At 72.9% G+C, this 56,708-nt stretch carries 56 protein-coding genes and 3 tRNA genes (2 of these 59 cut by a window edge); 39 read left to right on the top strand and 20 right to left on the bottom strand.

Going from position 1 to position 56,708, the window contains the following annotated elements; all coding sequences use genetic code 11:
- The 8 genes from ABZ808_RS26215 to ABZ808_RS26250 form a co-directional block, all read left to right on the top strand.
- A protein-coding gene (locus tag ABZ808_RS26215; protein ID WP_357011415.1) for a MoxR family ATPase crosses the window boundary here: on the top strand, positions 1-143 show its 3' end. Its footprint begins 907 nt before the window's first position; the window shows 143 of its 1,050 coding nt (coding positions 908-1,050); its start codon lies beyond the left edge, outside the window; it ends in the stop codon at positions 141-143.
- A gap of 26 nt (positions 144-169) precedes the next feature.
- Positions 170-1,153, top strand: coding sequence for a DUF58 domain-containing protein (locus ABZ808_RS26220; RefSeq protein ID WP_357011615.1), 984 nt, complete (start codon positions 170-172; stop codon positions 1,151-1,153).
- Positions 1,150-2,109 (top strand): VWA domain-containing protein, encoded by a 960-nt coding sequence (locus ABZ808_RS26225; protein WP_357011417.1) that lies wholly within the window; start codon positions 1,150-1,152, stop codon positions 2,107-2,109. Before ABZ808_RS26220 ends, ABZ808_RS26225 begins: the two co-directional genes overlap by 4 nt.
- A gap of 34 nt (positions 2,110-2,143) precedes the next feature.
- A complete protein-coding gene (locus ABZ808_RS26230; protein WP_357011419.1) occupies positions 2,144-3,004 on the top strand; it encodes a trypsin-like peptidase domain-containing protein in 861 nt (286 codons plus the stop codon).
- Between the two features lie 109 nt (positions 3,005-3,113).
- Positions 3,114-3,410 carry a hypothetical protein gene (locus tag ABZ808_RS26235; protein WP_357011421.1) on the top strand — a complete coding sequence of 99 codons (297 nt, stop codon included), beginning with the start codon at positions 3,114-3,116 and terminating at the stop codon, positions 3,408-3,410.
- Between the two features lie 34 nt (positions 3,411-3,444).
- Positions 3,445-3,870 (top strand): alternative ribosome rescue aminoacyl-tRNA hydrolase ArfB, encoded by a 426-nt coding sequence (gene arfB, locus ABZ808_RS26240; protein WP_357011423.1) that lies wholly within the window; start codon positions 3,445-3,447, stop codon positions 3,868-3,870.
- A gap of 118 nt (positions 3,871-3,988) precedes the next feature.
- Positions 3,989-4,987: an aldo/keto reductase gene (locus ABZ808_RS26245; RefSeq protein ID WP_357011425.1), complete on the top strand. Its 999-nt coding sequence runs from the start codon at positions 3,989-3,991 to the stop codon at positions 4,985-4,987.
- A 73-nt stretch (positions 4,988-5,060) separates the two neighbouring features.
- Positions 5,061-5,657 (top strand): TetR family transcriptional regulator, encoded by a 597-nt coding sequence (locus tag ABZ808_RS26250; protein WP_357011427.1) that lies wholly within the window; start codon positions 5,061-5,063, stop codon positions 5,655-5,657.
- A 95-nt stretch (positions 5,658-5,752) separates the two neighbouring features.
- Here ABZ808_RS26250 and ABZ808_RS26255 read toward each other — a convergent pair whose 3' ends face one another.
- Positions 5,753-6,619: a 3-methyladenine DNA glycosylase gene (locus ABZ808_RS26255; protein WP_357011429.1), complete on the bottom strand. Its 867-nt coding sequence runs from the start codon at positions 6,617-6,619 to the stop codon at positions 5,753-5,755.
- A 34-nt stretch (positions 6,620-6,653) separates the two neighbouring features.
- Positions 6,654-8,099, bottom strand: coding sequence for a hypothetical protein (locus ABZ808_RS26260; protein ID WP_357011431.1), 1,446 nt, complete (start codon positions 8,097-8,099; stop codon positions 6,654-6,656).
- A 175-nt stretch (positions 8,100-8,274) separates the two neighbouring features.
- Between ABZ808_RS26260 and ABZ808_RS26265 the strand changes: the two genes are divergently transcribed.
- From ABZ808_RS26265 to ABZ808_RS26280, 4 genes are all read left to right on the top strand, one after another.
- Complete coding sequence (locus tag ABZ808_RS26265) at positions 8,275-9,078, top strand: fumarylacetoacetate hydrolase family protein (RefSeq protein ID WP_357011433.1); 804 nt, start codon at positions 8,275-8,277, stop codon at positions 9,076-9,078.
- A 108-nt stretch (positions 9,079-9,186) separates the two neighbouring features.
- Positions 9,187-9,258 (top strand) — tRNA-Gln (locus ABZ808_RS26270).
- 137 nt (positions 9,259-9,395) lie between these two features.
- Positions 9,396-9,468 (top strand) — tRNA-Glu (locus ABZ808_RS26275).
- A 155-nt stretch (positions 9,469-9,623) separates the two neighbouring features.
- Positions 9,624-9,696 (top strand) — tRNA-Glu (locus ABZ808_RS26280).
- 130 nt (positions 9,697-9,826) lie between these two features.
- Here ABZ808_RS26280 and ABZ808_RS26285 read toward each other — a convergent pair.
- A complete protein-coding gene (locus ABZ808_RS26285) occupies positions 9,827-10,513 on the bottom strand; it encodes an IclR family transcriptional regulator (protein ID WP_007456408.1) in 687 nt (228 codons plus the stop codon).
- A 49-nt stretch (positions 10,514-10,562) separates the two neighbouring features.
- Between ABZ808_RS26285 and leuC the strand changes: the two genes are divergently transcribed.
- The 4 genes from leuC (at position 10,563) to ABZ808_RS26305 (ending at position 15,538) form a co-directional block, all read left to right on the top strand.
- Positions 10,563-12,008, top strand: coding sequence for a 3-isopropylmalate dehydratase large subunit (gene leuC / locus ABZ808_RS26290; protein WP_357011435.1), 1,446 nt, complete (start codon positions 10,563-10,565; stop codon positions 12,006-12,008).
- A 14-nt stretch (positions 12,009-12,022) separates the two neighbouring features.
- The gene (leuD, locus tag ABZ808_RS26295; RefSeq protein WP_357011437.1) at positions 12,023-12,610 is read left to right on the top strand and encodes a 3-isopropylmalate dehydratase small subunit; all 588 of its coding nucleotides are present in this window, start codon (positions 12,023-12,025) and stop codon (positions 12,608-12,610) included.
- A gap of 172 nt (positions 12,611-12,782) precedes the next feature.
- Positions 12,783-13,475, top strand: coding sequence for an HU family DNA-binding protein (locus tag ABZ808_RS26300; RefSeq protein WP_357011439.1), 693 nt, complete (start codon positions 12,783-12,785; stop codon positions 13,473-13,475).
- Positions 13,476-13,615: 140 nt separating this feature from the next.
- Positions 13,616-15,538, top strand: a complete 1,923-nt coding sequence (locus ABZ808_RS26305; RefSeq protein WP_357011441.1) for an endonuclease/exonuclease/phosphatase family protein — start codon at positions 13,616-13,618, stop codon at positions 15,536-15,538.
- Positions 15,539-15,610: 72 nt separating this feature from the next.
- Here ABZ808_RS26305 and ABZ808_RS26310 read toward each other — a convergent pair whose 3' ends face one another.
- The 5 genes from ABZ808_RS26310 to cofC are packed head-to-tail and all read right to left on the bottom strand — an operon-like array spanning position 15,611 to position 21,277.
- Positions 15,611-16,489, bottom strand: a complete 879-nt coding sequence (locus tag ABZ808_RS26310) for an NUDIX hydrolase (RefSeq protein ID WP_357011443.1) — start codon at positions 16,487-16,489, stop codon at positions 15,611-15,613.
- Entirely contained in the window at positions 16,477-17,997 is a 1,521-nt protein-coding gene (locus ABZ808_RS26315) for a CYTH and CHAD domain-containing protein (protein WP_357011445.1), read from the bottom strand. Before ABZ808_RS26315 ends, ABZ808_RS26310 begins: the two co-directional genes overlap by 13 nt.
- A gap of 24 nt (positions 17,998-18,021) precedes the next feature.
- Positions 18,022-20,355, bottom strand: coding sequence for an RNA degradosome polyphosphate kinase (locus ABZ808_RS26320; RefSeq protein WP_357011447.1), 2,334 nt, complete (start codon positions 20,353-20,355; stop codon positions 18,022-18,024).
- Between the two features lie 54 nt (positions 20,356-20,409).
- Entirely contained in the window at positions 20,410-20,607 is a 198-nt protein-coding gene (locus tag ABZ808_RS26325; RefSeq protein WP_151489789.1) for a cold-shock protein, read from the bottom strand.
- A 22-nt stretch (positions 20,608-20,629) separates the two neighbouring features.
- Complete coding sequence (gene cofC, locus ABZ808_RS26330; protein WP_357011449.1) at positions 20,630-21,277, bottom strand: 2-phospho-L-lactate guanylyltransferase; 648 nt, start codon at positions 21,275-21,277, stop codon at positions 20,630-20,632.
- Between the two features lie 126 nt (positions 21,278-21,403).
- Between cofC and ABZ808_RS26335 the strand changes: the two genes are divergently transcribed.
- The 5 genes from ABZ808_RS26335 to ABZ808_RS26355 all read left to right on the top strand — a co-directional run bounded on the left by ABZ808_RS26335 (position 21,404) and on the right by ABZ808_RS26355 (position 26,526).
- The gene (locus tag ABZ808_RS26335; protein ID WP_357011451.1) at positions 21,404-22,144 is read left to right on the top strand and encodes a lysophospholipid acyltransferase family protein; all 741 of its coding nucleotides are present in this window, start codon (positions 21,404-21,406) and stop codon (positions 22,142-22,144) included.
- Entirely contained in the window at positions 22,141-23,148 is a 1,008-nt protein-coding gene (locus ABZ808_RS26340) for an NAD(P)H-dependent glycerol-3-phosphate dehydrogenase (RefSeq protein ID WP_357011453.1), read from the top strand. The genes ABZ808_RS26335 and ABZ808_RS26340 overlap by 4 nt, the downstream gene beginning before the upstream one ends.
- 7 nt (positions 23,149-23,155) lie before the next feature.
- On the top strand, positions 23,156-24,259 hold the full coding sequence (locus ABZ808_RS26345) for a cystathionine gamma-lyase (protein ID WP_357011455.1): 1,104 nt from the start codon (positions 23,156-23,158) through the stop codon (positions 24,257-24,259).
- 34 nt (positions 24,260-24,293) lie between these two features.
- Positions 24,294-25,082 carry a putative protein N(5)-glutamine methyltransferase gene (locus ABZ808_RS26350; protein ID WP_357011457.1) on the top strand — a complete coding sequence of 263 codons (789 nt, stop codon included), beginning with the start codon at positions 24,294-24,296 and terminating at the stop codon, positions 25,080-25,082.
- A gap of 394 nt (positions 25,083-25,476) precedes the next feature.
- The gene (locus ABZ808_RS26355; protein ID WP_357011459.1) at positions 25,477-26,526 is read left to right on the top strand and encodes an ROK family protein; all 1,050 of its coding nucleotides are present in this window, start codon (positions 25,477-25,479) and stop codon (positions 26,524-26,526) included.
- Between the two features lie 174 nt (positions 26,527-26,700).
- Here the strand turns inward: ABZ808_RS26355 and ABZ808_RS26360 are convergent, their stop codons facing one another.
- Positions 26,701-26,901, bottom strand: a complete 201-nt coding sequence (locus ABZ808_RS26360) for a DUF397 domain-containing protein (protein WP_357011461.1) — start codon at positions 26,899-26,901, stop codon at positions 26,701-26,703.
- 5 nt (positions 26,902-26,906) lie between these two features.
- Entirely contained in the window at positions 26,907-27,752 is an 846-nt protein-coding gene (locus ABZ808_RS26365; RefSeq protein WP_357011463.1) for a helix-turn-helix transcriptional regulator, read from the bottom strand.
- A gap of 277 nt (positions 27,753-28,029) precedes the next feature.
- Between ABZ808_RS26365 and ABZ808_RS26370 the strand changes: the two genes are divergently transcribed.
- Together ABZ808_RS26370 and ABZ808_RS26375 are read left to right on the top strand one after the other, a co-directional pair.
- Positions 28,030-28,248, top strand: coding sequence for a hypothetical protein (locus ABZ808_RS26370; RefSeq protein ID WP_357011465.1), 219 nt, complete (start codon positions 28,030-28,032; stop codon positions 28,246-28,248).
- A gap of 162 nt (positions 28,249-28,410) precedes the next feature.
- Positions 28,411-29,511 carry a D-alanine--D-alanine ligase family protein gene (locus ABZ808_RS26375; protein WP_357011467.1) on the top strand — a complete coding sequence of 367 codons (1,101 nt, stop codon included), beginning with the start codon at positions 28,411-28,413 and terminating at the stop codon, positions 29,509-29,511.
- Between the two features lie 158 nt (positions 29,512-29,669).
- Here the strand turns inward: ABZ808_RS26375 and ABZ808_RS26380 are convergent, their stop codons facing one another.
- Positions 29,670-30,362 carry a DUF3515 family protein gene (locus tag ABZ808_RS26380; RefSeq protein ID WP_357011469.1) on the bottom strand — a complete coding sequence of 231 codons (693 nt, stop codon included), beginning with the start codon at positions 30,360-30,362 and terminating at the stop codon, positions 29,670-29,672.
- Positions 30,363-30,596, bottom strand: coding sequence for an Lrp/AsnC ligand binding domain-containing protein (locus ABZ808_RS26385; RefSeq protein ID WP_357011471.1), 234 nt, complete (start codon positions 30,594-30,596; stop codon positions 30,363-30,365). It lies immediately after the preceding gene.
- A 96-nt stretch (positions 30,597-30,692) separates the two neighbouring features.
- On the opposite strand from ABZ808_RS26385, the gene ABZ808_RS26390 reads away from it, so the two are divergent.
- Positions 30,693-31,682 carry a thiamine-phosphate kinase gene (locus tag ABZ808_RS26390; protein ID WP_357011473.1) on the top strand — a complete coding sequence of 330 codons (990 nt, stop codon included), beginning with the start codon at positions 30,693-30,695 and terminating at the stop codon, positions 31,680-31,682.
- Positions 31,683-31,711: 29 nt separating this feature from the next.
- A complete protein-coding gene (locus ABZ808_RS26395; protein WP_357011475.1) occupies positions 31,712-32,173 on the top strand; it encodes a GNAT family N-acetyltransferase in 462 nt (153 codons plus the stop codon).
- 103 nt (positions 32,174-32,276) lie between these two features.
- Here ABZ808_RS26395 and rpmB read toward each other — a convergent pair whose 3' ends face one another.
- On the bottom strand, positions 32,277-32,468 hold the full coding sequence (gene rpmB, locus ABZ808_RS26400; protein ID WP_007456456.1) for a 50S ribosomal protein L28: 192 nt from the start codon (positions 32,466-32,468) through the stop codon (positions 32,277-32,279).
- Positions 32,469-32,749: 281 nt separating this feature from the next.
- On the opposite strand from rpmB, the gene ABZ808_RS26405 reads away from it, so the two are divergent.
- Entirely contained in the window at positions 32,750-34,363 is a 1,614-nt protein-coding gene (locus tag ABZ808_RS26405; RefSeq protein ID WP_357011477.1) for a DAK2 domain-containing protein, read from the top strand.
- Positions 34,360-36,558 (top strand): ATP-dependent DNA helicase RecG, encoded by a 2,199-nt coding sequence (recG, locus tag ABZ808_RS26410; protein WP_357011479.1) that lies wholly within the window; start codon positions 34,360-34,362, stop codon positions 36,556-36,558. Before ABZ808_RS26405 ends, recG begins: the two co-directional genes overlap by 4 nt.
- Positions 36,559-36,876: 318 nt before the next feature.
- Here the strand turns inward: recG and ABZ808_RS26415 are convergent, their stop codons facing one another.
- The gene (locus ABZ808_RS26415; RefSeq protein ID WP_357011481.1) at positions 36,877-37,905 is read right to left on the bottom strand and encodes an LPXTG cell wall anchor domain-containing protein; all 1,029 of its coding nucleotides are present in this window, start codon (positions 37,903-37,905) and stop codon (positions 36,877-36,879) included.
- A 323-nt stretch (positions 37,906-38,228) separates the two neighbouring features.
- On the bottom strand, positions 38,229-39,737 hold the full coding sequence (locus tag ABZ808_RS26420) for a cell wall anchor protein (protein ID WP_357011483.1): 1,509 nt from the start codon (positions 39,735-39,737) through the stop codon (positions 38,229-38,231).
- A gap of 306 nt (positions 39,738-40,043) precedes the next feature.
- Between ABZ808_RS26420 and rsmD the strand changes: the two genes are divergently transcribed.
- From rsmD to ABZ808_RS26465, 9 genes are all read left to right on the top strand, one after another.
- On the top strand, positions 40,044-40,607 hold the full coding sequence (gene rsmD, locus ABZ808_RS26425) for a 16S rRNA (guanine(966)-N(2))-methyltransferase RsmD (protein ID WP_357011485.1): 564 nt from the start codon (positions 40,044-40,046) through the stop codon (positions 40,605-40,607).
- Positions 40,604-41,086, top strand: coding sequence for a pantetheine-phosphate adenylyltransferase (gene coaD / locus ABZ808_RS26430; RefSeq protein WP_357011487.1), 483 nt, complete (start codon positions 40,604-40,606; stop codon positions 41,084-41,086). The genes rsmD and coaD overlap by 4 nt, the downstream gene beginning before the upstream one ends.
- A 263-nt stretch (positions 41,087-41,349) precedes the next feature.
- A complete protein-coding gene (locus ABZ808_RS26435; RefSeq protein WP_089017300.1) occupies positions 41,350-41,847 on the top strand; it encodes a hypothetical protein in 498 nt (165 codons plus the stop codon).
- A gap of 110 nt (positions 41,848-41,957) precedes the next feature.
- Complete coding sequence (locus tag ABZ808_RS26440) at positions 41,958-42,521, top strand: YceD family protein (RefSeq protein WP_357011489.1); 564 nt, start codon at positions 41,958-41,960, stop codon at positions 42,519-42,521.
- Positions 42,522-42,526: 5 nt separating this feature from the next.
- A complete protein-coding gene (gene rpmF, locus ABZ808_RS26445; RefSeq protein WP_030335284.1) occupies positions 42,527-42,700 on the top strand; it encodes a 50S ribosomal protein L32 in 174 nt (57 codons plus the stop codon).
- Between the two features lie 135 nt (positions 42,701-42,835).
- Positions 42,836-43,801 (top strand): phosphate acyltransferase PlsX, encoded by a 966-nt coding sequence (locus ABZ808_RS26450; RefSeq protein ID WP_357011617.1) that lies wholly within the window; start codon positions 42,836-42,838, stop codon positions 43,799-43,801.
- Positions 43,798-44,706 carry a ribonuclease III gene (rnc, locus tag ABZ808_RS26455; RefSeq protein ID WP_357011491.1) on the top strand — a complete coding sequence of 303 codons (909 nt, stop codon included), beginning with the start codon at positions 43,798-43,800 and terminating at the stop codon, positions 44,704-44,706. Before ABZ808_RS26450 ends, rnc begins: the two co-directional genes overlap by 4 nt.
- Complete coding sequence (mutM, locus tag ABZ808_RS26460) at positions 44,699-45,556, top strand: bifunctional DNA-formamidopyrimidine glycosylase/DNA-(apurinic or apyrimidinic site) lyase (protein ID WP_357011493.1); 858 nt, start codon at positions 44,699-44,701, stop codon at positions 45,554-45,556. Before rnc ends, mutM begins: the two co-directional genes overlap by 8 nt.
- Before the next feature lie 221 nt (positions 45,557-45,777).
- The gene (locus ABZ808_RS26465; protein ID WP_357011496.1) at positions 45,778-47,997 is read left to right on the top strand and encodes an MMPL family transporter; all 2,220 of its coding nucleotides are present in this window, start codon (positions 45,778-45,780) and stop codon (positions 47,995-47,997) included.
- Positions 47,998-48,056: 59 nt separating this feature from the next.
- Here ABZ808_RS26465 and ABZ808_RS26470 read toward each other — a convergent pair whose 3' ends face one another.
- Both ABZ808_RS26470 and ABZ808_RS26475 read right to left on the bottom strand, forming a co-directional pair.
- Complete coding sequence (locus ABZ808_RS26470) at positions 48,057-48,980, bottom strand: endo alpha-1,4 polygalactosaminidase (RefSeq protein ID WP_357011498.1); 924 nt, start codon at positions 48,978-48,980, stop codon at positions 48,057-48,059.
- A 37-nt stretch (positions 48,981-49,017) separates the two neighbouring features.
- Positions 49,018-50,157 carry a CAP domain-containing protein gene (locus ABZ808_RS26475; protein WP_357011500.1) on the bottom strand — a complete coding sequence of 380 codons (1,140 nt, stop codon included), beginning with the start codon at positions 50,155-50,157 and terminating at the stop codon, positions 49,018-49,020.
- Between the two features lie 371 nt (positions 50,158-50,528).
- Here ABZ808_RS26475 and ABZ808_RS26480 point away from each other — a divergent pair, with 371 nt between their 5' ends.
- The 3 genes from ABZ808_RS26480 to ABZ808_RS26490 all read left to right on the top strand — a co-directional run bounded on the left by ABZ808_RS26480 (position 50,529) and on the right by ABZ808_RS26490 (position 55,320).
- The gene (locus ABZ808_RS26480; RefSeq protein WP_007456482.1) at positions 50,529-50,723 is read left to right on the top strand and encodes a hypothetical protein; all 195 of its coding nucleotides are present in this window, start codon (positions 50,529-50,531) and stop codon (positions 50,721-50,723) included.
- Between the two features lie 359 nt (positions 50,724-51,082).
- Positions 51,083-54,700, top strand: a complete 3,618-nt coding sequence (gene smc / locus ABZ808_RS26485; RefSeq protein WP_357011502.1) for a chromosome segregation protein SMC — start codon at positions 51,083-51,085, stop codon at positions 54,698-54,700.
- Positions 54,700-55,320, top strand: a complete 621-nt coding sequence (locus tag ABZ808_RS26490; RefSeq protein WP_357011505.1) for an HAD-IA family hydrolase — start codon at positions 54,700-54,702, stop codon at positions 55,318-55,320. The genes smc and ABZ808_RS26490 overlap by 1 nt, the downstream gene beginning before the upstream one ends.
- Before the next feature lie 8 nt (positions 55,321-55,328).
- Here the strand turns inward: ABZ808_RS26490 and ABZ808_RS26495 are convergent, their stop codons facing one another.
- The 3 genes in view from ABZ808_RS26495 to ABZ808_RS26505 are tightly spaced (at most 42 nt apart) and all read right to left on the bottom strand, a layout consistent with a single transcriptional unit that may run on beyond the window.
- On the bottom strand, positions 55,329-55,856 hold the full coding sequence (locus tag ABZ808_RS26495; protein ID WP_357011507.1) for a DinB family protein: 528 nt from the start codon (positions 55,854-55,856) through the stop codon (positions 55,329-55,331).
- 42 nt (positions 55,857-55,898) lie between these two features.
- Entirely contained in the window at positions 55,899-56,393 is a 495-nt protein-coding gene (locus ABZ808_RS26500) for a universal stress protein (RefSeq protein ID WP_357011509.1), read from the bottom strand.
- 10 nt (positions 56,394-56,403) lie between these two features.
- Positions 56,404-56,708 carry the end of an MDR family MFS transporter gene (locus ABZ808_RS26505; RefSeq protein ID WP_357011511.1) on the bottom strand. Its footprint extends 1,300 nt past the window's final position, so only the last 305 of its 1,605 coding nucleotides appear in the window; its start codon lies off the right edge, out of view; its stop codon occupies positions 56,404-56,406.

Genomic DNA, 56,708 nt, shown 5'->3' on the forward strand with positions numbered 1-56,708 from the left:
CCCACCGGCTGGTGCTCTCCTTCGACGCGGTCGCCGACGGGGTCTCGGCCGAGAGCCTGGTGCGCCGGTTGGTGGAGGCGGTTCCGCCGCCCCGGGTGGCGACCGGGCATCCGCAGCAGACGCCGGACCTGGCGGCGGCATGAGGCGCGCCAGCCTCGCGCCGGTGGCCGTGCCGCCGGATCCCGGCCTGGCCGAGCTGAGCCCGGATCAGCGACTGCGGCGTCTGGAGTTGACAGTCACCCGGCGGCTCAACGGTCTGCTGCACGGCCAGTACCGTGGCCTGCTTCCCGGGCCGGGCAGCGAGCCCGCGGGCAGCCGCGAATACCGGCCGGGGGAGGACGAGGTCCGCCGGATGGACTGGGCGGTGACCGCCCGGACCGCCGTGCCGCATGTCCGGCAGGTCGACGCCGACCGGGAACTGACCACCTGGTTACTGGTCGACGGCAGTGCCAGCATGGAGTTCGGCACCGCCGAGTTGGACAAGCGGGAGTTGGCGGTGGCCGCGGTGGCGGCGGTGGGCTTCCTGACCGCCGGCGTCGGCAACCGACTGGGTGCGCAGGTGCTGCGTGCCGACGGGGTACGCCGTTTCCCCGCCCGCAGCGGGCGTACCCATCTGCTTGGTCTGCTCCGCATGCTGCTGACCGCCCCGCGCACGTCCGGTCCCAGCGACCAGTCGTCGGTCGGATCGCCGGAGTTGGCGGACGGGCTCGACGCGCTGCACCGGGTCGCCAACCAGCGCGGCCTGGTCGTGGTGGTCTCGGACTTCCTCGACGGGCTGCCCGACGACCCCGACCACCCGCCGCCCTGGGAGGCGACCCTGCGCCGGCTGTCCGTCCGCCACCAGGTGCTGGCGATCGAGGTGACCGACCCGCGCGAGCTGGAGTTGCCCGACGTCGGCCTGATCACACTGGTCGATCCGGAATCCGGCCGCTGTCGTGAGGTGTGCACATCGGACCGTCGGCTGCGCGAGCGGTACGCCGCGGCCGCCGTCGCCCAGCGTGAGCAGGTCCGCCAGGCCCTGCGCCGCAGCGCGGCAACCCACCTGGCGCTACGCACCGACCGGGACTGGGGCGCGGACATCGTCCGGCACGTGCACGCCCAGCGACGGTTGGCCGCCGCGCCGGCCGGGGTCGCCCGGGGAGGTGCCGCGTGAACTGGGAGTCCCCGCTGCGGCTCTGGCTGCTGCTCGGTGTGCTCGCCCTGATCGTCGCGTACCTGGTGATCCAGCGCGGACGCAGCCGGTACGCGGTCCGCTTCACCAACCTGCGGCTGCTCGACCGGGTGGCGCCCGAGCGGCCGGCCTGGCGCCGACATGTCCCGGCCGGGCTGTTCCTGGCCATGCTGGCGCTGCTCGTGGTCGGGTTCGCCCGGCCCAGCGCCGAGGTTCGGGTGCCCCGGGAACGCGCCACCGTGATGGTGGCGGTGGATGTGTCCACCTCGATGCTCGCCACCGACGTGGAACCGGACCGGCTGGCGGCGGCCAAACAGGCGGCCCGGCGGTTCGTCGAGGGCCTGCCGGACGAGTTCAACGTGGGGCTTGTCGCGTTCGCCGGCAGCGCCGCCGTCCTGGTGCCGCCCGGCACCGACCGAGATGCCCTGGACGAGGGCATCGGCCGGCTCGCCGAGGGTGTGACCGGGGTGCAGGGCACTGCGATCGGCGAGGCCATCAACACCTCGCTGGGCGCGGTCAAGAGCCTGGACAGCGAGGCCGCGAAGGAGCCGCCGCCTGCCCGGATCATCCTGCTCTCCGACGGGGCGAACACCTCGGGAATGGACCCGATGGAGGCGGCGGCGGAGGCGGTGACGGCGAAGGTGCCGGTGCACGCGATCTCCTTCGGCACCCCGTCCGGATTCGTGGACCGGGGCGGACGGCCCATCCAGGTGCCGGTCGACGGGCAGACGCTGCGAGCGGTCGCCGACGAGACCGGCGGGATGTTCCACGAGGCCAGCACCATCGACGAGCTGCGCGCCGTCTACGACGACATCGGCAGCTCGGTCGGCTACCGCACCGAACGCCAGGACGTCTCGGCCCGGTTCATCGGCCTCGGCCTCGTCTTCGCGATGGGTGCGGCAGCCGGCTCGATGCGCTGGTTCTCCCGACTGCCCTGATCCGCCGCGCCGACGTCGACCGTGAGGAGTACGCATGGCTGTGCAGACCGGACTGGGTGAACCGCGCGGTCCCTGGTTCATCTCGCCCGAACTCGACCCGGACGGGCGCGGGTGGTGGGACGCGCCCGGCTCGGGGCGGGATCCCGGCGGGCGGCGTTCGGGCCGGCTGCTCGCCGTGCTGGGAGTGGTGGCCGTCTCCGCCGTCTCGGGCGCTCTGGCCGGCGGCGTGGTGGCCAGCCGGGACGGTGCCGCCGGTCCGGCGGCGGCGTCGGCCGCCCCGGTGCCGGCGGAGCTGGTCACCGCCGCCGAGCGGACCGTGCCCGGCGTGGTCTCGGTGCTCGCCGGCGGCGCGAACGGCGCGTCCGCGACCGGCTCGGGGTTCGCCATCGACGACCAGCAGCACCTCGTCACCAACGACCACATCCTGGCCAAGGGGGGCGGTGGGCCGGTGACCGTGGAGCTGCCCGACGGCCGCCGGTACGAAGCCGAGGTGGTCGGCCGGGAGCCGCGCAGCGACCTGGCGGTGCTGAAGGTGCCGCCGTCGGCCGGGCTCGCCCCGTTGCCGCTGGCCAAGCCGGGTGCCACCCGGGTCGGTGAGCCGGTGCTGGCGGTGGGCTCGCCGCTCGGCCTGTCCGGCACGGTCACCGCGGGCATCGTGAGCGCGTTGGACCGTCAGGTGCGGCTGGGCAACAACCGGCACAGCGCCGTGCAGACCGACGCGTCGATCAATCCCGGCAACTCGGGCGGGCCGCTGGTCAACGCCCGTGGGGAGGTGGTCGGGGTGAACACCGCGATCGCCACCATCGACGGCAACGGGTCGATCGGCATCGGCTTCGCCATCCCGATCGACCAGGTGCAGCAGACCGCCGACACGATCATCGGCAAGGGCGGCTGAGCTGCCCGGACAGCTGCCGGCGGCCGGTTCGGCCGCCGGCAGTGTCGGATATCCGGCCGGACGGCATCAAATCATGGAAATATGACGCTCCGTATGGATACTGGCGGAGGTGGAGCGTCCTCTTCTCACGGTCCTCCTGCTGGTGGGCCTGGTCATCGGATGTGCGGTGGGGTCGGCGTACGCGCGGGCGCGACGCGGGTGGACCGACTACCAGACGGTCAAGAAAACGGTGCCAACTGCACGCCGTGGCGCCTGGTTGCTGATCCGGGGGGTCGCCGTGAAAGCCGCGGTGATCGGGTTGCTGCTGTTCGGCGCGGTGGCGTACGCGGCGGTCGGCTCCGACGACGAGACGGCCGGCCCGACGCCCAGCCCGTCCTCGACGCTGAGTGAGCCTCCGCACCGGTGATCCTCGGCGCGCCGGTGCGGGTTAGCCTCGGGGCGTGGACGACGGACTGCGGGTGACCGACCGGTGGGTCGTCCCCGCCGGGGAGCTGCGGGAGCGCTTCTCCCGCTCGTCCGGGCCGGGTGGGCAGGGCGTGAACACCGCCGACTCCCGGGTCGAGCTGAGCTACGACCTGGCCAACTCCCCGTCCGTGCCCGACTGGGTGCGGACGCGGGCGTTGGAGCGGCTCGCCAACCGTCTGGTGGACGGGGTGCTGACGATCGCGGCCAGCGAGCACCGGGCGCAGCTCGCCAACCGGGAGGCGGCCCGTGAGCGGATGGTGGCGCTGCTGCGTGAAGCCGCGGCACCCCCGCCGCCACCTCGACGCGCCACCCGGCCGTCGCGAGGCGCCAAGGAGCGCCGGCTGGCCGAGAAGAAGCGCCAGTCGCAGCGCAAGCGCGACCGCCGCGTCGACGGCGAGTAGTCGAACCATCATCGAGAACCGCTCCTGCGGGAGATCATCGGACTATCGAGTGACAGAATCTGGAATCTGTCAGCCGAAGTATGTATGGTGAGTGAGTCATCCAGGAGAGGAACACCCCATGGACACCCGCACCCTCGGCACCACCGGTCCGACCGTCTCCGCCCTCGGCCTCGGCCTGATGGGCATGTCCGACCTCTACGGCGACGCCGACGAGGCCGAGAGCATCGCCACCATCCACGCCGCCCTGGACGCCGGCATCACCCTGCTGGACACCGGCGACTTCTACGGGATGGGCCACAACGAGCTGCTGCTGCGCGAGGCGCTGCGCGGTCGCGACCGGGACGACGCCGTGATCAGCGTCAAGTTCGGCGCCCTGCGCGACGCCGACGGTGGCTGGAACGGCTACGACCTCCGGCCCGCCGCGATCAAGAACTTCCTCGCGTACACGCTGCGCCGGCTCGGCACCGACCACGTCGACATCTACCGCCCGTCCCGCCTCGCGTCCGATGTTCCGGTGGAGGAGGTGGTGGGCACCCTGGCCGAGCTCGTCAAGGCCGGCCACATCCGGCACATCGGCCTGTCCGAGGTGAGCGCGGAGACGCTGCGCCGGGCACACGCCGTGCACCCGATCACCGACCTCCAGATCGAATACTCGCTGATCTCCCGCAACCCGGAGACCGACATCCTGCCGACGGCCCGCGAGCTGGGCGTGGGGGTCACCGCGTACGGGGTGCTGTCCCGTGGCCTGATCAGCGGCCACTGGACGGCGCGGCGGGACACCGTCGCCACCGACTTCCGCAGCCACCTGCCCCGGTTCTCCGGCGCGAACCTGGACCGCAACCTGGCCCTGGTGGACGCCCTGCGCGCCATCGCCGAGGCCCGCGGCGTCACCGTGGCGCAGATCGCCATCGCCTGGGTGCTCGCCCGTGGCGAGACCATCGTGCCCCTGGTCGGCGCCCGCCGCCGGGACCGGCTCACCGAGGCACTGGGCGCGACCGCAGTCGTCCTGACCGACGCGGACCTGGCCGCCATCGAGGCCGCCATCCCGGCCGACGCGGCAGCCGGCAGCCGCTACGCCGAGGCGCAGATGGCGTTCCTGGACAGCGAGCGGGCGTGACCGCCCGGCCGTGGCGCGACCGCCACCCGGGGGTCGCGCCACGGCCGTGGACGCGGTCAGGGAGGCTGGTGTGATGAGCGACGCCACCGCCCTGACGGCCGACCGCATCCTCGACACCGCCGAGGAGGCGCTACGCCGGTACGGGCCGGCCAAGGCCACCGTGCTGGACGTCGCCCGCGCGCTGGGCGTCAGCCACGGCAGCGTCTACCGGCACTTCGCCAGCAAGGCCGCGCTACGCGACGCGGTCGCCGAACGCTGGCTGGCCCGGGTCTCCACCCCGCTCGTCGAGGTGGCCACCGGCGCCGGCCCCGCCCCGCAGCGGCTGCGTCGGTGGCTGGCCGAGCTGAGCGGCACCAAGCGCCGGATGGCCCGGGAGGACCCGGAGCTGTTCGACAACTTCCACCAGCTCGCCACCCTCTCCGAGGGAGCGGTCGCCAAACACCTGGAGGTCCTCGCCGGTCAGCTCAGCCTGATCGTCGCCGACGGGATGGCGGCTGGCGAGTTCAGCGTCCCCGACCCGGCGGTGGCCGGCCGGGCGCTGTTGCAGGCCACCGCCCGCTTCCACCACCCCGCACACCGGGCCGAGTGGAGCGAGCCCGGCCTCGACGACGACCTGGCGGCGGTCATCGCGCTGCTCATCGACGGCCTGCGGACCCGGCCGGCGAGCTGACCGCGCCCGCCCCGGTCAGGCCGGGACGGCCCTGCGAGCAGCCGGTCGCCCTTCGCTCAGGCCGGGACGGCCGCGAGCAGCCGATCGCCCATCGCTCAGGCCGGGACGGCCGCGAGCAGCCGATCGCGCAGCACGCCGGCCCGGTCGGCGAAGCCGCGCTGCGCGGCGGCGTACTCCGCCCGGCCCTCCGGCGTCTCCACCCGCACCGGCGGGTAGCCGAGCTCCGCCAGGTCGTACGGGCTGGCCCGCATGTCGAGGGCGCGGATCTCCCGGGCCAGCTCGAAACAGTCCGCCACCAGCTCCGAGGGCACCAGCGGCGACAGCTTGTACGCCCATTTGTAGACGTCCATGTTGGCGTGTAGACAGCCCGGCTGCTCGTGCTCGTGCTGGGTGTCCCGGGTCGGTGTGAGCAGGTTCAACGGGCGGGCCGGCGGGGTGAAGAACCGGTACGCGTCGAAGTGGCTGCACCGCACCCCGCGCTCCTCGACGACCGTGGCGGTCCGCTCCGGATCCAGCCGCAACGGCCAGGCGTTGTGCCGCAACTCCTCGCGGGTCTGCCGGTAGACCATCGCCCACTCGTGCATCCCGAAGCAGCCGAAGTGTGGCGCCCGCCCCGCGGTGGCCACGAGCAGGGAGCGGATCCACCCGATCGACTCGCCACGCCGCTCGCGTACCGCATCGGTGTCGAGGGTGACCCCGGCGGCGGTGGCGCGGTAGTCCCGGCCGAAGTCGGCCGGATCCGCGTCGCGCAGCTCGACCCCCGCGCCCGGATGCCAACGGCGCAGCTGGGCCGGCCGGTGCGAGTAGTAGGTGAACAGGAAGTCGGCCACCGGATGCCGCTCGCCCCGACGCCGACGGGCCAGGTGCGGGGTCAGCCAGACGTCCACCCGCTCCTCGTGGGCCCGGCGACGGGCCTGCCAGGTCGCCACGTCGAGCACGGCGGGGGCGAGGGCGGCGGTCACGGACCCCAGGGTACGACCGCCGCCCGACCACCGGTCAGGGCATCTGCACCCGCACACCGGCGGAGAAGACGCCGCTGCGCAGCTCCAACTGTCGGGGCGGGTCCCGCCCGTCGACGGTGAAGACCAGCGGCAGCACCACCCGACTGCCGGCGGCCACCGGGTTGGCGAAGACGTCCCGGCCCAGGTTGGCCGCCCGGGTGGCCGGCTCGTCGGTGCTCACCCAGCGACCGCCGGGCAGGTAGACCCGTTGCATCTGGCCGTGCCAGGGCTGCTGGTCGCCGGTGACGTTGCGCACCCCCACGGTGGCCTGACACCGCCGGCCGGAGGCCGGAGCCGCAGTGCCCCCGTCGACCGCGCCCGCGCTGCCGTGCGCGCCGCAGGACATCCGGTAGACGGTGAACTCGAACGCCGACTCGCGCAGCGGCACGCCCACCGGCCCGGACACCCCGGTGCCCATCCACGCGCCGCTGGTCGGCTGTTTCTGGGTGTCGATCTCGGAGACCCGCCGGGTCGCCGTCCAGCCGGCCGTGCCGACCACGGCGGCCAGCACCACCACGGCCGCGCCGACCAGCAGGGCGACCGGTGGGGTGCGCCGACGCCGCACCGGGCTCGGGGTGGCCGGACGCGGATAGATCGTTCCGCGCCTGTCGTCTGATCCGCCGCCGCTGGACAGGGCGGCCGCGGTCACCCGCCGGCCGCGCCGACGACGCCACACCCAGAACAGGGCGGCACCGAGCAGCAGCAGAACCGCCAGGCCGGCCAGCAGCACCGGGGTCTGCCGCCAGAGCGGCTGCGCCCCCGTGACCTCCGCTGCCGCAGGTGTCCCCGCCGCCTGCCAGGTGGCCGACGCGCAGTCGTACGGCCGGCTGCCGTCGCTGGTGAAGGCACAGGCCGGCGCGGTCAGTGCCTGGCCCGGCGCGGTCGCGGCCAGCGCGGTGCCCAGCGTGGTCGTGCTGTGCGCGGGCAGCCGCAGCCGCCACGTCACCTCGGTGGCGGACCCGCCGGAACGGGTGGACCGGCCGCCGGCGCTGATCGAGGTGGGCGACGACCCGGAGGGCAACTCCTGGCGCACCGTCGTCTCGACCGGCGAGTCGCCCACGTTGCGCACGTGGATCCGGTACCGCGGCGCTGGGCTGCTCTCCGGCGCGACCGCCACCGTGACCGGCGGCGCGGGCACCGACGCCGGTGTCCGCGACGGCGGCGCCATCGCCGGTGGCGCCGACGGCGGGGTGGGCTCCGCGCTCGCCGCCGCGGGTGGCCGGGCGACCACCGCCACCGCGGGCGGCGGGCTGACGGGCGCGGGCGGTGTGACCGCCGTCGGTCCTGGCGTGGGTGCCGTTGGTTGTGGCGTGACGGCCGGTGGTCGTGGCACGGCCGCCGCCTCCGGGGCCACCGCGGGCAGGGCCGGCACGGCGGCGAGGATGCCGAGGCAGTGGACGAACACTGCGAGGGCTCTGTGGTGTCGTGTCGATGCAGGCATACGAACGAACCTCCGGAGCCGACGCTAAGGGCGTGCTCCCTCCGTGCGGGTACGAAGTCAGGAATCTCGCCCCGGTCACCCTGGCGGCCGGTAGGGTGCCGCCGCGTTGACGGGTTGCGCACACCCCGCAGCCGGTCGTGGCCGGTGGACCCGTCGGCGGGGCTAGATTGGCCAGGTGCGTATCGCTCGTTTCGCTCATGCCAAGGGAATGTCGTTCGGTGCCGTCGAGGGCGAACCGGAGGCCGGGCCGCAGGGCCTGACCATCGCCGAGATCGAAGGTCACCCGTTCGGCAAACTGTCCTTCAGTGGGGCCCGCTGGGCCCTCTCCGACGTCCGGCTTCTCTCGCCGATCCTGCCCAGCAAGGTGGTCTGCGTGGGCCGCAACTACGCCGACCACGCCGCCGAACTCGGCAACGACGTACCCAAGGAGCCGTTGCTCTTTCTCAAGCCGTCCACCTCGGTGATCGGCCCCCGGGACGCCATCCGGCTGCCGATCTTCTCCAAGCAGGTCGAGCACGAGGCGGAACTGGCGGTCGTGATCGGCGCGCCGGGTGCCCGCCGCGCCGACCGGGCCGCCGCCGAACGTGCCATCTTCGGCTACACCTGCGCCAACGACGTCACCGCACGGGACCTCCAACGCTCCGACGGGCAGTGGACCCGGGCCAAGGGCTTCGACTCGTTCTGCCCCATCGGTCCGTGGATCACCACCGGGCTGGACGTCTCCGACCTGGAGATCCGGTGTGAGGTGGGTCGCAACCCCGACGAGATGGAGGTGCGCCAGCTCGGCCGGACGAAGGACATGGTCTTCGACGTGGCCGGCCTGGTGTCGTACATCTCGCACGTGATGACGCTGCTGCCCGGCGACGTGGTTCTCACCGGCACGCCGGCGGGGGTTAGCCCGCTCGTGGAGGGGGATACCGTCACCGTGCGGATCGAGGGCATCGGTGAGCTCAGCAACCCGGTGGTCCCCGTCGCCTGATCCGTCCGATGCCCCCGTTTCCGCAGCTCACAGGTGTTTCGGGGGGATCGGATTTGGCCTGCCGGCACCGGGAGGGTAATGTTCACTCCCGGCGCCGCAAGGTGCCAATGGGGTATGGGGTAATTGGCAGCCCGACTGATTCTGGTTCAGTTAGTCTAGGTTCGAGTCCTGGTACCCCAGCGCAGCTGGGATTCGCGAGAATCCCGGACGCTGGATTCTGACGGAGTTCGACTCCGCCCCTTAGCGGGGGCGGAGAGTGATCTCCGGTAGAGTGCAGCTCCTCTGCCCGCGAGGGTCGAGGAGCGAAAGCATGTTCTGGCCCCGTCGTCTAGTGGCCCAGGACGCCGCCCTCTCAAGGCGGTAGCGCCGGTTCGAATCCGGTCGGGGCTACATCTGTGCACAGCCCGTCTCACCTGGTGAGGCGGGCTGTTTCGTGTCCACCCGCAGAGCCTGCCGATGGGCGTGCACCCCGTGCTCGAACCCGGTGATGGTGCCGCTAGACTACAAGCCGCACCGCCCGAGAGGGCGGTGAACAGGAAAGTTCTGGCCCCGTCGTCTAGTGGCCCAGGACGCCGCCCTCTCAAGGCGGTAGCGCCGGTTCGAATCCGGTCGGGGCTACAACCAGAAAGGCTCGTCTCGCGAAGCGAGACGAGCCTTTCTCCGTACCCACCCACCTGGCGGTGATCATGAAGTTGGCGGCGCGACACGCCGGTGTCGGTGACGCCAACTTCATGATCACCGCGCCGGGTCAGAGGCCGGAGAGGCGTTGGCCGGCTCTCACCACCGCCATGGCGTGGCGCTCGCCGGGGCGGCGGCCCAGGCGCTCTATGGGGCCGGAGATGCTGACTGAGGCGATCACACGGCCGGTGCGGTCCCGGATCGGTGCGGAGACGCTCGCCACACCCGCCTCGCGCTCGGCGACGCTCTGCGCCCAGCCTCGGCGGCGTACCTCGGCGAGGGTGCGGCCGGTGAACTTGCTGCGCGGCAGCAGCGGCATCACCGCCTCCGGCGGCTCCCAGGCGAGCAGGATCTGGGCGGCGGAGCCGGCGGTCATCGGCAGCACCGAGCCGACCGGAACGGTGTCCCGGAGGCCACTGGCGCGCTCCGCCGCCGCCACGCAGATCCGCTCGTCGGCGCGGCGTAGGTAGAGCTGCGCGCTCTCACCTGTGGCGTCGCGCAGCGCGGCCAGTAGCGGCTCGGCAGCGGTCAGCAGAACGTCGGGTGCCGCGTTGGCCAACTCGCCCAACCGCGGGCCGGGGCGCCAGCGCCCCTGGGTGTCCCGGACCAGCATCCGATGGATCTCCAACGCCTGCGCCAGCCGGTGCGCGGTGGCCCGCGGCAGCTTCGTGCGTTCAACGAGTTCGGCCAGGCTGGCGCCGTCGACACAGGCGGCCAGGATGACCACCGCCTTGTCGAGAACGCCAACACCGCTCATACTGTGTCCCACAAGCCGAAACATACCTCCCAGAATTTAGGATGTCCAGATGGTGGGAGTCACTCCTGAGCCGAGGACCCTGGCCGAAAAGGTTTGGGACGCGCACGTCGTTCGGTCCGCCGCTGGTGAGCCGGACCTGCTCTTCATCGACCTGCACCTGCTGCACGAGGTGACCAGCCCGCAGGCGTTCGACGGGCTGCGGCTCGCCGGTCGCCGGGTGCGCCGAACCGACCTGACGCTCGCGACCGAGGACCACAACACCCCGACCGGGTACGACGACCCGGCCTTCCGGCTCCGCCGTGGTGACCTGCTCACCATCGCGGACCCGACGTCGCGGACGCAGATCGAGACGCTGCGCCGCAACTGCGCCGAGTTCGGCGTGCGACTGCACCCGCTCGGTGACGAGAACCAGGGCATCGTGCACGTCATCGGCCCGCAGCTCGGGGTGACCCAGCCGGGCATGACCATCGTCTGTGGCGACTCGCACACCGCCACCCACGGCGCGTTCGGCGCGCTCGCCTTCGGCATCGGCACCAGTGAGGTCGAGCACGTCCTCGCCACCCAGACGCTGCCGCAGAGCCGCCCGAAGACCATGGCCGTGAACGTCACCGGCCAGCTCGCCCCCGGCGTCACCGCCAAGGACCTGGTGTTGGCGCTGATCACCCAGGTCGGCACCGGCGGTGGTCGTGGTCACATCGTCGAGTACCGCGGCGAGGCGATCCGCTCCCTCTCCATGGAGGGGCGGATGACCATCGCCAACATGTCCATCGAGTGGGGCGCCAAGGCCGGCATGATCGCGCCGGACGAGACGACCTTCGCGTACCTCAAGGGTCGCCCGAACGCGCCGCAGGGCGCGGACTGGGACGCGGCGCTGGCCTGGTGGCGGACGCTGCCCACCGACGAGGACGCCCGCTTCGACGCCGAGGTGACCCTGGACGCCAGCCAGGTCACCCCGTTCGTCACCTGGGGCACCAACCCCGGGCAGGGCGCGCCGCTCAGTGCGCCCGTGCCGGACCCGGAGGAGTTCGCCACCGACTCGGAGCGGGTCGCCGCCCGTCGCGCGCTGGAGTACATGGACCTGCGCCCCGGCACCCCGCTGCGGGAACTCCCCATCGACGTGGTCTTCGTGGGCTCCTGCACCAACGGTCGCCTGGAGGACCTGCGGGCCGCCGCCGACGTGCTGCGCGGCCACCGGGTCGCCGACGGGGTCCGGATGCTCGTGGTGCCCGGCTCCGCCGCCGTGCGGGAGGCCGCCGAGGCCGAAGGGCTGGACAAGGTCTTCGCCGACGCTGGCGCCGAGTGGCGGTTCGCCGGCTGCTCCATGTGTCTGGGAATGAACCCCGACACGCTGAAGCCGGGCGAGCGCTCCGCCTCCACCTCGAACCGCAACTTCGAGGGCCGGCAGGGCCGGGGTGGGCGTACCCACCTGGTCTCCCCGCCGGTCGCCGCCGCCACCGCCGTGGTCGGCCGGCTGGCCGCCCCCGCCGATCTGTAGAAGGGACCGAGGAGATGGACAAGTTCACCACCCACACCGGCACCGCCGTGCCGTTGCGGCGGTCCAACGTGGACACGGATCAGATCATCCCGGCCGTGTACCTCAAGAGGGTGACCCGCACCGGGTTCGCCGACGGGCTGTTCAACGCCTGGCGGGAAGATCCGACATTCGTGCTCAACGATGAATCCTATTCCGGTGCGTCGATCCTCATCGCCGGCCCGGAGTTCGGCACCGGCTCCTCCCGGGAGCATGCCGTCTGGGCGCTGCGGGACTGGGGCTTCCGCGCCGTGGTGTCGCCGCGTTTCGGTGACATCTTCCGCGGCAATGCCCTCAAGGAGGGCCTGCTGCCGGTCGAGTTGGAATTGAAAGCCGTCGAGGAGTTGTGGGATCTGGTCGAGGCCGATCCGACCACTCCGGTGACGGTCGACCTGACCGCCCGACAGCTCCGGGCAGGGGACGCCACGTGGTCGTTCCCGCTGGACGACTTCAGCCGGTGGCGCCTGTTGGAGGGTCTGGACGACATTGGACTCACCCTCCGGCACGCCGCCGACATCGACTCGTACGAGGCGGGTCGACTGCCGTTCCTGCCCTCGGTGGCATAGCCCGTACGCCCATCCGCACATCGGATTCGCCCTCACCGGTCCAACCGGTGGGGGCGAATCCGTTACGACACAAGGGCTTTTTTCTACCGAATGTTTGTGTCCAGGCAGCACAGGGCATACCGTGCGCGCAGAATGGCTCGCGTCGAGTCAGTTGCACAATCGGGAGGAAGTCGTGAACAAAGCCGAGCTCATCGAGGCGCTCGCCGTTCGCCTGGGGGACCGGAAGACGGCGACGGCCGCGCTCGACGCGGTCCTCACTGAGGTCCAGGCGGCGGTCACCAAGGGCGAGAAGGTGGCGATCACCGGATTCGGAGCATTCGAAAAGCGTGTGCGTGGCGCACGAACAGCGCGCAACCCGCGTACCGGCGAGGCGGTGAAGGTCAAGAAGACATCCGTCCCGACCTTCCGTGCGGGCGCCGGGTTCAAGGAGATGGTGGCCAGCGGCAAGGTGCCGAAGGCCACGGTGGCGGCCAAGAAGACCGCCACCACGACGGCCAAGGCCGCTGGCACCAAGGCCACCGCCACCAAGGCGGCCAGTAAGAAGACCGCTCCGGCCAAGGCGAGCAAGACCGCCACGGCGACCAAGACGGCGGCCAGCAAGAAGACCGCCCCGGCCAAGGCGAGCAAGACCGCCACGGCGACCAAGACGGCGGCCAGCAAGAAGACCGCCCCGGCCAAGGCGAGCAAGAGCACCACGGCGACCAAGACGGTCGCCAGCAAGAAGGCCGCGCCGACGAAGAAGAGCGCCGCGGCGGCCAAGTCCACCACGGCGAAGAAGACCACCGCGGCGGCGAGCAAGACCACGGCGGCCAAGAAGGCTCCCGCGAAGAAGGCTCCGGCCAAGAAGGCGGCCAGCAAGCGCTGACCGACCCTCGATCCACAGGGCGTCCACCCGCGCGGTGGGCGCCCTTTGGGCGTACCGGGGCCGTTGACCCGCCCGCCGTGGACGCGCAGAATCGCCGTGCCGGCCCCCTCTGCCGGCCCGCCGACGGAAATGGAGCGCCGGTGCGCTACCGCCAGCTCACCACCGGATCGCTCGCGCTGGGCGTCATTCTGCTCATCGACGTGCTGCGCGTCTGGCTGCCCGGCATCATCACCATCTTCGGTCAGGCCGCGTCCACCCCGGCCGAGCTGATGGGCGCGTTCGCCCTCGGCTGGTTCGTCCTGGCGGCGGCCGCACCGGCGCTGGTCCGCCGGGTGGGCGCCCGTCCCGTCACCATCACGGCGGCCGTCCTGCTGGCCGCCGCCCGGCTCGCGCTCACCAGCACTCCCGGCGGGCGTCCACAGCTCTGGTTGGCTACCGCCGGGCTGCTCGCCGGGCTGGTCTGGTTGGTGGGCGTCGCCGGCGACACCGACCGACCGGTGCCGGGGCTGGCCCTGGGGCTGGCGGTCAACGCGGCCGTACACGCGCTGCTGGACACCTACGACCTCACCTGGCGGGGTGGCTGGGTGGCCTGGCTGCTCAGCGCCGTCGCGGTCACGCTGTTCCTGGCCGGTACGGCGTTGAAGGGCGCGCCACCCGGCCCCGACGGCGCCCGGTCCTGGCTGCTGGCCGGGCCGGTGCTGCTGCTGGCCGGCATGGTGGCCCTCTCCCCGGCACTCGCCCAGACCGGGATGTCGTACCTGGTGGCCGGTGACGGCGTCGCCCGCTCGCCGCTGTTCGGCCTGGCGCCGGTGCCGGTGGCCGTCGCCGGTTTCCTGCTGGCGGCGCTGACCGGTCCGCCCCGACGGCGGTGGGGGCGACCGCTCGGGCCGGCGGCCCTGCTGTCGGGCGCGGTGCTCTTCGCCCTCGACCGGGGTGATCTGCTCGTTCCGGCCATCCTGCTCACCGCCGTCGGCCTCGGTGCCTGCCTCGCTCTCACCGACGCGGTGAGCCGACCCGACACGGCCGTCGGTGCGGGCGCGGCGGATGCCCTACGGGCGGCGGCCCGCCGGGGGTACGCGGTCGTCGCCGGAATGCTCGTCTTCGTGCTGGCGGCGGTCGGTTACTACTCCGCCTACGACCTCGGCTACCCCAACGGCGCGGTGCCGGTGCTGGTCGCCGGGCTGGTCGCCGTCGTGGCACTCGCGGCCCGTCCCGTCGCGGGGCGGCCCCCGAGCGACCACCGGCCCGCCGGGTCGCTGGCACCACTGCCGACCACGGCCCTGGTCACCGCGCTGGCTCTGCTGGCACCGCTGTTCGCCGACCGGGTGGCGGTGGCCAGCAACCGGGATGGGCCGCCGGACCGGCTGAGGGTGGTGGCGTACAACATCCGGATGGGTTTCGGCCTGGACGGCCGGTTCGACCTGGCCGGGCTGACCGCCGCAATCGACCGGCAGCGGCCCGACGTGGTGCTGCTCAGCGAGGTGGACCGGGGCTGGCTGCTCAACGGCGGCCACGACACCCTGGACCTGCTCTCCGACCGCCTCGACATGCCGTACGTGTTCGGGCCGGCCGCCGACCCCGTCTGGGGCGACGCGGTGCTCAGCCGTTGGCCGCTCACGGATCCGCGGTCCCTCCCACTGCCGGCCGTCGGTGCGCCCACCGGCGCGCAGGCCCTCGCCGTCACCCTGGACCTCAGCGACGGCGTCCGTCTCGCCGTGGTCAGCACGCACCTGCAACCGCCGCCCGACACGGGCCCGGTGGTCCAGGCCCGCGCGGTCGCCGACTTCGCCACCGGGTACGCGGCCGGCCGACCGCTGGTGGTGGCCGGTGACCTGAACACCGAGCCGGGCGACGAGGCGTTCGGGCAGTTCACCTCGGCCGGTCTCGTCGACGCGATGGCGGCCGCCCGACCGCTGGCGACCAGCCCGGCCGACGATCCGCGCCAGCAGATCGACCACGTCTTCGTCTCGCCCGGCGTGACCCCGACCGACCCGGTCGCGCCGCGCGGCACGGCCAGCGATCACCTGCCGGTCGCGGTGACCCTCACCCTGCCGCCCCGCTGACCGCCCGACAGACGTTGATCCACACCGGATCGGCGGCCTCGGCGCATCCAGGCCACCCGGGCGGGGCGCGGGTTACAGGCGGTCGGTGGCGAGCAGCCGGTCACCGCTGAAGGCGAGCAGCCAGCCGCCGCCCTTAGGAGTGGTGAAATCGTCGTCGGCGCGGCCGGTGAGCTGCTCCAACGCGCCCGGCAGCACCTTGCCCTGGCCGCACACCGCCACCTGCCCGCCCGCGCAGGCGAGCGCCAGCAACTGGGCGGCGGTGGCGAGCACCCGCTCGTCGTGCTGTTGGCCCGGCTGAGGCTCGTCCAGATCGCCGCAGATCTCGATCGGTAGGTCGAGTAGTGCGGCGGCCGGGTCCAGGGTCTGTACGCAGCGACGCGGCGACGCCGACACCAACCGGGCCGGCCGGACCAGGGCGATCAGCGCGGCGAGGGCGTACGCCTGGGTCCACCCCTCGTCGTCGAGCGGGCGGGCGGTGTCCGGGCCGGTCCAGGTGGCCCGCTTGCCGGCGTGCGCGTGCCGGACCAGCGCGACGGTGGCCGTCACCGGTGGCAGCGCGGCGAACGCGGCCAGCACCTCGGCGTCGTGCGGGTAGCTGACCAGCCGGATCGCGTCGTCCACGGCGAGCCACCGCACGTCGTCCACCTCGGTGTCGGGCTGGAAACCGCCGCTGGCGACCGTACGCATCGACCAGTAGTCGACCAGCTTGTCCTGCCCCTCGCTGCGGTAGCGCACCGACGGCAGCCGTACCTGCGGCACGCCGCGTACGTCGGCCTCCTCGGCCACCTCGCGGACGGCCGCGACCATCGGATGCTCGCCCGGCTCCAGCTTGCCCTTGGGCAGCGTCCAGTCCCCGTGGCGGGGGCGGTGCACGACGCACACCCGTACGCCGTCGGCGGTGGGACGCCAGCAGACCCCGCCGGCGGCTCGGATGCCCGTCACGGCAGCCATCTGGTCCGCCGTCGCCGGGTGGCCCGGTGCCACGCGGCGGGGAACCGGGCCCGCATCCGGTGGACCGTCTCGCGTTCCCGCTCGGCAAGCCGCCCGGCGGTGACCGCCAACTCGTGGTCGTCCGGTCGGTCGGCGGCGAGGGCGAGCCAGGTTTCCGCGGCCACCGCCGCGTCCTGGTGCTCGCCGAGCACGTCCTGCACCCGGGCCAGCGCGCGGGACAGCCGGCGCGCGCCCCCGCTGACCGCCGGGAGGACCGCGTTTACCGCGTACCGGGCCTGCTTGGCTTCCTTGCGCACCCCGTGCCAGCGGTCGTCGGGCGCCAGCGGGTCGAGCCCGTCGACGCCGTCCGGGCCGGTGAGCCGTTTCCACGGGCGGGCCACCAGCGCGGGCAGCGTCCGCGCTGCCGGCTCGGACGCCCGGCGGGTGAGCCGGGGCGCGCGGGCGGCCAGCACCAGGGCGTCCACCAGGGCCAGGTAACGCGGGGAGCGCAGCGCCTCGTCGATGGCGGCGAGCGCCTGCCGCTGCCGTTCGGCGAGCGCGTCGTCCAGCCGGCCCACCGCGCCCTGGTCGAGCGAGCTGAGCGGGTCGGCGGCCGCGGTGCGTCGCAGTCGGTCGCGCAGCACCTCGGCGTCGCGGGCCGCGCCGAGCACGCCGGCCAGCCAGCGCAGCTCCGCGCGCAGCGGACGGGACCACGACCTGCGGACCAGCGGCGTGAAGGTACGCAGGTCGCTGCGGAGCCGTCGGGAGGCCACCCGCATCTGGTGCACGGCGGTGTCACCGCCACCGGCCGACGCGCGCAGTCGCACCAGCGGGTCGTGCGTCAGCAGGCGGCGTACCTCCTTGCGGACCACCTCGGTGACCACCTCGCCGGCGCTCGGGTCGGTCGTCAGCTCGCCCGGCGCGACCAGGTCGGGCTCGGCCTGGGCCGCCGAGCCCAGCGCCCGTACGTGTTTCGGGGTGAAGGAGCCGCCCCGGGCGCCTGCCTCGACCAGCACGCCGCCGATCCGGTCCAGCAGCTCCCGGTCGCCGGCCTTGAGCTCCACCTCCAGCTCGCGGAACGCGCCGGTTGCCGCACCGGCGTCGTCGCCCACGGTCACCCGGTCGTCCACCACCTCGGCGAGCACCGCGCCGGCCCTGTCGCACACCTCGTGGGCGTGCCGGATCGTCCGCACCACCGTCACCGGCGCCAGTGGCGCGCCCCGGTGCAGCGCGGTGACCAGCTCCACCAGCTCCGGCGGCGGCTGCCCGACCGGCCCGGGGCGGGAAATCTCGTGCCGGACGCCCGGGGTGCCGGTGGGCAGCTTCACCGTCCACGGCAGTTCGTCGCCCTCGCGGTGCCGCAGTGAGGCACCGGCGCGGGCCAGCCGCAGGTCGACCGTGTCGAGGTAGCGGGCGACGAGCGTCGCCGGTGGCAGCGCCCGGACCCGACCACCGGCCGGGGCCACGGCGGACAGGTCCGGCAGCACGTAGGTGTCGTCCACCTCGTACTTCAGCTCCTCCTCGACCATCAGCTCAGCCTATGCCGCGATCGGTCAGCCGGCGGTGCCACCGACGCGTCGCAGCAACAGTTCCTGTAGATGCACCCGGGCCCCCTCGTCGTCGGCCGCGCGCCGGGTCCAGGTGCCGTCGCCGGCCAGTTCGAACGCGTCCACGTCCGGGCTCATCGCGGCGGTCAGCACGTGGTCCAGTTCGGCGCGGGCGATCGGGTCGCTCACCTGCACCAGCGCCTCCACCCGACGGTCCAGGTTGCGGTGCATCAGGTCCGCCGAGCCCATCCAGAACTCGGCCTCGCCGTTGTTGCCGAAGCGGAAGACCCGGGAGTGCTCCAGGAACCGGCCGAGGATCGAGCGGACCCGGATGTTCTCCGACAGCCCCGGCACCCCCGGACGCAGCGTGCACATGCCCCGGATGAGCAGGTCGACGTGGACGCCGGCCCGGGAGGCCCGGTAGAGCGCGTCGGTGATGCCCTCGTCGACCAAGGAGTTGACCTTGAACTGGACCAGGCCGGGCATGCCGAGTCGGACGTGGGCGATCTCCCGCTCGATCCGCTCGATGAGGCCGCTGCGGATGCCCTGCGGGGCGACCAGCAGCCGCCGGTACGCGGTCTGCCGGCTGTACCCGGTGAGCACGTTGAACAGGTCGGTGAGGTCCGCGCCGATCTCCGGGTCGGCGGTGAGCATGCCGAAGTCCTCGTACAACCGGGCGGTCTTCGGGTGGTAGTTGCCGGTGCCGATGTGGCAGTACCGACGGATCTGGTTGCCCTCCTGCCGGACCACCAGCGCCGTCTTGCAGTGCGTCTTCAGGCCGACCAGGCCGTACACCACGTGGCAGCCGGCGCGTTCCAGGGTGCGCGCCCAACCGATGTTGGCCACCTCGTCGAAGCGGGCCTTCACCTCCACCAGCACCACCACCTGCTTGCCGGCGGCCGCCGCGTCAACCAGCGCGTCGACGATCGGCGAGTCACCGCTGGTGCGGTAGAGGGTCTGCTTGATGGCCAGCACGTTCTCATCGGCGGCGGCCTGCTCGATGAAGCGCTGCACGCTTGTCGCGAACGAGTGGTACGGGTGGTGCACCAGGATGTCCCCGTCGCGCAGGGTGGAGAAGACGCTGCGCGGCACCTCGCCCTCGGCGAGCCGCGGATGGGTGGCCGGCACGAACGGCGGGTCCTTCAGATCCGGGCGGTCGGCCTCGCCGTACACCTGCCACAGCGCCGAGAGGTCCAGCAGGCCGGGCACCCGCAACACGTCCTGGTCGTCCATGTCCAGCTCACGGACGAGCAGCTCCAGCATGTGGTCGGAGATCGACGCGGCGACCTCCAATCGGACGGGCGGGCCGAAACGCCGACGGGCCAGCTCCCGTTCCAGCGCCTGGAGCAGGTCCTCGTCGCGGTCCTCGTCGACCTCCACCTCGGCGTTGCGGGTGACCCGGAACAGGTGGCACTCGACCACCTGCATGCCGCTGAACAGCTGACCCAGGTGCACCGAGATCAGGTCCTCCACCGGCAGCATCCGTACGCCCGGCTGGTCCCGGTCCACCCGGACGAAGCGGGGCACGTTGTTGGGCACCTTCACCCGGGCGAACAGCTCGGAACCGCCGTCCGGGTCGCGGACCGCGACGGCGAGGTTCAGCGAACGCCCGGAGATGTACGGGAACGGGTGTGCCGGGTCGACCGCGAGAGGGGTCAGCACCGGGAAGATGTGCTCCCGGAAGTAGGTGCGCAGCCGTTCCCGCTCCGGGTCGCCCAGCTCGCCCCAGCGCAGGATGCGGATGCCCTCGTCGGCCAGCTTGGGCAGCACGTCGTCGACGAAGCAGGCGGCGTGCCGGGCGACCAGCTCGGCGGCCCGCTCGGCGATCAGGTCCAGCTGCGTACGCAGGGGCAGCCGGTCCCCACCACGGACCGGCAGACCGGCGGAGAGTCGCCGCTTCAGCCCGGCGACCCGCACCATGTAGAACTCGTCGAGGTTGCTGGCGAAGATGGCGAGGAACTTGGCCCGCTCCAGCAGCGGGGTGCGCGGGTCCTCGCCGAGGGTGAGCACCCGGGCGTTGAAGTCGAGCCAGGAGAGCTCCCGGTTGAGGAACCGGTCCTCCGGCAGCGGGGGAGCGGGGGGTTCGTCCTCCCCGCCGGTGGCGGTCAGGGCGGCGCCGGCCGCCGGGCCATCCGTCTCGGTGGGCGGGGCGGCGGATTCGAGGACCTCGTCGAGCCCGGAGGAGGCCGCGCCCGGATCGTCGGCGAGAGTGTCCGCGCGGGCGGCGCCGGCCCGCTCGGCCCGCGACGGGCCGAAGCGGCCGTCGGTGCCACGGATGCGGGTGCCGTTGCGGGGATCGGTGGTGGACGGGCTGGTCGGGTGCTCGCGAGGGGTGCTCACCCGCTCATAATCACCCGATTCCGGTTAACGCAAAATGAACTTGGCCTCGCCGGCTCAGATCATCGTCGGCAATGTCACCCGGACAACCTCGCCGTCGGGATCGGTGTCGATGTGCAGGCGCTGACCGAGCCGGAGCAGCCGCAGCCCGGAGGCGTCGAAGGCCCGAGCGGGGAAACGCAGCTCGGTGCCGTCGTCGAGCAGCAGCACCCCACTGCGTGTCGCCGCGTCATAGCTGGCCACCGTGCCCTGCATGCTGGCACCGTACACCCAGGGGTCAGCTCGCGGAGCGCGCCCGGCAGCCGCCCGCCAGCAGCGCGGCGGTGCGCGGCCCCAGGCCGAGCCGTGCGGCGGTGGCCAGGTCGTCGGCGGTGTCCACGTCCCGGCGCAGGCTGGGCCAGTCGCCGGTCAGCGGCAGGGCGCCGCTCGCCGTGTGCGCCACCGCCGAGCCCACTCCGAACCGTGGGTCAAGATCAACGCCAGGTGGCGCGGCGAGCAGCACCGTGCCGGTGCCGGGCGCGTCCGCCACGAACCGGCGTACCCCGTCGTGGCCGGTCCGGGCCGCGAGCAGCGCGCCGGCCAGTTCAGCCGGGCGCAGCGCCGGCAGGTCGGCGGTGAGCCCGGCCACCCACCCGCTGCCGGTGTGTGCCGCGCCGTGCCGGAAGGCGGCGTTCAGGCCGGCGTCCGGCTGGTCGGGAAGCACCCGCGCCCCGGCGGCGCGGGCCGCCGCCGCCACGCGGGCGTCGTCGGTGACCACCAGGGCCTCGGCGACCGCCGGGCAGGCCAGCACCGCGCGGAGCGTGTCGGCCGCCAGCGCCAGTGCCAGCTCCTCATGGGGTACGCCGGACAGCGCGCCCCGCAGCCGGCTCTTGGCCGCCGACAGACGCTTCACCGGCACCACCACGGCCCACCTCGGCTGACTCACGCCCGCAATCCTGCCAGCAGGGCGGCGGGACCCTCCCTGGCCGTACCGGGGGCGAGCAGGCATGATTTCGGCTGCGGGTGTCGTGGGCCGGACCCGTGGCGGTTCGGGGCGCGACGAGGAGGCACAGTGTCACGGCGGAGGCTGGGGTTCTGGCAACGGTTCGCCGTGGTGCTGGTCAAACCGGTGATGCTCGTGTGGACCCGACGGACGTGGCGGGGCGGCGAGCACCTCGGCCGGGACGGCGACGGCGTGATCATCGTGGCGAACCACATCTCGCACGCCGACCCACTGGTCTCCGCGCACTTCATCTACGACTCGGGCCGGTGGCCGCAGTACCTGGGCAAGGCCAGCGTGTTCCGGGTGCCGCTGGTCGGTTGGATCCTGCGCCGGTGCCGGCAGATCCCGGTCGAGCGGGGCAGCGTGGACGCGGTGCGCTCGCTGGACGCGCTGGTCGCCGCACTGGACGACGGCGGCGCGGTCGTGATCTACCCGGAGGGCACCACCACCAAACAGCCCGACCTGTGGCCCATGAAGGCCAAGACCGGCGCGGCCCGGCTGGCGCTGGCCACCGGTGCGCCCGTGGTGCCGCTGGTGATGTGGGGGCCGGAGCGGATCTTCGACCCGCGGACCAACCGGCTGAACCCCCGCCCCCGGATCCCGGTTACCGTGGTCGCCGGCGAACCGGTCGACCTGGCCCGGTGGGCGGGCGCCGAGCCGAACCGGGCCACCCTCGAAGAGATGACGGACGCCATCATGTTGCGGCTGCGGGACATGCTCGCCGAGATACGGGGCGGAACACCGCCGCCGTTGTGGGAACGACCCGTCCGGCCCTCCGCCGAGCGCCAGCAGCAGGGGGGTGTCGCGTGAGCGGCCACGTCGCGGTTCTCGGTGCCGGCTCCTGGGGCACCGCGTTCGCCAAGATCCTCGCCGACGCGGGGCGGGACGTCACGGTGTGGGCACGACGCGCACCGGTGGCGCAGAGCATCCGCACCGAGCGTCGCAACCCGGAGTACCTGCCGGACCTGCTGCTGCCGGCCCGGGTCACCGCCACCGCAGACGCCGTCGAGGCGATCACCGGCGCCGAACTGGTGGTGCTGGCCGTGCCGGCGCAGACACTGCGCGGCAACCTCGCCGAGTGGTCCGGGCACCTGCACCCGGACGCCACCCTGGTGTCGCTGATGAAGGGCATCGAACTCGGCACCACCAAGCGGATGAGCGAGGTCATCGTCGAGACCGCCGGGGTCGCCGCAGACCGGGTGGTGGTGGTCTCCGGCCCGAACCTGGCCCCGGAGATCGCCGCCGAACAGCCGGCCGCCACGGTGGTCGCCGGGACGAACACCCACCGCACCACCCTCGTGCAGTCGTCGATCCGGACGCCCTACCTGCGTCCGTACACCAACGACGACGTGATCGGCTGCGAGCTGGGCGGCGCGGTCAAGAACGTCATCGCGCTGTCGTACGGCATCGCCACCGCGATGGGCTTCGGCGACAACACCCGGGCCATGTTGATGACCCGCGGGCTGGCCGAGACGGCCCGCCTGGGCGTGGCGCTCGGCGCGGACCCGATCACCTTCGCCGGCCTGGCGGGCATGGGCGACCTGGTCGCCTCCTGCTCGTCCCCGCTGGCCCGCAACCGCACCTTCGGCGAGCACCTGGGCCGGGGTGAGACCCTGGAGCAGGCGCAGGCCGCGACCCGGCAGACCGCCGAGGGCGTGAAGAGCTGCCTGGCGATCCGCGACCTGGCCCGCGCGCACGGCGTGGAGATGCCGATCACCGAGCACGTCGAGCGGATCTGCCACGAGGGGATGGACCCGCGGGTGGCCGTGGAGGCCCTGATGAGCCGGACCGCCAAGCCCGAATCGTACGAGTGAGGATCCGATGACCGATCTGGGAGACGGCACCCGCTCCGTACGCGCGGGGTTGCCCGAGCCGACACCGGGGGATCCGTTCCTGCCGGGGCCGGTCTTCGCCGCGCCGTACCACCTCGACCCGTGGCAGGGCCAGGGCTCGTCACCGAACGGCTACGGCCGCCCCGACAATCCGACCCGGCGACTGCTGGAAGCCGCGGTGGGCGAGTTGGAGGGCGGTGACTGCCGGGTCTTCGCCACCGGCCAGGCCGCCATCACCGGCCTGCTGCTCACCCTGCTGCGCCCGGGGGACACCGTCGTGCTGCCCGCCGACGGATACTTCCCCGTCCGGGCGTTCGCCACCGACGTCCTGGAGACGATCGGTGTCCGGGTGCTCTTCGTGCCGACCGTCGGGCCGTACCCGTCGCTTCAGGGCGTCCGCCTGGTGCTGGTGGAGACCCCGGCCAACCCCGGCCTGGACGTGGTCGACGTGACCGCCCTGGCCGAGCGTGCACACGCCGCCGGCGCGCTGCTCGCGGTGGACAACACCACCGCCACCCCGCTCGGTCAGCGCCCGCTGGACCTCGGCGCCGACCTGGTGGTCGCGTCCGGCACCAAGGCGCTCACCGGCCACTCCGACCTGCTGCTGGGCTACCTGGCCAGCCGGTCCGCCGAGCTGGTGGAGGCGGTGACGGCCTGGCGTACGGTCACCGGCGCGGTGCCGGGGGCGTTCGACGCCTGGCTGGCACACCGGTCGCTGGGCACCCTCGACCTGCGGCTGGCCCGGCAGAGCGCGAACGCCGCAGCGGTCACCGAGCTGCTGGCCGGCCGGCCGGACGTGACAGGCCTGCGCTGGCCGGGGCGGCCGGAGGACCCCGCGTATCCGGTGGCGTCGGCGCAGATGCGCCGCATGCCCGGCGTGGTCTCGTTCGACCTGGGCGACGCCGACCGGGTGGGTCGCTTCATCGCCGCCGCCCGGCTGGTGGCGGCTGCCACCTCCTTCGGTGGCCTGCACACCACCGCCGACCGGCGGGCGCAGTGGGGCGACGACACCTCGCCCGGCTTCGTCCGGCTCTCCTGCGGTGTGGAGGACACGGCCGACCTGGTGGCCGACATCGCCGCCGCGCTGGGCTGAGTGGGAGCGCCGGACGTTTCCCGGAGGATCTCCCATGACACCAGCACTTCCCGCCGACCGGTCCGCCCTCGTGAGCCGGTTGCGCGCCGCCGGCTGCGTCTACGCCGAGGACGAGGCCGAACTGCTGCTCGCCGCCGCCGAGTCCCCCGCCGTGTTGGCGGAACTGACCGACCGCCGGGTGGCCGGCGAACCACTGGAACACCTGCTCGGCTGGGCGGAGTTCTGCGGTCTGCGGATCGCCGTCGACGCGGGCGTCTTCGTGCCGCGTGGCCGGACAGCCCTGCTGGTCGAGGCGGCGGCCACCGTGACCGGCGCGGCGCCGGCCGTGGTCGATCTGTGCTGCGGCTCCGGGGCCACCACTGTCGCGCTGGCGCGCCGGCTCGCGCCGCGTTGGCTGGCCGCCGCCGACATCGACCCGGCCGCCGTGGCGTGCGCCCGACGCAACCTCGCCGGGCTGGCCGCCGAGGTGTTCGAGGGCGACCTGTTCGCGCCGTTGCCGCCGCGCTGGCGGGGCCAGCTGGACCTGGTGGTCGCCAACGCCCCGTACGTGCCGACCGACGCGGTGGCGCTGATGCCCGCCGAGGCGCGGCTGCACGAGGCGCCGGTGGCGCTCGACGGCGGGCCGGACGGGCTCGCCGTGCTGCGCCGGGTGGCCGCCGGCGCAGCCGGATGGCTGGCACCCGGCGGGCACCTGGTGGTGGAGGTCAGCCTCGGTCAGGTGGACGCGCTCTGCGCGGCCCTCGGCGCGGTCGGGCTGGAGCCGAACGTGCGGCACGACGAGGACCTGGACGCCACCGCGTTGACCGCCCGCCGTCCCGGTTGAGCCCGCCCGCCTGATCGCTCACCACCACCCTGCGCGCCCGGGCCTGCCGTCCCGCAGCCCATCGCACCGGCCTGGCCCGCACTGGCTTGGCCTGGCTTGGCCTGGCTTGGCCTGGCCTCGCCTCGCCGGACACCGGGGCCGCCCGTACCCCATGTCTCGCCCCCTTTGCTCTGCTTCAACCGGCGCAACACTCTGGGACCGTTTGTGTTGCGTGGGGTGAAGCAGAGCAAAGGGGGCGCGACAGCGACCTGGGCACCCGCGAAGGCGCCGTGACATAACGCCCGCTGCCCGCGAATGTCGGGGCTTGCACGTCTCCTGAGGTGGCCGGCATGGCGGGGGAAGCGGGGTTGGCACTAGCCTCGGCTCACACCCAGGACAGCGGGAGGCGGTTTCGGTGGGCAGCGCAGGGATGCCGGTGGTCGTCGGCCTGGACAACGGAGGCACCAGCAACAACGCCACCGTGCTGACGGTGGACGGCCGGTTCCTGGTGGACGGGCTGCTGGAGATCCCCAGCGAGGTGCGCGCCGGGCCGGAGGCGGCGATCGAGGCGCTGGCCCGCGCGCTGGACGGTGCGCTGGCCCACACGGGTGTGCCGCGCGAGCTGGTCCGCGCCGTCGGCCTGGACACCCCCGGTCCGGCGAGCGCCACCGGGGTCATCTCGTCGCGGGGCTCGACCAACTTCTCCCAGCCCGCGTGGCGCGGCTTCGACGTGCGGGGCGCGCTGGAGCGGCGGCTCGGCCTGCCGGTGATCTACCACAACGACGGCAACGCCGCCGCGCTCTACGCCCACCACGTGTACTTCGGCGACGAGGCGATGACCAGGTCGTCGGTCGCCGCGATCGTCGGCACCGGGCTCGGCGGTGGAGTGGTCGAGGCCGGTCGGGTGATCGCCGGCGCCGCTGGGATGGCCGGCGAACTGGGCCACGTGCACATCCCGTTGAACGGGCTGCTCGGCCCGGAGCAGCCCGAGCCGACCTGCGCCTGCGGCTTCACCGGCGACGTCGAGAGCGTCGCGTCGCTGACCGGCATCGAGCGCAACCTCCTGCCGTACTGGCTGACCCGTTATCCCGACCACCCGCTCGCCGCCGAGCCGGTGGCCCGGGCGGCGAAGCTGGTCCGGGGCTACGGCGAGCGGGGCGACGCGCTGGCCCGGGACCTGTTCACCCAGCAGGCGATGGCGCTGGGCCGCCTGTTCACCGTGGCGGCCAACTTCACCGACCCGCACGCCTACTTCGTGGGCGGCGGCGTGGTGGAGGCGGCGCCGGAGTTCCGGGACTGGTTCCTGGCGACGGTCCGCGAGCACACCGTGCTCCGGCAGGAGCAGGCGGCGCTGACCACGTTCGCCCTGGTGCCGGACCGGGACATGGCAGGCGCCCGTGGCGTGGCGATCGCCGCGCTGGAGGCGCTGCGCGCCGTGCCGGAGCCCCGCCCGCTGGTCGCCTGACGCTGGTCGGCTGCCGCTGCCCGGCCCGCCCGCCGCCCCGCCGCTGCCCGGCCCGCCGCTGCGGCTCGCCCGCCGCTGTCGCCCGGGCCGCTGGCTGTTGCCGGCGGTCGGCTGTGGACACGCCGTGGGCCCGGCGGGGTCAGTGGCGCGCCGGGCCCGAGGTCGAGAGAGTGGTCAGCGGCGGGGTGGGGCCTGGGAGAAGGCGGCCCAGGCCGTCGGCGGGAACAGCAGGGCCGGGCCGGCCGGGTCCTTGGAGTCGCGAACGGCCACCAGTCGTGGGATCGAGGCGACCTCCACGCAGGCGCCCTCGTCGCCGCTGCGGCTGCTCTTGTGCCATGTCGCCGCGGCCAGCGCCGCGTGGATTGTCGGTGTCATGGTTCCTACCGTCCCTTCAGGAGTGACAGGAGCTGTTCGCGGCTGTCGGCGGGGCTGAGCGCCACGCTCCGCAGATGCTCCATGATCTTGGTGCAGGTACGAGTCTCGCCTGCCCGGTCGAGGATCATCTGACCGGCGACGGTCTCCACCGAGGCAATGATCGGGTCCTCCGGGTCGGCGAACTCCAGGATGTGCAGCGAGCCCCGGGTGCCCCGGTGGTAGCCGGCGGAGAGCGGGATCACCTGGACGGTGATGTTGGGCAGCTCGGCCATCTTGACCAGGTGCCGCAGTTGTCCGTCCATCACTGACTGGTCGCCGACCGGGCGCAGCAGCGCGCCCTCGTCGATGATGGCGTCGAAGATGGGTGGGTCGTCGGCGGTGAGGCGCTGCTGGCGGTCGAGCCGGGCCTTGACCCGCTGCTCCACCATGTCGTCGCCGAGGGTGTGCGGCCCGCCGCGCATCACCCCGCGGACATAGTCGGCCGTCTGCAGCAGGCCGGGCACCACCGACGGCTCGAAGTTGGCGATGGCGGTGGCCTCCGCCTCCAGGGCGATGAAGTCGATGGTGCGCGGGTCCAGCACGTACGAGTACGACACCCACCAGCCCGGTTTGCGGGCGTCCTTGGCGAGCTGCACCGCCGCGGCCACCTCGTCGGCGCCCACCCCGTACGAGGTGAGCAGGGCGCGCACGGTGGCCGGGCTGATCAGTGTCTGGGCGTTCTCGTATCGGGAGAGGGTGCTGCGGGTGCTGTTGATTTCATCCGCGGCTGTCTCCAGGGTCAGCCCGGCGGCTTCCCGGTGGTGGCGCAGGGCGATGCCGAGCCGGCGGGCGCGAGCGGTCTTCGGAGCCATGCATCGATGGTCGCACACATTTGCGGGAACGTGTGCATGAGATATCGCCGATGAGAGTTGCATTCATGGCTGTGTACGTGTCAGGCTGTCATCACGTCCTCACCGCCGGTTGTCGTGGCGACGGTGGTGGTGAGCGACCGGAGGGGATAAGGGCGCGCGGCGATCGGGTTTCTCCCCCGTACCCGATCGCCGCGTGCCGCCGCCATTTCGGTCCGCCGGAAGGAGACGACGTGCGTACCGGTCCGGAGTGCCCCGCCGTTCCCCCGGACGGCCGACGATGACCCGATTCCTGGTCGTGCTCACCGACGTGCGTCCCGTCGAGGGCATCGACCGCAACGAGCGCACCGTCCCGGAGCGGCGCCGGCAGGTGGTCGGTGCCAGCAGCCGCGAGGCCGCCGACCGCATCGCCGGGGCGTTCATGGCCCTGGGCATGGTGCGGGCCGGCCGGCAGCGGGTCAAGGTGATCGCGGTCGGCCGCCGCCACGCCCGGGACTGACCATCCCGTCACGCACCGTATAGCCTCTGTTGACCGAATGCCGTGTCGCGCCGTGGCTCACCGGGTATCGCCTCGCCCTACCGCCACGCACAGTAAGGTCAACCGGGTGAGCGCCATCGGCGAGCACGGCCAGCCGCAGTCGCGTACGAAGAGGTGACCGGAGTGACCACCCCAGGCAAGACCCGCGTGGCGATCGTCTTCGGCGGCCGTAGCCCGGAGCACGGCATCTCCTGCGTCAGCGCCGGCAGCGTGTTCGCCGCCCTCGACCCGGACGAGTACGAGGTGGTGCCGGTGGGCATCACCCGCGCCGGCCAATGGGTTCTGACCAGCGGAGATCCCGCCCAACTCGCGATCAGCGCCCGGCAGTTGCCGGAGATCACCGCCGACTCCGGCGACGACATCGTGCTGCGAGCCGACCCCACCGGCAACGGGCTGATGGTGCTCGACCCGACCGAGGGCCCCCGGGCGCTGGCCGACGTGGACGTGGTCTTCCCGGTGCTGCACGGCGCGTACGGCGAGGACGGCACCATCCAGGGAATGCTGGAGATGGCCGGCATCCCGTACGTCGGTGCGAACGTGTTCGCCTCCGCCGCCGCCATGGACAAGGAGTTCACCAAGAAGCTCTGCGCGGCCGAGGGCATCCCGGTCGGCCCGTACGCGGTGCTGCGCAACGGGATGACGCTCAGCGAGCAGGACAAGGAGCGGCTCGGCCTGCCCGTCTTCGTCAAGCCGTCCCGCGCCGGGTCGTCGTTCGGCATCACCCGGGTCACCGACTGGGCGCGACTGGACGAGGCGGTCGCCACCGCTCGGCAGTTCGACCCGAAGGTCATCATCGAGGCCGGGATCGTCGGCCGCGAGATCGAGTGCGGCGTGCTGGAGGGTGAGGCCGGCGGTGCGCCCGAGGCGTCCGTGCTGGCCGAGGTACGGGTCGTCGCTGGCCACGACTTCTACGACTTCGAGGCGAAGTACCTCGACGACTCCTGCGAGTACGACATCCCGGCTGGTCTGCCGGAGAAGGTGACCCGCCAGGTGCAGGAGTACGCGGTCCGCGCGTTCACCGCCCTGGACTGCGCCGGCCTGGCCCGGGCCGACTTCTTCGTCACCCCCGAGCTGGACGTCTACCTCAACGAGATCAACACGATGCCCGGGTTCACGCCGACGTCGATGTTCCCGCGGATGTGGGCGGCCTCCGGCCTGGAGTACCCGAAGCTGGTCAACCGCCTGATCCGCACCGCCCAGCGGCGCGGCGTCGGTCTGCACTGACGCCACCCCGCCGCCCGGCGGGCGTCATGAGCGAGCGGCCCGGGACAACGGGCATCACGAGCGCCCCGGGACGGCGGGCGTCACGAGCGGCCACGGCCGGTGGGCGTCACGAGCGGCTCCGGCCGGGGCGGATCGCCCAGCCGGCGGCGCGGTCAGGGTCAGCGCCGGCAGCCGGCCGGGATCGCCCCGCCGGAGGGCACCGTAGCCACGATCGTGCTGGAGATCGGCGCGGCCCACTGCAGCGGCTGCTCGTAGGAGCGCGGGACGCGTACCGCCACCGGCGTCTCCCGGTCGACGGTGGTGAGCACCGTCGCGTCTGCCTGCTCGACGGGATGCCAGCAGACCCCGTTGACCGTCCAGACCTCGTCGGTGGCCGGGATCGTCGGCTCGGCGCCCCCGCAGGCCACGGTGAGCGCCGGGTCGCCGTACGCGGCGTTCTGCTCCGGGCCGGCGGTGACCGGACGCTGGGCCAGGTCGCGGATGGTCTGCGGCAGCTGGGAGAGCAGCGCACGGCAGACCGTGGCCGGGCGGGTGGCCAGCGCCGGGGCGGCCATCTCGACCGGGGTGGTGGACTGCACCCGGGCGGTGGTCGGGGACGGGCTCGGGGCGGCGGCCGGCGTGGCCGGGGTGAGCTTCGTGAAGGCCAGCACGGCCACCAGCAGCGTGATCGGCAACGCGATCGCCGTGGCCAGCAGAGCGGCGCCCCGGATGGTCCGATCACGCCCGGCCGGCGCGTCGGCAGTCGGGTCGCCGGTCCCGCGGTTACCGTCAGCCCGCTCGGGCGTCCCGTCGGCCGCGTCGCGCGTCCCGTCGTCGTCGAGATCAGCCGAGGAGGTCGTCATCTCGTCCACTTACAGCCGCACCACCGAACACGTGAGGGTGCGCGTGATGCCGGGCACCATCTGCACCTTGCTGACGATGAGTTTGCCGAGCTCGTCGACGGTGTTCGCCTCGGTGAGGACGACCACGTCGTACGGGCCGGTGACGGCGTCGACGCGTACCACGCCGGCGATGTCCGCGATGAAACCCGCCACGTCACGTGCGCGGCCGACCTCGGTCTGGATGAGGATGTACGCCTGTACCACGACTCGACCTCCGTCCGTCGCCGCCCAGGGGCGGCCCGAAGGGTGAAACTACCTTACGGACCAGGTCTGATCCCTATCGGTGGTCAAGGAGCAGCGGTGAGCGAGCACGGCGGTGCCGGGCAGAACGGGCGGAACGCCGGCGGTGGGGCCAGTGTGGCCGGGATCGGCGAGTTCGGGCTGATCGGGCGGGTCACCGCCCGGTTGGCGATGGGCCCCACGACCCTGCTCGGCCCCGGGGACGACGCGGCGGTGGTGGCCGCACCGGACGGCCGGGTGGCGGCCTCCACGGACGTGCTGGTCGACGGCCGGCACTTCCGGCGGGACTGGTGCTCGGCGCGCGACGTCGGCCATCGGGCGGCGGCGGCCAACCTGGCCGACATCGCGGCGATGGGCGCCACCCCGACCGCCCTGCTGGTCGCCCTCTGCATGCCGGCGGATCTGGAGACGAGTTGGGCGGAGGGCCTGGCCGACGGGCTGGCCGCCGAGGCGGCCACGGTCGGCGCGAGCGTGGTCGGCGGGGACATGTCGGCCAGCCCCACCCTGACCATCGCGGTGACCGCGCTGGGTGACCTCGGCGGCCGAGCGCCGGTGGTGCGCTCCGGGGCCCGCCCCGGGGACGTGCTGGCCCTGGCCGGCCGCATCGGGTACGCGGCGGCCGGGCTGACCGTGCTCACCCGCGGCTTCCGGACGCCCCGACTGCTGGTCGAGGCGTACCGGCAACCGCAGGTGCCGTACGCGGCCGGGCCGCAGGGCGCCCTGCTCGGCGCCACCTCGATGATCGACGTGTCGGACGGGTTGCTCGCCGACGTGGGGCACGTGGCCAGGGCCAGCGGGGTGGCGATCGATGTGCGCCGGGACGCGTTCGAGGTGCCCCGGCAGATGGCCGATGCCGCGCGGGCGCTCGGCGTCGACCCGTACACCTGGATCCTGGCCGGTGGCGAGGATCACGCGCTGGCCGCGACCTTCCCCCCGGCGGTGGCGTTGCCGCCGGAATGGCGGCCGATCGGCCTGGTCACGGCCGGTGCCGGGGTCACGGTCGACGGGGCGTCCTACGACGGGCCGAGGGGCTGGGACCACTTCCGGTGAGGTCCCGCGCCGGCCGTACGCTGGACACCGTGAGTGAGATCGAGATCCGGCTGGCGCGGTTCGACGCGCCGGTGGCGCAGCAGTTGATCCGGGACGCGCTGGCCGACCTCGGGGCCCGCTACGGGGGCACCGGCGACGACACCCCGGTGGCCGCCACCGAGTTCGAGCCGCCGGACGGCGCGTTCCTCATCGCCTACCTGGGCGGCGAGCCGGTCGGCTGCGGCGGCTGGCGCAGCCACGGCCCGGACACCGCGGAGTTGAAGCGGATGTACACCGCCCCGGCGGCCCGTGGACGCGGCGTCGCGCGGACGGTGCTCGCGGCCGTCGAGCGTTCGGCCCGTGAGCAGGGCCGCAAGCGGATGGTCCTGGAGTGTGGGGACCGGCAGCCCGAGGCGATCGCCATGTACACGTCAGCCGGCTACGACCGGATCCCGAACTTCGGCTTCTACAAGGACGCGGAGGGCTGTGTGTCCTTCGGCCGCGTGCTCTGAGCAGCCGAGCCGGCCCGTGCCGACCCGGGTGCGGACACGACAGAGCCGGCGGACCGCAGAGGTCCGCCGGCTGAGCCGAACGAGAAGAGTGGGTGCCGCCGCGTCAGGCGCGGGTGACCTTGCCGGCCTTGATGCACGAGGTGCAGACCTGCAACTTCTTGGTGTTGCCGCCACCGGCCGGGGTACGCACCGACTGGATGTTCGGGTTCCAGCGGCGGTTGGTCCGCCGGTGCGAGTGGGACACGTTGTGGCCGAAGCCCGGTCCCTTGCCACAGACGTCGCACACGCTAGCCACGGGATACTCCTGGGATTGAAACGTTCATGAGGTCGCCGGCAGGTGCTGCCCGGGCAACCTGGTCAGGTTACCCGATGACCCGCCGACCCGGCCAACCGGCCCGGCCGGGCGGTCGTCCGCGGCCTGGCCTGGCGGTGGGTCCGACCGCCTGGTGGCGGACCGGCCCGGCGGCAACCGTACCGGAGGGGGTCACCCCGGCCCGGAGCACCACCGGCCCGGGGTCGAACGGACACGCCCGGCGAGTCCGACGCGTGTCGGTGCGCGCCAGTAGGCTTCGGGCCGTGCTGGACACCCTCGACGCCGCCGCGGTCCGCCGCTGGTGCGCGAGCGGGCTGGCCGCGCTCAAGCGCCACCAGGGCGAGATCGACCAGCTCAACGTCTACCCGGTGCCCGACGGTGACACCGGCACCAACCTGGTGCTCACCCTCACCTCGGCCCAGCAGGCCCTCTCGATGGACCTGGACACCCTTCCCGACAGCGGCCCGACCGCGCACGGGCACGCGTTGCGGCTGATGGCCCAGGGAGCACTGCTCGGCGCGCGGGGCAACTCCGGGGTCATCCTCTCGCAGATCCTGCGCGGCTTCGCCGACGCCGTCGCCGCGGTGCCGGCGGTGCGCGGCCGGGACCTGGCCGTCGCGCTGCGGTCCGCGACCTCCGCCGCGTACGCGGCGGTCGGTCAGCCCGTGGAGGGCACCCTGCTCACCGTGGTCGCCGCGGCAGCCGCCGCAGCCGAACGGTCCGACAGCGACGACCTGCCCACGGTGGCCCGGCTCGCGGCGCGGTCGGCGGCCGAGGCGCTGGAACGCACCCCGGAGCAGTTGCCGGCCCTGGCCCGCGCCGGCGTGGTCGACGCGGGCGGCCGGGGCTTCTGCGTCCTGCTCGACGCCCTCGTCGAGGTGCTCACCGGGGAGAGCGCCGCCCGGCCCGCGCCGGCACCGCGCACCGCCCGCCCGGCCGCCGTCGTCGCACGGGAGACCGGCTCCGAGGAGTACGCCTACGAGGTGCAGTACCTGCTCGACGCACGGGCCGACGCGGTGGCCGTGCTGCGCCGGGCGCTGGCCGCGCTGGGGGATTCGCTGGTGGTGGTCGGCGACGGGCGCGAGCCGGAAGCCACCTGGAACGTGCACGTGCACGTCAACGATGTGGGCGCGGCCGTCGAGGCGGGTGTCACCGCCGGTCGCCCGTACCGGATCTCGGTGACCCGCTTCGCCGACCAGCCGGGGCCGTCCCACGGCCCGGTCGAGGACGGCCGGGCCGCCGTGGTGGTCGCCACCGGCGTGGGGATCGCCGACCTGTTCGCCACCGAGGGTGCCACCGTGGTGCCGGGTAACCCGTCCATCGGCGAGCTGCTGGACGCGGTGCGCAGCACCGGTGCGGCCCGGGTGGTGGTGCTGCCCAACGACCCGAGCACCGGGGCGGTGGCGAGCGCGGCGGCCCGCGAGGCAGACCGCTACGGCATCAAGGTGAGCGTGGTGCCGACCCGCTCGCCGGTGCAGGCCCTCGCGGCCCTCGCGGTCCGCGACGGCACCCGCCGCTTCGAGGACGACGTGATCGCGATGGCCGAGGCGGCGGGCGCCTGCCGCTACGCCGAGATCTGCCACGCCAGCCGCGACGCGTTGACCGTCGCCGGCCCGTGCCGCCCCGGGGACGTGCTGGCGCTCGTCGAGGGGGAGGTGCACCTGATCGGCACCGACCTGACCGACACCTGCGCGGCGGTCGTCGACCAGATGCTCGGCGGCGGTGGGGAGCTGGTCACCCTGCTGGCCGGGGTGGACGCGCCCGCCGGGCTCACCGACGCCGTCCGCGCGCACGTCGCGCGGCGCTGGCCGTTCGTCGAGGTGCAGGCATACCCGGGCGGCCAGCCGTTCTATCCGCTCCTGGTGGGGGTCGAATGAGTGAGCCGGCCACGGTGGACACTCCGCTGAAGAAGCTCGTCGGCGACAAGACGGCCAAGGCCCTGGCCGCCCAGCTCGACCTGCACACCGCGGGTGACCTCGTCTACCACTTCCCGCGTCGCTACGACGAGCGCGGCGAGCACACCGACATCCGCTCCCTGGACGTCGGCGAGCAGGTCACCGTGCTGGCGCAGGTGCAGCGCACCGCCGTCCGCCCGATGCGCCAGCGCCGGGGCAACCTGCTGGAGGTGACCGTCGGCGACGGCTCCGGTGGTCTGCTGACGCTTACCTTCTTCGGCAACCAGGCGTGGCGCGAGCGGGAGTTGCGTCCGGGCCGGTGGGGGCTGTTCGCCGGCAAGGTCACCGAGTTCCGGGGGAAACGGCAGCTCAACGGCCCGGAGTACGTCCTGCTCGGCGAGGGCGGCGAGGGCGAGGCGGCGGTCAGCGACGAGATCGAGGAGTTCGCCGGTGCGCTGATCCCCGTCTACCCGGCCGCCGCCGCCGTCCCGACCTGGGTGATCGCCCGCTGCGTGCGCGTCGTCCTGGACACGTTCACCCCGCCGGAGGATCCGCTGCCGGCCACCGTGCGGGCCAGCCGCAACCTGGTCGGCCTGGGCACCGCCCTGCGGGAGATCCACCGGCCGTCCAGCAAGGAGGAGCTGTACCGGGCGCGGCGGCGGCTCAAGTGGGATGAGGCGTTCGCCGTCCAGTTGACGCTGGTGCAGCGCAAGCACCGCGCCGCCGACTGGCCGGCCCGTCCCCGTCCGGCACGCGCTGGTGGGCTGCTGGACGCGTTCGACGCCCGGCTGCCGTACGAGCTGACCGGCGGGCAGCGCGACGTCGGCGTGGAGATCGCCACGGACCTGGCGGCCCCGCATCCGATGCACCGTCTGTTGCAGGGTGAGGTGGGCTCGGGCAAGACGGTGGTGGCGTTGCGGGCGATGCTTCAGGTGGTGGACGCGGGCGGGCAGGCGGCGCTGCTGGCGCCCACCGAGGTGCTGGCCGCGCAGCACTACCGGGGCATGCGCGACCTGCTCGGGCCGTTGGGGCGGGCCGGCGAGCTGGATTCCGCCGAGCACGCCACCCAGGTCGAGTTGGTGACCGGCTCGCTGGGCGCGGCGGCCCGGCGTCGGGCGCTCGGCGAGGTGGCCAGCGGCAACGCCGGCATCGTGCTCGGCACCCACGCCCTGCTCTACGAGGGGGTGGACTTCGCCGACCTGGGTCTGGTGGTGGTCGACGAGCAGCACCGGTTCGGTGTGGAGCAGCGCGACGCGTTGCGGGCCAAGGCCGCCCAGCCGCCGCACGTGCTGGTGATGACGGCCACCCCGATCCCGCGCACGGTCGCGATGACCGTCTACGGCGACCTGGAGGTGTCCACCCTCTCGCAGCTGCCCCGGGGCCGGTCACCGATCGCCTCGCACGTGGTGCCGGCCGCCGAGAAGCCGGCCTTCCTGGACCGGGCGTGGCGCCGGCTGCGCGAGGAGGTGGCCGCCGGTCACCAGGCGTACGTGGTGTGCCCGCGGATCGGCGAAGGGCCGGTCAGCGACGAGGAGCCGCCGCCGGTCGACGACAACGGGCGCCGCCCGCCCCTCGCCGTGACCGAGGTGGCCCCGCTGCTGGCCGAGGGGCCGCTGCACGGGCTACGGATCGGCGTGCTGCACGGCCGTCTGCCGGCCGACGAGAAGGACGCGGTGATGCGCTCCTTCGCCGCCGGTGACCTGGACGTGCTGGTGGCGACCACCGTCATCGAGGTCGGTGTGGACGTGCCGAACGCGACCGTGATGATCGTGCTGGACGCCGACCGGTTCGGTGTCTCGCAACTGCACCAGCTGCGGGGCCGGGTCGGCCGGGGTTCCGCCGCCGGGCTCTGCCTGCTGGTCAGCGAGGCCGCCGAGGGGTCGTCGGCGCGGGAACGGCTGGACGCGGTCGCGTCCACCAGCGACGGTTTCAAGCTCGCCGAGCTTGATCTGGAGCAGCGCCGCGAAGGTGACGTGCTGGGCGCCACCCAGTCGGGGCACCGCTCACACCTGCGGCTGCTGTCCCTGCGACGCGACGCCGACCTGATCCGCGACGCCCGCGCCGAGGCGATTGTCCTCATCGAGGAGGACCCGGAGCTGACCCGCAACCCGGCGCTTGCCGCGTCGGTCGCGGCCCTGGTCGACGAGGACCGCGCGGAGTACCTGGAAAAGGGCTGACCGCCTGCTACCGCTGGCCGCCCCTTTCGCGCCCCTCGAACGGCTTGGGGGCCGATCGTCACGGCCGCCGGGCGGCGGGCACCTCCGCCCGTCCTTTGCTCTGCTTCAACGTACGCAACAGTCGCCGTCCGCATGCCGGACGGCGACTGTTGCGTGGGGGTAAGCAGAGCAAAGGACGCGTGATGACCTGTCCCCGGTGTCGCCGCCGGTCACTGCGGTGACCGCGATCTGGAGGCGGGGGACCGCGGCCGAGCCGGAAACGCCCGAGGGCGCGTCGACCGGGTGGTCGACACGCCCTCGGGTTCAGCGCGGTTCGGTTCAGACGGTGAAGCGGAGCCGGCGACGACGCGCCATCACGAACAGGCCCGCACCGGCGGCCAGGAGCACGATGGCACCGCCAGCGATCAGGGTGGTGTTCGTGCCGGTGAGCGGCAGGCCGCCACCCTCGCCGCCGCAGTCGGTCGGCTTGACCCACTTCACGGCCTCGGCCGGGTCGCCCTCCTCGCCCTCGATGCTGGGCGTGACGGTCAGACCCTCGTACGCGTCGAAGGAGACCTCGGTCTTCTTGCCCGGGATCAGTTCGAGCTTCTTGACGACGTTCTTCTCCGAGGTGAGCAGGACGGTCTCGGTGACGCCGTCCGCCGGGTTGTCGGCGGTGATGACCAGCACGTCACAGTCGAAGACGATCTCGAACACCGGGGCGTCGGGCTCCTCCGGCACCAGCGGGCCGGTCGGCTCGCTCGGCTGCGGGGTCGGCACCGGGCTGGTCGGGACCGGCTCGGTCGGAACCGGGCTGGTCGGAACCGGCTCGGTCGGGACCGGGCTGGTCGGGACGGGGGTCGTCGGCGCCGGGCTGGAAGGCTCGGCGCTCGGCGTCACGGTCGGCGACGCCGTGGGCGTCGTCGGCGTCGGGGTGGCCGTCGGCGGCGTGGTGCAGTTCTTCTTCACATTGGCTTTGCCGATGGCGGTGTTGGTGTGCAGCCGCCCGTTGCGCAGCCACTCGGCGGTGATCTTCACCTCGAGCGCCGCACCCTTGGTGGTGTACTGCACGCCGGTCACGTTGCCCTCGGACGGCTTCGGCAGGTTGGTGCCCGCCGCGATGCCGGTGATGGCGGTGCCGGACGGGGACCACACCTTGGTGATGGTGCCGGGGAGGTCGCGCTCGCTGTTCACCACCTTCCACTCAACGCGGTACACGCCCTTCGTGTCCGTCTTGCAGGCGGTGCCGGAGACGGTCGTGTGGTGCGCGAGCGCCGGGGTGGCGAAAGTCGCTGCACCGGTGAGGCCGATCAGCGCGCCCGCGACGATGGCCGCGATGCGCCGGAACGGAGACTTGGGAGGGTTCACGCAGGCTCCTGGTAAGGGTGTACGGATCACGTGCGGGAGGCCGGGAGGCCGAACGACCGGGTGGGTCGTCTGCTCACTGGGGTGTCGCGCGACGTGGTTCTGCTCCCGTGCGAGACGGGAACAGAGGGTGACTGTACTGACGACTCATGAATGAGGGGAGTTCAGATCATTGCCGTTAGGCAACTTGGCTGATTCGTGATCATTGATGAGCGGTGGGTGTTGTTCTGGTCACTGCTGGATCCACGTGGTGGCGATCCGCAGTGGACCGGGACCCCCACGGACACGCCGGCCGGGTGGCCGGCGCGCCCGTGGGGCCGAACAGGTCAGGCGGTGAAGGTCACCCGACGCCGCCGCGCGATGACGAAGAGCACCGCGCCCGCGATCAGCAGGGCGATCGCACCGGCGGCGATGCCGCCGGCCGCCGCACCGGTGACCGGGAGGCCCGGCTCGTCGCCGCCACCGCCACCGCCGCCGCAGTCTTCCTCCGGCGTGTAGATGGCTTCCAGCTCCAGCTCCAGGTCCGGCAGGGTGACGAGCGCCGACTCGGCCTTACCGGCCTTGAAGGTCACCTTCTCCGAGCCGCCGGCGGCCACCGTACGGGTCTCGGTCTTGTCGCCGTAGGTGAAGGTGGCCTTCACCGGGAGACCACCCTCGGGGTTGGTCACGGTGAGCGCGAAGTTCTTGCAGTCGGCCTCGGTGGTGACGGCCGGCAGGGGGCAGTCCTCGGGGCGCTGCCACGAGTACGTGCCGTTCTCGACCACCTTGCCGTCGACCAGCACCTCGATCTTGCCGGCGTTGGCAGCCGGCACCACGATGCTGTTGTCGGCCTTGCCGGCCTCGACGGAGACCTTCTTGGACCAGCCGTCCTCGCCCTTGACCTCGAACTCGACCGGGTACTTGCTGATCTTGCCGTCGTTGCTCAGCGAGACGGCCACCGATCCGTCGCAGTTGGACGCGAAGGTCGACGCCGGAGTGGTGCAGCTCTTGTCGCCGCCGTTGTACCAGCCCTGCACGCCCTTGGACCGGTTGCCCGGCGCGCCCGGCGAGCCGAGCTTCTTGTTGTCGTACCGCTTGCCGCCCTCGACCAGCGGGTCGATGACCTGCTCGCCGTCACCCCAGATCAGGTCGACCTGGGTGTGGCAGTCCGGGATCTCGACGTTCAGCTCGATCTCGGTCTGGGTGCCGCCGATCCAGTCGCTGTCCGGCGTGCCGTACACGTACTGCGGGGTGGCGAACTGCGGCCGCGGCGCGAAGTACGACACCAGCGTGAACCACTGCTTGCCCTCGCCGCACAGCGGCAGGTCACCGTCGAGCTTGACGGTGGCGGTGCCCTTCGGGCCGTCGAAGGTGTGGCTGTACTTGGCCTTGCTGGCGTCGACGCACTTCGGGGCCGGCGTGCAGGACTTGTCGGCGGCGAGGTTGACGCTGCCCTCGTTGGTGGCTTCCTTGCCGTTCTTCTTCCACTTGCCGAACACCGTCAGCTTGGCGGTGGCGGTGTCGCCCGGCACTCGCTGCACGGCCAGGACGGTGCCACCCTTGGGGATGACGAAGCCCTGGAGCGGGACCGCCTTGGCGCCCTCCACCGGCACGGTGACCTCGGTCGACGGCTGCGCGGTCACCCTCTTGAGCGTCACGGCCTTGTCGCGCTCGCTGTTCTGCACCTTCCACGTGATCACGCGCTCGCCGCTGAGCTGGTCACAGCTCGCGGTGGCGCTGATGGTGGTGTGGTGGGCGCTGGCCGGGGTGGCTACCGCGACGACCCCGGTGAGGCCGATGAGGGCGGCTCCCAGGACGGCCAGCGGTCGCCGTAGCGACAGCTTGGGACGGATCACGGGTACTCCTGGAGTGCTGAAGCGTCAGGGGTGTGGCAGGGGAGGGACTGTGGACGGTCGCTGCACGTCCGGACGGTGAAGCGTCCTCCCGATGCCGTGGGCCGGTGGGTTGCCGCCGGCACCCGGCAGACCCTAGCGAGATCGCCGCGAGTGATACAGGCCTCAGGATTCACTAAGGCTGATGATATGAATTTGAGATCATTGATATACGAGAAGTGATCACGTGATCGTCGTGTCGATACCTACCGTGTCGGTTGCCGGTCCCGGCGGGTCGCGTAGCGTCGGGGCCATGAGCAGGAGGAGGCGGTGACCCGGATCGTGGCCGGGACACTCGGCGGCCGGCGGATCGCCGCGCCCCCCGGCGCCGGCACCCGACCCACTTCGGACCGCGTCCGGGAGGCGCTCTTCAGCGCCGTCCAGGCCGAGGTCGATCTCGACGGGGCGCGCTTCGCCGACCTGTACGCCGGTTCCGGCGCGGTCGGGCTGGAGGCGCTCTCCCGGGGTGCCCGGCATGTCCTGTTGGTCGAGTCCGACGCGCGGGCGGCCCGGGTGATCCGGGAGAACGTGGCGACCCTGCGCGCCGGCCCGGCCGTCCGGCTGGTCTCCGGCAAGGTGGCGACGGTGCTGGCGGCCGGTCCGGACGGCGGCCCGTACGACGTGGTCTTCGCCGACCCGCCGTACGCCGTGCCGGATGCGGAGATCACCGCGTTGCTGACCGCGCTGGTCGACGGCGGCTGGTTGGCGCCGGACGCGCTCGTGGTGGTGGAGCGGTCCAGTCGCACCAGGCAGTTCGACTGGGTGGACGGGATCACCCCCGGGCGTAGTCGTCGTTACGGCGAGACCACGCTTTGGTACGGTCGCCGATCATGAGACGCGCGGTGTGTCCTGGCTCGTTCGACCCGGTGACCAACGGTCACCTCGACATCGTCGGACGGGCCAGTCGGCTCTTCGACGAGGTGATCGTCGGCGTGCTGGTGAACCAGTCGAAGAGCGGCCTGTTCACCGTCGAGGAGCGGATCGAGATGCTCCGCGAGGTGACCTCCTCGTACGGCAACGTGCGGGTCGAGTCGTTTCGGGGGCTGCTTGTCGACTTCTGTCGGGCCCAGCAGGCAAGCGTGTTGATCAAGGGTCTGCGGGCAGTCAGCGACTTCGACTACGAGCTCCAGATGGCCCAGATGAACATCGGGCTGGCCGGCGTCGAGACGCTCTTCATGCCCACCAACCCGCTCTACTCCTTCCTCTCCTCCAGCCTCGTCAAGGACGTGGCCAAGTGGGGCGGCGACATCTCGGCCCACGTCCCCGACCTGGTTCGAGAAGCTCTCCAAACTCGCCTAACCCCCCACCCCTAGCCCCGAACCCGCCCCCACCGCCCCCGCGATCTTGCAGTTGCGGTCGTCGGATCGTGCATTTTTGCGGCAATTGTCGAGGCAGAAAGTGCAAGATCGCCGGGATTGGGGGCCGGGGGCGTTGCGGAACGCGATGGCGGCGCGACGCGCCGGGTTGGGGTGGATGGGGCGTGGGTGGGGCGGGCAGGACATGATTGGTGGAGCGGGGAACCGGCCGTAGCCCGCATCATGGACGTCGGCCGACGAACGACAGGAGTGAGGTACCGGTGGACCCGCTCGATCGCATCGACGAACTGATCGCCATGGTGGAGCAGGCCCGCTCCGTCCCGATGTCGCGCAACAACTGCATGGTCGACCGGGGCGAGATGATCGCCGCTCTCGACGAGATGCGCGCCGAACTCCCCGCCGACCTGCGTCGCGCCGCCGCGCTCCTCGACGAGCGCGACAAGATCATGGAAGCGGGAAAGCGCGAGGCGGACCGGATCATCAGCGAGGGTGAGGCAGAACACGCCCGCCTGGTCTCCGTGAACGAAATCACCGTGTCGGCCGAGCACGAGGGTGCCCGGATCATCGCCGAGGCCCGGGCCGAGGCGCAGCGCCTGCGCGAGGAGGTCGACGACTACGTCGACACGGCGCTCGCCAACTTCGAGCAGTTCCTCACCCGGGCGCTCGCTTCGATAGAGCGTGGCCGGGACAAGATGCACGCACTACGAGAGATCGGCACCTTCGGTGGGGATGAGGCGGAACGCCCGCTACCCTTCTGAGCGGCACCTCACCAGCCGACACTCTAGGGCGGGCGTCGCCCCCGGTTCGACGGTCCGGCGGTCGCCCAGGTAACCTTTTTTGTCGGCCTCTCACCGGCCGGAGTCTAACTATGCCCAAGCGCTCGCCATCGACACTCGACCCCAGGTCGCCGCTGGTCCTCGACACGAGGGACCTGCCGCGCCGACCTGGCGCGTTGCGTGAGGTCCAGCGGGTCGTGGCGGCACCGACGGACCTCGGTGTGGAGTTGATCGGCGTGCCGGAGGGCGCGGACCTCAACCTCGATCTGAGGTTGCAGTCGGTGTCCGAGGGTGTGCTCGTCTCCGGGACCATCACCGGTCCCGTCCGGGGCGAGTGCGGGCGTTGCCTGCGCGAAATCAACAACTCGATGGCCGTGACGATCCAGGAGCTGTACGCGTACGAGAACAGCACCACGGACGCCACGACCGACGAGGACGAGGTGGGCCGGATGCAGGGCGATCTGATCGACCTGGAGCCGGCGCTGCGGGACGCGTTGGTGCTCACGCTGCCGACCAACCCGCGCTGCCGGGAGGACTGCCCAGGACTGTGCCCCGAATGTGGGGCGCACTGGGACGATCTGCCGGCCGACCACAGTCACCAGCAGGTCGACCCGCGTTGGGCGGGCCTGTCGCAACTGACCCGTACAGAGGAGTAAGAACCGTGGCCGTCCCGAAGCGCAAGATGTCGCGCAGCAACACCCGGTCCCGCCGGGCGAACTGGAAGGCGACCGTGGTCGCGACCGTCGCGTGCCCGCAGTGCAAGTCCCCGAAGCTGCCGCACGCCGCCTGCTCCGTCTGCGGCACCTACAACGGCCGCCAGGTTCTCGAGGTCTGACCTGGACGCCGAGTGACGCCCCCGACCCCAGGTCGGGCGGCGCGCGCACCCTGGCATTCGCCCGGTGCCCCGGCTCCCTCCGAAACCGGCCGGCCCAACCCGGCCGATGTTCCGGCGGAGCCGGGCACCGCGCGGATCGCCGTTGACCTCCTCGGCGGGGACGACGCTCCCGCCGTCGTGGTTGACGGCGCTCTGCGGGCCATGCGCGCCGACCCGGACCTGCACCTGCTGCTCGTCGGCCCGAGTGAGGTTGCCGACGAGCTGATCGCTGCCCTCGATCCGGCCCAACGTGCCCGCATCGCGGTGCGGCCGGTTCGCGACGCGGTCGGTATGACCGACCACCCCAGCGCCGCCCGCTCGGAGAGCACCGTTCGGGCCGCCGTCACCGCCGTCCGCGACGGCACCGCCGACGCTCTGGTCTCGGCCGGCGCCACCGGCGCCACCGTCACCGCCGCCGTGCTCGGCCTGGGCCGCTGGCCCGAGATCCGCCAACCCGCCCTGGTCGCCACCCTGCCCGCGGTCGCCGGGCCGGTCGTGCTGCTCGACGTCGGCGGCTCGCTGGAGCCCCGCCCGGCCACCCTCGCCCGGCACGCCGTGCTCGGTGCCGCGTACGCCGCGGTGGCCCACTCGGTCGACGCGCCACGGGTCGGCCTGCTCTCGGTCGGCACCGAGGCCGGCAAGGGCGACCGGGTACGCCGGGCCACCGACCCCCTGCTCGCCGTCGAACCGCTGCCCAGCGGGGCGCGCTACGTCGGCCTGGTCGAGGGGTACGACGTGGCGCTCGGCGCGCGCGCCGATGTGGTGGTCACCGACGGCTTCACCGGTAACGTGCTGCTCAAGGCGATCGAGGGCGCGTACGCGATGGCCGGCGGCCCGCCCGTCGGCGGCCGTGCGCCCCGCGCCGCAGCCCTGCTCGGCGTCGCCGGAACGGTGGTCATCTGCCACGGCTCCGCCCACGCCGAGGACATCGCCTCCGGCATCGCCCTCGCCGCCCACCTGTGGCGGCGACGCGCCACCGACCTGGTCTCGGCGTTGCTCGACGGCGACGCCGCGACGGACCGCACCGACCGCTCCACCGACACCGAGGTACGCACATCATGAGCAACGACAAGCGGCGGCGGGCGTCCGTCGGTCACCTGGAAGCCGCGTTCGGCGTCAGCCTGGAACCGGACCTGCTGCAACGCGCGCTGACCCACCGCTCGTACGCGTACGAGAACGGCGGCCTGCCCACCAACGAGCGGCTGGAGTTCCTCGGCGACTCGGTGCTCGGCGTCGTGATCACCACAGCGCTGTTCCACAACCACCCCGACCTGCCCGAGGGGCAGTTGGCGAAGCTGCGGGCCAGCGTGGTCAACATGCGGGCCCTCGCCGACGTCGCCCGCGGCCTGGGCCCGGACGGCCTCGGCGCGTACCTGCTGCTCGGCAAGGGCGAGGAGACCACCGGCGGCCGGGACAAGGCGAGCATCCTCGCCGACACCCTGGAGGCGCTGCTCGGCGCGATCTACCTGCAGTACGGGCTGGACACCGCCGGGATCGTGATCCACCGGCTCTTCGACCCGTTGATGGCCGAGTCGGCCGGCCGGGGCGCCGCCCTGGACTGGAAGACCAGCCTCCAGGAGCTGACCGCGGCGTTGGCGCTCGGCGTTCCGGAGTACCGGATCGAGGGCACCGGGCCGGATCATCTCAAGACGTTCACCGCCTGGGTCGTGGTGGCCGGCAACCGGTACGGCGGCTCCGAGGGGCGCAGCAAGAAGGAGGCCGAGCAGCGGGCCGCCGAGGCGGCCTGGCGGATGCTCGCCGACCAGCACGAGCAGGACGACAAGGGCATCCAGACCAGCCAGGACGACCAGACCAGCCAGAACGGCCACCGGGACCTGAGCGGCCAGGACGACCAGCGGGGGTTCGACCCACTGGAGCGGGCCGACCAGGCGGTCCAGACCGAGCAGGCCGACCACCTGGCACAGACCCTGTCCGACGAGCACGAGACGGGCGTACGCCGTGCCTGAGTTGCCCGAGGTGGAGACCGTCCGGCAAGGGCTGGCCCAGTGGGTCATCGGCCGGCGGATCGCCTCGGTCGAGGTCCGCCACCCGCGCGCCGTCCGACGGCACGTCCCGGGTGGCGCGCACTTCGCCGACGTGCTCGCCGGCCGGACCGTCCTGGACGTCCGCCGCCGTGGCAAGTACCTGTGGCTCCCACTCGACAGCGGCGACGCGGTGATCGGGCACCTCGGCATGTCCGGGCAACTGCTGCTCCAACCTCCCGGCACCCCGGACGAGACCCACCTGCGGGTCCGGTTCCGGTTCGCCGACGACGGGCCGGAGCTGCGCTTCGTCGACCAGCGCACGTTCGGCGGGCTCTCGGTCAGCGAGGGCGGCGCCGAGCTGCCCGATGAGATCGCGCACATCGCCCGCGATCCGATGGACCCGGAGTTCTCCGACACGGCGTTCGTCGCCGCGCTGCGCCGACGGCGGACCGAGGTGAAGCGGGCCCTGCTCGACCAGACGCTGATCTCCGGGGTGGGCAACATCTACGCCGACGAGGCGCTCTGGCGTGCCCAGCTGCACGGGGTCCGCCCCACCGACGCGCTGACCGGCCCGGCCGCGCAGCGCCTGCTCGGCCACGTCCGCGACGTGCTCGGTGAGGCGATCAAGGAGGGCGGCACCAGCTTCGACGCCCTGTACGTCAACGTCAACGGCGAGAGCGGCTACTTCGATCGCGAGCTGAACGTGTACGGCCGCGAGGGCGAGCCGTGCCGGCGGTGCGGCACGCCGATCCGCCGCGAGGCGTTCATGAACCGCTCCTCGTACAGCTGCCCGCGCTGTCAGCCCCGGCCCAGGGGTTCCCTTCGGGGTTGACCCGGAGCGGGCTCCGGGTCGCATCGGCGAGTCGTGGCCGGGCACCCCGGGTTGGCCCCGGATGACCGTCCGAATGGCGGGTTGATGCGAGTCCAGAGGACCGGCCGCCCACCGTGGACGGACTCCGGGGCGGGCCGGGGCCAATCCCCGATGTGATCGTCTCGTCGCGTCCCTAACGTCAGCACAGTTGACAGGGGATGGACGTGACAGGGGGACCCGAGATGGGCGCAAGACCGGTGACGGTGCGGATGGCGCGGTGGAGCGCCGAGCACCCGTGGCGGGCGATCGCGCTGTGGGCCGTGTTCGTGGCGGTGTGCTTCGTCGGTGGCACCGCCGCCGGCCTCAACGAGGCGACCAATAGTGAGCAGGCGATCGGCGAGGCGGGGCGGGCCGGCGTCATCGTGGACGCAGGTGCCTTCGACAACCCGGCCGTGGAGAACGTGCTGATCACCTCCCGGGGCGGCGCCCTGGACCTGGTGGCGGCGAAGACGGTGGCCGACGACGCCGCGGCCCGGCTGCGTACCGTCACCGGGGTTGCCGAGGTCGGCCAGCCGGTCACCGCGCGGGACGCTTCGGCGGTGTTGCTGCCGATCACCATGTCCGGCGACCCGGACACCGCGTCGGACCGGGTGCAGTCGCTGCGGGACGCCACCGCGACCGTGCAGGACGCTCACCCGGAGCTCCGCGTCGAGCAGGTCGGCGGCCCGTCGATCAATCAGGCCCTCGACGACACCCTGGGCAAGGACTTCAAGCGCGCCGAGCTGCTCAGCCTGCCGGTCACCCTGGCCATCCTGATCATCGCGTTCGGCGCGTTGATCGCGGCCAGCGTGCCCGTGCTGCTCGCGCTCTCCTCGGTCGCCGCGGCGATGGGGCTCTCCACCCTCGCCTCGCACCTGGTCCCGGCCACCGACACGACGGCCCCCGTGATCCTGCTGATCGGCATGGCGGTCGGGGTCGACTACTCGCTGTTCTACATCCGCCGGGAACGGGAGGAACGGGCCAAGGGCCGCTCCGGCCTGGACGCGGTGGAGATCGCCGCGGAGACCTCCGGGCACGCCGTGGTGGTCTCCGGCTTCGCGGTGATCATCTCGATGGCCGGGCTGCTGCTCGCCGGCGACGTGGTCTTCTCCTCCCTGGCCGTCGGCTCGATCCTGGTGGTCGCCGTCGCGGTGACCGGCTCGCTGACCGTGCTGCCGGCCCTGCTGGCCAAGCTCGGTCGCTGGGTCGACCGGCCCCGGGTGCCGCTGCTCTGGCGGTTGACCGCGCCGCGTACCGACCGGCACGGCGCGCCCCGCGCACCCCGGCTCTGGCCGGCGGTGCTCCGGCCGGCGCTGCGCGCCCCGGTCGTCACGCTGGTCATCTCGGTCGGCCTGCTGCTCGTGCTGGCCGCGCCGGCGCTGGGCATGAAGCTGAAGTTCCCCGGCATGGAGGACCTGCCGCGCACCACGCCGGCGATGCAGGCGTACGACCGGCTCACCGCTGCCTTCCCGAGCACCGGCACCAACCACGTGGTGGCGGTCCGCGCGCCGGCCGAGCAGGCCGACCGGGTCCATGCCGCGCTCACCGACCTGGCCGGCCGTGCCGCCGGTGACCCGTTGTTCGCTCCCGTCGAGGCGGACGGCCCGAAGATCGAGGTGTCGGCCGACCGGCGGGTGTCGGTGCTGGACGTCGCCACCCCGTACGCCAGCCGGAACGACCGGTCGGTGCGGTCGCTGGAGAAGCTGCGCGAGGACCTGGTCCCGGCCGAACTGCGGGGCATCCCCGGGATCGAGTACGCGGTCGGCGGGAGTGTGGCCGACAGCGAGGACTACGCGCAGCACATCCGCGACAAGCTGCCGCTGGTGATGGGCTTCGTGCTGGTGCTCACCTTCCTGGTCATGGTGTTCACCTTCCGGTCGGTCGTGGTGGCGGCCAGCTCGATCGTGCTGAACCTGCTCTCCGTCGGCGCCGCGTACGGGCTTGTGGTGCTGGTGTTCCAGGGGGAGTGGGCCGAGGGGCTGCTCGGCTTCACGTCGATGGGCGCGATCGTGTCCTGGCTGCCGCTGTTCCTCTTCGTGGTGCTCTTCGGTCTCTCGATGGACTACCACGTCTTCGTGGTCAGCCGGATCCGCGAGGGGGTCCGGGCCGGCATGGCCACCCGGGACGCGGTCTCGTACGGCATCACCTCGTCGGCGGGGGTGGTGACCAGCGCGGCGGTCGTGATGGTCGGCGTGTTCTCGATCTTCGCCACGTTGAGCACGATCGACATGAAGCAGCTCGGCGTCGGTCTGGCGGCGGCGATCCTGCTGGACGCCACGATCATCCGGGGCGTGGTCCTGCCGGCGCTGATGACCATGCTCGGCGACGCCAACTGGTGGGCGCCACGCTTCCTGCGCCCGCGCCCGGCGCCCGTTCCCGCCGATCCGCCGGCCGCCACGCCGGAGCTGGTGCCGGTGCCCTGACCCGAGACGCTGGGCCGGGCCGTGACCGCGGCCCGGCCCAGCGGTGCGTCCTCAGCCGGTCAGGGCAGCGCGCAGGCTTCCCGCCAGGCGTCCAACGTCCGCTCCTTGCGGATCGACGCGAAGCCGTAGCCGACCGTGGTGACGCAGAAGTCGCCGGTCGAGCCGGTGTACTCGACGTGGAAGACCGGCTTGCCCGCGTCGGCGAACGGCAACAACTTGGCGCACTGGTCCAGCCGGACGCACTCCTCGTTGACCGCGAAGTCGAAGTCGGGGGCCAGCGCGGCGAGCTGCGGAACGTCGTTGACCAGCCCGGGGGAGAGGTCCAGCGACCGGGCCAGCTGGGCCAGCCGACGGTTGAACAGCAGTTGGTCGTCGAAGTCGAGGGCGAACCCGGTGCGGTGCTCGTACCCGTCGGCGTCGGCGATCGCCACCGCACCGAAGCCCTTGCCCCGGCAGAGCCGGAACCGGTCGGCCAGCACCGGTTCGAGGGCGTCCCATCCCCGTACGTCCAGCCACCGGCTGTCGGGCCGACGCCCGACCGAGCCCTGCACGGCGGCGGGGACCCGGCTGGCGTCCGGGTCGGTCGAGCGCACCGAGCCGACGTACACCTGGCAGATCAGCCGGCGGTCGCGCGAGCGCAGCTCGGCGGTCTGCGCGGTGGTGGTGGCCACCGGGTCGAGCAGGAACACGTCGGCGTCCACCGCCGGGTCGAGCGGGCCGCTGAGCTGCCACTGCCACTGCCAGTGGCGAGCCTGCCCGGTGGGCCACGGGGTGGGCGCGCCGGGCGGGGTCAGCTCAGCCCGGCAGCCGTACGCCGGCACCACCAGGACGAGCGCGACGCCGGCCGACACGATCCGGCGCAGCGGGCGTACGGCGGCTCGTCGCCGTGACCGGATCCGCATCGGCAGCTCCCGGGTCCTGGGCGGCCCGTCGCCGCCGTCGGCCGGCACGCCGCCCCCACGCTCCGGCCCGACGTACCTCATCGGGTCAAACGAGCGCGGGGGCGCGGACGACGCGCGGTCAGCGCGGCGCTGCGAAGACCTGCGTCCAGTACGGGCCGTTGTTGCTGGCGATGCCGATGCCGATCTCGGTGAACGCGCAGTTCAGGATGTTGGCCCGGTGGCCGGAGCTGTTCATCCAGGCGTCCATCACGCTGGCCGGCGTCTTCTGGTTCCAGGCCACGTTCTCGCCGTAGGTGCGCCAGGTGTAGCCGACCCGGTCCAGCCGGACGCCGGGGTTGCTGCCGTCGCTGCCGGTGTGCGACATGTTCTGGTGGTCGGCCTGGTCCTGGCTGTGCCGCTGTGCCGCGGTCATCAGCTTGTCGTCGATGCTCAGCGCCTTGCAGCCGGCCTTGGCCCGCTCGGCGTTGACCAGGTCCACCACCTCGCGGGCCTGGGCGCTGACGGTGCCACTGGAGCCGCCGGAGCCGCTGGTGGTGCTCGGCGCGGTGCTGCGCGGGGCGGTGCGCCGGGACGCGGCGGTGGTCCGCGACGGTGCCGGGGTGGGCTTGACGACCTTGCTCGGCGACGGGCTCGGCGGTGCCGGGCTGGGCGTGTCGGTGGGGGAGGGTGCGACCAGGTTGTCGCCGGCCAGCTGCTCGGTCGGTACGGCGGGTGCGGCGGCGACGGTGTCGTCGACCGTACTCGGCTCGCCGGCCGACCCACCTGAGCCGGGCAGGCCGAGCGCGCCGGCGCCGAAGCTGACCACGAGGGTGGCCGCCGCGGCGGCGCCGCCGATCAACAGTGGGCGACGCCAGCGCCGGGGGGAGCGGTGTCGTCCCTCGCCGGGCCGGACCTCCCGACCCTCGGTGCCCGGAGCGCTGGTCTGTGTGCCCCAACCTCCCGTGACCTCCGCGTCGGCCTCGGTGCGCCAGCCGCCGGTCGCCGCCGACGGTGGGGTGCTGCCGCGCCAGTCGGCCGGCTCGTCGGCCGGTTGGTCGGCCGGCCAGGCGGCGGTGGGTGCCTTGGCCGAGGGCGCTGGCTGCCACCGGGCGGTGGGCTCCGCGCGGTGCCACTCGTCGCCGGGTTGGTCGGGGTCGTCGCCGAACAGGTAGGCCGAGCGGGGCTCCGGGCGATCGCTCAGCCAGTCCGGCTCGTCGGTCGGCCGCTCGGCGCGCCGGGGGGCGCCGTTCGGGTCCATCGGGTCGGTCCAGCCGTGCACGCGATGCCTCCACGGGGTCGGTTGTGGGCCGGGGTGACGCTACGACCAGCCCACGAGCTGCGGCAACGTGGCTAAGGAAGAGTTAAGGGGAAGTCGGACGCCAAGGGGCGGACTTCCGAGAATCCGGGCGTACAGTAAAGGTGTCCGGACAGAGCGTGTCCGTGCCTTGCGGCAGCCCCCCCGACAAGTGGACAGGTCGACGTGGAGATGATCTACGGCCTGCGAGAACTTGACGAAGGAGGGGTTTGCGGCTCAATATATAGGTGTCGCCAGTCGCGCCCGGTCATGCCCAGATACACCTGGAATGACAGCCGCGTATAAATGGGCGCGCGTTGGCCGGCCTTTCCGGCAGCGCATATCAAGGAGTCAGCATGGCGAAGGCCCTCTACGGCCACGTAGGTGCAGCGCCCGACCGGCGTCTGCTCGACGAGGTCACCCGACTGCGTGCCAGGGTTCAGGCACTGGAGTTCGAGATCACGCGTCTGCGTGCCGACAATGATCGGCTCGCGGCGGCTGCGGCGGAAGCAGACGACCTGCTTCGTCTCGCCGAGCCGGCGCTGACCTGATCTCCGGGTCGGAAAACTGAATCGCACCACCGCAAAAATGCGCGCCGACACCTCTGTGCCGGCGCGCAACGCTGTCCGGGCCCTTTTCCACGGCCGGCGATTCATGATCTTGTTGTGGGCGCCGTGTCATCCGCTCGGGCAGTTTCCGTAAACGTGCCGTCCAGTTGGCTGATCATGAATCGAGTTTGTCTTTTCGGCCACACTCGGAACAACAATGCGGTCGCCTCCCGCGCCGACTGTCGGCGTGACCCGGGGCGGGTCGCGTGCCGGCCCGCTCCCGGCACCGGGTTAGTCTGCGGGTTCACCCAGGTCCGCGCAGCCGGCGACGGTACGGCGGCCACCGGACGAGGATCGAGAAGGTGTATCTCAAGAGCCTGACGGTGCGGGGCTTCAAGTCCTTCGCCTCCGCCACGACGTTGAAGCTGGAGCCCGGGATCACCTGCGTGGTGGGCCCGAACGGCTCCGGCAAGTCCAACGTCGTCGACGCCATCGCCTGGGTGCTCGGCGAGCAGGGCGCCAAGGCGCTGCGCGGCGGCAAGATGGAGGACGTCATCTTCGCCGGCACCGCCGGCCGGGCGCCGCTGGGCCGCGCCGAGGTCACCCTCACCATCGACAACACCGATGGCGCGCTGCCCATCGAGTACACCGAGGTCTCCATCACCCGCCGGATGTTCCGCTCCGGCGAGAGCGAGTACGAGATCAACGGCAACTCCTGCCGGTTGCTCGACATCCAGGAGCTGCTGTCCGACTCCGGCATCGGCCGGGAGATGCACATCATCGTCGGCCAGGGCCGGCTCGACGGCATGCTGCACGCCAAGCCGGAGGACCGCCGCGCGTTCATCGAGGAGGCGGCCGGCGTCCTCAAGCACCGCAAGCGCAAGGAAAAGGCGCTGCGCAAGCTCGACGCCATGCAGGTGAACCTCAACCGCCTGACCGACCTCACCGCCGAGCTGCGCCGCCAGCTCAAGCCGCTCGGCCGCCAGGCGGAGGTGGCCCGGCGTGCCGCCGCCATCCAGGCCAACCTGCGCGACGCCCGGCTCCGGCTGCTCGCCGACGACCTGGCCACCCTGCGGACCACCCTCGACCGGGAGATCGCCGACGAGACCGCGCTGCGGGAGCGGCGCGAGGAGATCGAGGGCGAGCACGCCGAGGTGCAGGGCCGGCTCGGCGAGCTGGAGGCCGCCCTCGCCGAGGACGCTCCGCTGCTCGCCGCCGCCCAGGACACCTGGTACAAGCTTTCCGCCCTGCAGGAACGCTTCCGATCGATCGAGCAGCTGGCCCGGGAACGGCTGCGGCACCTCAGCGCCAGCGGCGACGACGAGCGGCCCGGCCGGGACCCCGACCAGCTGGAGGCCGAGTCGGAGCGGGTCCGCGAGCAGGAGGAGGAGCTGCGCGCGGCGCTCACCGACGACCAGATCCGGCTGGCCGAGGCGGTCGAGCACCGCCAGGAGCTGGAACGGCAGCTCGCCGCCGCCGAACGGGAGCTGGTCTCCGCCGCCAAGGCCATCGCCGACCGGCGCGAGGGCATGGCCCGGCTCACCGGCCAGGTCAACTCGGCCCGAGCCCGGACCACCAGCGCCGGTGAGGAGATCGAACGGCTCGCCGTGGCGCACGCCGACGCGCTTGGCCGCGCCGAGCAGGCGCAGGCCGACCTGGACGCGGTGGCCGCGCAGTCCACCGAGGCGGACCGGGACAACGCCGACCTGGACGCCCGGCACGCCGAGGCGGTCGCCGTGCAGGACCGGGCGCAGGCCACCGTCCGGTCGCTGGCTGACGCCGAGCGGGCGGCGGAGAAGGACGCCGCCACCTGGAAGGCCCGCGAGGAGGCGCTCGCCCTGGGCCTGCGGCGCAAGGACGGCGCGGGAGCACTGCTCGCCCGGGCCGGGGACGTACCCGGCCTGCTCGGCAGCCTCGCCGGGCTGCTCACCGTCGCGCCTGGGCACGAGGCCGCGCTGGCCGCCGCGCTCGACGGGCTCGCCGACGCGGTCGCCGTCAGCGGGGTGGACGAGGCCGTCGAGGCGATGCGCCTTCTGAAGATCTCCGACGCCGGCCGGGCCGGCCTGCTGATCGGCAGCCCGGCGGGGCCCGGCATGACCGGCTCCCCGGACGCGCTGCGCCCGAAGCTGCCCGAGGGTGCCCGGTGGGCCCCCGACCTGGTCGAGTGCACGGCCGCCGAGCTGCGCCCCGCCGTGCACCGGGCGTTGCGTGACGTGGCGCTGGTCGACGACCTCGCCGCCGCGGCCGAGCTGGTCGCCGGCAACCCCGAACTGCGCGCGGTCACCCCCGAGGGTGACGTGGTCGGGGCGTACGCGGCGGCCGGCGGGTCGGCCAAGGCGCCCAGCTACATCGAGGTGCAGGCAGCCGTCGAGGAGGCGCGGACCAACCGGCTCGCCGCCGAACGCTCCGGCGCGGAGCTGCGCGAGCAACTCGTCGAGGCGCGTGCCGAGGTGGCCGCCGCGAAGGACGCCGTGCAGCACGCCGCCGCCGAGAAGCGCGAGGCGGAGAGCCACCGCAACGCCGCCGCCCGCCGGCTGGCCGAGCTGGGCGCGGCGGCCCGCTCGGCGAAGGCGGAGACCGATCGCCTGGGCGAGTCCCGGGCCCGCGCCGAGGCGGCCCGGCAGCGGGACCTCACCGCTTTGGCCGAGCTGGAGGAGCGGCTGCGACTGGCCGAGGAGACCCCGGTCGACGCCGAGCCCTCCACCGAGGAACGGGACCAGCTCGCCGCGATGGTGCCGCAGGCCCGGCAGAACGAGATGGAGGTCCGGCTCGCGGTGCGTACCGCCGAGGAGCGGGTCTCCTCGATCGCCGGCCGCGCCGATTCGCTGGCTCGGCAGGCCACCGCGGAGCGGGCCGCCCGGGAACGCGCCGCTGCCCGGCGGGCCGCGCGCACCCGGGGCGCGGGCATCGCCCGGGCCGTCGCCGGTGGCGCCCGGGAGGCGCTCACCCGGCTCACCACGTCGATCGCCGCCGCCGAGGAGCACCGCGACGAGGTCGCCCGGGAACGGGCTGCTCGCGAGGCGGAGCTTCAGGAGGTACGCGGCGCGGCCAAGCGACTCGGCGCGGAGCTGGAGCGGCTGACCAGTCAGGTGCACCGCGACGAGGTGGCCCGCGCCGAGCAGCGACTGCGCATCGAGCAGTTGGAGGCGAAGGCGGCCGAGGACTTCGGCTTGGACGTGGAGACCCTGGTCGCCGAGTACGGCCCGGCTCAGCCCGTCCCGCCGACCCAGGTCGACGTCGCGGCGGCCGAACGCGACGGTCTGCCGGTGCCCGAGCCCGTCCGCTACGAGCGGCCGGTGCAGGAGAAGCGGGCCGCCAAGGCGGAACGGGAGCTCGCCCTGCTCGGCAAGGTCAACCCGCTCGCCCTAGAGGAGTTCGCCGCGCTGGAGGAGCGCTTCAAGTTCCTCTCCGAGCAGCTGGAGGACCTCAAGGCCACCCGGCGGGACCTGCTCACCGTGGTCAAGGACGTCGACGAGCGGATCCTGGAGGTTTTCGCCAGCGCGTTCGAGGACACGGCGCGGGAGTTCGAGCAGGTGTTCACCGTGCTCTTCCCCGGCGGCGAGGGCCGGCTGATCCTCACCGACCCCGACGACCTGCTCACCACCGGCGTCGAGGTGGAGGCCCGCCCGCCGGGCAAGAAGATCAAGCGGTTGTCGCTGCTCTCCGGTGGCGAGCGGTCGCTGACCGCGGTGGCCATGCTGGTGGCGATCTTCCGCGCCCGGCCCAGCCCGTTCTACATCATGGACGAGGTGGAGGCGGCCCTCGACGACGTGAACCTGGGCCGGTTGATCATGTTGCTGGCACAGTTGCGGGAGAAGAGCCAGTTGATCGTCATCACGCACCAGAAGCGGACGATGGAGATCGCTGACGCGCTCTACGGCGTGACCATGCGCAGCGGGGTCACCCAGGTGATCAGTCAACGGCTCAACCGGGCCGACGAGGACGACCAGCGGCACGGCCGCGGCGAGGAGAACGGGTAGTGGCTCGGGAACGTGCGACGGCACTCCTGCTGGATCTGGATGGCGTCCTGCGCCGGTGGGACCCGGCGGTCGCCGCCGGGGTGGAGCGGGAGTACGGACTGGCCGACGGCGTGCTCAGCGAGATCGCGATGCAGTGGGGGCGGCTGCGGCCGGTGCTCACCGGCCAGGTCACGCACGCCGACTGGGTGAGCAGCGTGGCCGACGCGCTCACCGAGCCGGCCGGTGGCCCGGAGCAGGCTCGGGCGGCGGTGGAGCAGTGGCAGCGCTACCGGGGTGAGGTGGACACCGAGGTGCTCGACTTCGTCCGGGAGGTGCGCGCCGCAGGCATCCGGGTCGGCCTGGCCACCAACGCCACCGATCTGCTCGACGCCGACCTGGCCGCCCTCGACCTCGCCGACGAGGTCGACGTGGTGGTCAACTCCTCGACCGTCGGTGTGCACAAGCCCGCTCCGGAGTATTTCCAGGCCGCCTGCGTGGCGGTCGAGACCCCGCCGGCCAAGGTGCTGTTCGTCGACGACGAGGACTGGGCGATCCGGGGTGCCCGCGCGGCCGGGCTGTCGGCGCACCGCTGGGGCGGGCACGCCGACCTCCGCTATCTGCGGGCGGCCCTGGCGTACTGAGCGCGCCGTCAGTCGCCGGTGACGCCGTCGATCCGCTCGCGGATCAGGTCGGCGTGCCCGTTGTGCCGGGCGTACTCCTCGATCATGTGCACGTAGACCCAGCGCAGGCTGAAGGTGCGTTCCCCGTCGCTGCGGGTCAGCATGAACGTCTCGTCCAGGGATCGTCCCGCGGTGGCGGCCCGGGCCGCCTCGACCTCGGCCCGGAAGGTGGCGAAGGCCGCCTCCGGGTCGGCGTCGGCGGCAGCGTGGAAGTCGGCGTCGTTGTCGGTGTCGAAGTCGTACAGATCGGGCAGGACCTCGCCCGCGAAGCGCTGGCGGAACCAGGACCGCTCCACGTCGGTCATGTGCAGGACCAGCCCGAGCAGGCTCAGGCCGGACGGCTCGACGCTCGCCGTGCGCAACTGCTCGGCGGTCAGGCCGGCGCACTTCTGCAACAGGGTCTCGCGGTGATAGTCGAGCCAGCCCTCGAGCATGGTGCGCTCGTCAGCGACGAGCGGCTCGGATGTGCGGTCGATTTCGGGTGCTCTCCATGTCATCCGGTCATCCTGCGGTCCGGGTACGACAGTCGCGACGGGTTTTCAGGGCACCACGACGACGGGCCAGCGGCCGGTACGGACCAGCCGGGTGGCGACCGAGCCGACCAGCCGGTGACCGGCCTGCTCGGACGCACCCACCACGACCATGTCGGCCTGGCACTCATCGGCTGCCGCGCACAGCTCGGCGTACGCGTCGCCGCGCCGGCACAGGAAGGTCACCGGCAGCCCGTACTCCTCGGCGCCACGCCGGCACTCGCGACGCAGCTCGTCGGCCAACTCGTCGTGTGTGCGCTGGACCGCGGCGGCGTCCATCCCGGGCACCAGGGCGGTCAGCCCGCTCGACGAGCTGACGAAGACCACCACCAGGGCGGCACCCTGCCGCCGGGCCAGGCCGGCGGCGTACGCGCCGGCCCGCTCGGAGGTGCGGGTGCCGTCCACGCCGACCAGGACGACCCGGGGCCCGTCCGTCCCCCGCTCGAAGGGAAGCGGACGGGTTCGGGGTCCGAATTCCTCACGGTCCGGTGCTCCCACGCTCATGCCGCCCACCTCACCTCTGCGCGCCGGTTGGGACCACGGCCACGCCGGCCGATTCCCGCTCGACCCCGCCGGTCGTCGGGGAGCTGCTGTGCTGCCGCAGCGGCACCTCCTTGATGAAGATCACCGCGATCAGCGCGATAAGCGCGAAGGGGGCGGCGGTCAGGAAGATGTCGCCGGCACCGTGGCCGTACGCGCTCTCCACCACGAGCCGGATCGGGCCGGGCAGGGTGTGCACGTCGGGCAGGCTCCCGCCGCTGCCGGAGCTGGACGCGGGGATGCCGAGCTGGGACAGGCCGGCGGCCGTGTAGTCGTTGA

The sequence above is a fragment of the Micromonospora sp. NPDC047527 genome (assembly GCF_040643015.1).
Classification (GTDB): domain Bacteria; phylum Actinomycetota; class Actinomycetes; order Mycobacteriales; family Micromonosporaceae; genus Micromonospora.

Excerpts from the sequence above, each read along its gene's own strand:
- ABZ808_RS26315 (WP_357011445.1), bottom strand. The coding sequence starts at position 17,997 with ATGGTCGAGGAGGAGCTGAAGTACGAGGTGGACGACACCTACGTGCTG.
- ABZ808_RS26230 (WP_357011419.1), top strand. The coding sequence starts at position 2,144 with ATGGCTGTGCAGACCGGACTGGGTGAACCGCGCGGTCCCTGGTTCATC.
- ABZ808_RS26440 (WP_357011489.1), top strand. The coding sequence starts at position 41,958 with ATGCCCAAGCGCTCGCCATCGACACTCGACCCCAGGTCGCCGCTGGTC.
- ABZ808_RS26350 (WP_357011457.1), top strand. The coding sequence starts at position 24,294 with ATGACACCAGCACTTCCCGCCGACCGGTCCGCCCTCGTGAGCCGGTTG.
- ABZ808_RS26470 (WP_357011498.1), bottom strand. The coding sequence starts at position 48,980 with ATGAGGTACGTCGGGCCGGAGCGTGGGGGCGGCGTGCCGGCCGACGGC.
- ABZ808_RS26480 (WP_007456482.1), top strand. The coding sequence starts at position 50,529 with ATGGCGAAGGCCCTCTACGGCCACGTAGGTGCAGCGCCCGACCGGCGT.
- ABZ808_RS26495 (WP_357011507.1), bottom strand. The coding sequence starts at position 55,856 with ATGACATGGAGAGCACCCGAAATCGACCGCACATCCGAGCCGCTCGTC.
- ABZ808_RS26310 (WP_357011443.1), bottom strand. The coding sequence starts at position 16,489 with ATGGCTGCCGTGACGGGCATCCGAGCCGCCGGCGGGGTCTGCTGGCGT.
- ABZ808_RS26465 (WP_357011496.1), top strand. The coding sequence starts at position 45,778 with ATGGGCGCAAGACCGGTGACGGTGCGGATGGCGCGGTGGAGCGCCGAG.
- ABZ808_RS26365 (WP_357011463.1), bottom strand. The coding sequence starts at position 27,752 with ATGGCTCCGAAGACCGCTCGCGCCCGCCGGCTCGGCATCGCCCTGCGC.
- ABZ808_RS26260 (WP_357011431.1), bottom strand. The coding sequence starts at position 8,099 with ATGCCTGCATCGACACGACACCACAGAGCCCTCGCAGTGTTCGTCCAC.
- leuD (WP_357011437.1), top strand. The coding sequence starts at position 12,023 with ATGGACAAGTTCACCACCCACACCGGCACCGCCGTGCCGTTGCGGCGG.
- ABZ808_RS26245 (WP_357011425.1), top strand. The coding sequence starts at position 3,989 with ATGGACACCCGCACCCTCGGCACCACCGGTCCGACCGTCTCCGCCCTC.
- ABZ808_RS26370 (WP_357011465.1), top strand. The coding sequence starts at position 28,030 with ATGACCCGATTCCTGGTCGTGCTCACCGACGTGCGTCCCGTCGAGGGC.
- ABZ808_RS26345 (WP_357011455.1), top strand. The coding sequence starts at position 23,156 with ATGACCGATCTGGGAGACGGCACCCGCTCCGTACGCGCGGGGTTGCCC.
- rnc (WP_357011491.1), top strand. The coding sequence starts at position 43,798 with ATGAGCAACGACAAGCGGCGGCGGGCGTCCGTCGGTCACCTGGAAGCC.
- ABZ808_RS26285 (WP_007456408.1), bottom strand. The coding sequence starts at position 10,513 with ATGAGCGGTGTTGGCGTTCTCGACAAGGCGGTGGTCATCCTGGCCGCC.
- ABZ808_RS26360 (WP_357011461.1), bottom strand. The coding sequence starts at position 26,901 with ATGACACCGACAATCCACGCGGCGCTGGCCGCGGCGACATGGCACAAG.
- ABZ808_RS26325 (WP_151489789.1), bottom strand. The coding sequence starts at position 20,607 with ATGCAGGGCACGGTGGCCAGCTATGACGCGGCGACACGCAGTGGGGTG.
- leuC (WP_357011435.1), top strand. The coding sequence starts at position 10,563 with ATGGTGGGAGTCACTCCTGAGCCGAGGACCCTGGCCGAAAAGGTTTGG.
- ABZ808_RS26500 (WP_357011509.1), bottom strand. The coding sequence starts at position 56,393 with ATGAGCGTGGGAGCACCGGACCGTGAGGAATTCGGACCCCGAACCCGT.
- coaD (WP_357011487.1), top strand. The coding sequence starts at position 40,604 with ATGAGACGCGCGGTGTGTCCTGGCTCGTTCGACCCGGTGACCAACGGT.
- ABZ808_RS26250 (WP_357011427.1), top strand. The coding sequence starts at position 5,061 with ATGAGCGACGCCACCGCCCTGACGGCCGACCGCATCCTCGACACCGCC.
- recG (WP_357011479.1), top strand. The coding sequence starts at position 34,360 with ATGAGTGAGCCGGCCACGGTGGACACTCCGCTGAAGAAGCTCGTCGGC.